The organism is Agromyces arachidis, from assembly GCF_052805135.1.
Genome location: NZ_JBRBDK010000004.1, coordinates 1 through 56,146 on the forward strand (window position 1 = coordinate 1; position 56,146 = coordinate 56,146).

The 56,146-nt window shown below is 73.6% G+C and carries 53 protein-coding genes (1 of these 53 cut by a window edge); 30 read left to right on the plus strand and 23 right to left on the minus strand.

Features of this window, described 5'->3' with window-relative positions:
- Positions 1–94 precede the first annotated feature (94 nt).
- Positions 95–508 carry a DUF6896 domain-containing protein gene (locus ACUY4T_RS06670; RefSeq protein ID WP_446018412.1) on the minus strand — a complete coding sequence of 138 codons (414 nt, stop codon included), beginning with the start codon at positions 506–508 and terminating at the stop codon, positions 95–97.
- Between the two features lie 164 nt (positions 509–672).
- Here ACUY4T_RS06670 and ACUY4T_RS06675 point away from each other — a divergent pair, with 164 nt between their 5' ends.
- Positions 673–1,383, plus strand: a complete 711-nt coding sequence (locus tag ACUY4T_RS06675; protein ID WP_446018140.1) for a hypothetical protein — start codon at positions 673–675, stop codon at positions 1,381–1,383.
- A gap of 800 nt (positions 1,384–2,183) precedes the next feature.
- Here the strand turns inward: ACUY4T_RS06675 and ACUY4T_RS06680 are convergent.
- The 5 genes from ACUY4T_RS06680 to ACUY4T_RS06700 form a co-directional block, all read right to left on the minus strand.
- Positions 2,184–2,792, minus strand: a complete 609-nt coding sequence (locus ACUY4T_RS06680) for a recombinase family protein (RefSeq protein WP_446018141.1) — start codon at positions 2,790–2,792, stop codon at positions 2,184–2,186.
- Between the two features lie 132 nt (positions 2,793–2,924).
- Positions 2,925–3,917: an ABC transporter permease gene (locus tag ACUY4T_RS06685; protein WP_446018142.1), complete on the minus strand. Its 993-nt coding sequence runs from the start codon at positions 3,915–3,917 to the stop codon at positions 2,925–2,927.
- 10 nt (positions 3,918–3,927) lie between these two features.
- On the minus strand, positions 3,928–4,956 hold the full coding sequence (locus ACUY4T_RS06690; protein WP_446018143.1) for an aliphatic sulfonate ABC transporter substrate-binding protein: 1,029 nt from the start codon (positions 4,954–4,956) through the stop codon (positions 3,928–3,930).
- Between the two features lie 63 nt (positions 4,957–5,019).
- The gene (locus ACUY4T_RS06695; RefSeq protein ID WP_446018144.1) at positions 5,020–5,886 is read right to left on the minus strand and encodes an ABC transporter ATP-binding protein; all 867 of its coding nucleotides are present in this window, start codon (positions 5,884–5,886) and stop codon (positions 5,020–5,022) included.
- 132 nt (positions 5,887–6,018) lie between these two features.
- Positions 6,019–6,489 (minus strand): GNAT family N-acetyltransferase, encoded by a 471-nt coding sequence (locus ACUY4T_RS06700; RefSeq protein ID WP_446018145.1) that lies wholly within the window; start codon positions 6,487–6,489, stop codon positions 6,019–6,021.
- Between the two features lie 79 nt (positions 6,490–6,568).
- Between ACUY4T_RS06700 and ACUY4T_RS06705 the strand changes: the two genes are divergently transcribed.
- The gene (locus ACUY4T_RS06705) at positions 6,569–7,402 is read left to right on the plus strand and encodes an SDR family oxidoreductase (RefSeq protein WP_446018146.1); all 834 of its coding nucleotides are present in this window, start codon (positions 6,569–6,571) and stop codon (positions 7,400–7,402) included.
- 10 nt (positions 7,403–7,412) lie between these two features.
- Here ACUY4T_RS06705 and ACUY4T_RS06710 read toward each other — a convergent pair whose 3' ends face one another.
- The 6 genes from ACUY4T_RS06710 to ACUY4T_RS06735 all read right to left on the minus strand — a co-directional run bounded on the left by ACUY4T_RS06710 (position 7,413) and on the right by ACUY4T_RS06735 (position 12,708).
- On the minus strand, positions 7,413–7,853 hold the full coding sequence (locus tag ACUY4T_RS06710) for a hypothetical protein (RefSeq protein ID WP_446018147.1): 441 nt from the start codon (positions 7,851–7,853) through the stop codon (positions 7,413–7,415).
- Positions 7,850–9,196, minus strand: coding sequence for a serine/threonine-protein kinase (locus ACUY4T_RS06715; RefSeq protein WP_446018148.1), 1,347 nt, complete (start codon positions 9,194–9,196; stop codon positions 7,850–7,852). Before ACUY4T_RS06715 ends, ACUY4T_RS06710 begins: the two co-directional genes overlap by 4 nt.
- 47 nt (positions 9,197–9,243) lie before the next feature.
- Complete coding sequence (locus ACUY4T_RS06720) at positions 9,244–10,083, minus strand: exodeoxyribonuclease III (protein WP_446018149.1); 840 nt, start codon at positions 10,081–10,083, stop codon at positions 9,244–9,246.
- 79 nt (positions 10,084–10,162) lie between these two features.
- On the minus strand, positions 10,163–11,677 hold the full coding sequence (locus ACUY4T_RS06725; RefSeq protein ID WP_446018150.1) for a cell wall-binding repeat-containing protein: 1,515 nt from the start codon (positions 11,675–11,677) through the stop codon (positions 10,163–10,165).
- An 88-nt stretch (positions 11,678–11,765) separates the two neighbouring features.
- Positions 11,766–12,281 (minus strand): DUF6328 family protein, encoded by a 516-nt coding sequence (locus ACUY4T_RS06730; RefSeq protein ID WP_446018151.1) that lies wholly within the window; start codon positions 12,279–12,281, stop codon positions 11,766–11,768.
- 55 nt (positions 12,282–12,336) lie between these two features.
- Positions 12,337–12,708 carry a hypothetical protein gene (locus ACUY4T_RS06735; RefSeq protein WP_446018152.1) on the minus strand — a complete coding sequence of 124 codons (372 nt, stop codon included), beginning with the start codon at positions 12,706–12,708 and terminating at the stop codon, positions 12,337–12,339.
- A gap of 104 nt (positions 12,709–12,812) precedes the next feature.
- Between ACUY4T_RS06735 and cofE the strand changes: the two genes are divergently transcribed.
- The 7 genes from cofE (at position 12,813) to ACUY4T_RS06770 (ending at position 20,033) form a co-directional block, all read left to right on the plus strand.
- Positions 12,813–13,595 carry a coenzyme F420-0:L-glutamate ligase gene (gene cofE, locus ACUY4T_RS06740; protein ID WP_446018153.1) on the plus strand — a complete coding sequence of 261 codons (783 nt, stop codon included), beginning with the start codon at positions 12,813–12,815 and terminating at the stop codon, positions 13,593–13,595.
- Between the two features lie 53 nt (positions 13,596–13,648).
- Positions 13,649–14,647 carry a TIGR03557 family F420-dependent LLM class oxidoreductase gene (locus ACUY4T_RS06745; RefSeq protein ID WP_446018154.1) on the plus strand — a complete coding sequence of 333 codons (999 nt, stop codon included), beginning with the start codon at positions 13,649–13,651 and terminating at the stop codon, positions 14,645–14,647.
- On the plus strand, positions 14,644–15,687 hold the full coding sequence (locus ACUY4T_RS06750; RefSeq protein WP_446018155.1) for a hypothetical protein: 1,044 nt from the start codon (positions 14,644–14,646) through the stop codon (positions 15,685–15,687). Before ACUY4T_RS06745 ends, ACUY4T_RS06750 begins: the two co-directional genes overlap by 4 nt.
- A complete protein-coding gene (gene fgd / locus ACUY4T_RS06755) occupies positions 15,684–16,706 on the plus strand; it encodes a glucose-6-phosphate dehydrogenase (coenzyme-F420) (protein ID WP_446018156.1) in 1,023 nt (340 codons plus the stop codon). Before ACUY4T_RS06750 ends, fgd begins: the two co-directional genes overlap by 4 nt.
- 118 nt (positions 16,707–16,824) lie before the next feature.
- Complete coding sequence (locus ACUY4T_RS06760) at positions 16,825–18,129, plus strand: LolA family protein (RefSeq protein WP_446018157.1); 1,305 nt, start codon at positions 16,825–16,827, stop codon at positions 18,127–18,129.
- A 10-nt stretch (positions 18,130–18,139) separates the two neighbouring features.
- Positions 18,140–19,144, plus strand: a complete 1,005-nt coding sequence (locus tag ACUY4T_RS06765) for an ABC transporter ATP-binding protein (RefSeq protein WP_446018158.1) — start codon at positions 18,140–18,142, stop codon at positions 19,142–19,144.
- Positions 19,131–20,033, plus strand: a complete 903-nt coding sequence (locus tag ACUY4T_RS06770; RefSeq protein ID WP_446018159.1) for an ABC transporter permease — start codon at positions 19,131–19,133, stop codon at positions 20,031–20,033. The genes ACUY4T_RS06765 and ACUY4T_RS06770 overlap by 14 nt, the downstream gene beginning before the upstream one ends.
- A gap of 105 nt (positions 20,034–20,138) precedes the next feature.
- On the opposite strand, the gene ACUY4T_RS06775 is transcribed toward ACUY4T_RS06770, so the two are convergent.
- The 6 genes from ACUY4T_RS06775 to ACUY4T_RS06800 form a co-directional block, all read right to left on the minus strand.
- A complete protein-coding gene (locus ACUY4T_RS06775; protein WP_446018160.1) occupies positions 20,139–20,624 on the minus strand; it encodes a hypothetical protein in 486 nt (161 codons plus the stop codon).
- Positions 20,625–20,628: 4 nt separating this feature from the next.
- Positions 20,629–21,492, minus strand: a complete 864-nt coding sequence (locus ACUY4T_RS06780) for an ATP-binding cassette domain-containing protein (protein ID WP_446018161.1) — start codon at positions 21,490–21,492, stop codon at positions 20,629–20,631.
- A complete protein-coding gene (locus ACUY4T_RS06785; protein WP_446018162.1) occupies positions 21,489–22,601 on the minus strand; it encodes a putative F420-0 ABC transporter permease subunit in 1,113 nt (370 codons plus the stop codon). Before ACUY4T_RS06785 ends, ACUY4T_RS06780 begins: the two co-directional genes overlap by 4 nt.
- On the minus strand, positions 22,601–23,623 hold the full coding sequence (locus tag ACUY4T_RS06790; protein ID WP_446018163.1) for a putative F420-0 ABC transporter substrate-binding protein: 1,023 nt from the start codon (positions 23,621–23,623) through the stop codon (positions 22,601–22,603). The genes ACUY4T_RS06785 and ACUY4T_RS06790 overlap by 1 nt, the downstream gene beginning before the upstream one ends.
- Before the next feature lie 161 nt (positions 23,624–23,784).
- On the minus strand, positions 23,785–24,849 hold the full coding sequence (cofD, locus tag ACUY4T_RS06795; RefSeq protein WP_446018164.1) for a 2-phospho-L-lactate transferase: 1,065 nt from the start codon (positions 24,847–24,849) through the stop codon (positions 23,785–23,787).
- Positions 24,850–24,918: 69 nt separating this feature from the next.
- Positions 24,919–25,908 (minus strand): zinc-dependent alcohol dehydrogenase family protein, encoded by a 990-nt coding sequence (locus tag ACUY4T_RS06800; protein WP_446018165.1) that lies wholly within the window; start codon positions 25,906–25,908, stop codon positions 24,919–24,921.
- 111 nt (positions 25,909–26,019) lie between these two features.
- On the opposite strand from ACUY4T_RS06800, the gene ACUY4T_RS06805 reads away from it, so the two are divergent.
- A complete protein-coding gene (locus ACUY4T_RS06805; RefSeq protein ID WP_446018166.1) occupies positions 26,020–27,360 on the plus strand; it encodes a phosphoribosyltransferase family protein in 1,341 nt (446 codons plus the stop codon).
- Between the two features lie 12 nt (positions 27,361–27,372).
- Here ACUY4T_RS06805 and ACUY4T_RS06810 read toward each other — a convergent pair whose 3' ends face one another.
- Positions 27,373–29,427, minus strand: coding sequence for an MprF family protein (locus ACUY4T_RS06810; protein ID WP_446018167.1), 2,055 nt, complete (start codon positions 29,425–29,427; stop codon positions 27,373–27,375).
- A gap of 112 nt (positions 29,428–29,539) precedes the next feature.
- Between ACUY4T_RS06810 and ACUY4T_RS06815 the strand changes: the two genes are divergently transcribed.
- Complete coding sequence (locus ACUY4T_RS06815) at positions 29,540–30,409, plus strand: LLM class flavin-dependent oxidoreductase (RefSeq protein ID WP_446018168.1); 870 nt, start codon at positions 29,540–29,542, stop codon at positions 30,407–30,409.
- Between the two features lie 89 nt (positions 30,410–30,498).
- A complete protein-coding gene (locus tag ACUY4T_RS06820; protein WP_446018169.1) occupies positions 30,499–32,559 on the plus strand; it encodes an elongation factor G in 2,061 nt (686 codons plus the stop codon).
- 188 nt (positions 32,560–32,747) lie between these two features.
- On the opposite strand, the gene ACUY4T_RS06825 is transcribed toward ACUY4T_RS06820, so the two are convergent.
- A complete protein-coding gene (locus tag ACUY4T_RS06825; protein WP_446018170.1) occupies positions 32,748–34,145 on the minus strand; it encodes an aminotransferase class I/II-fold pyridoxal phosphate-dependent enzyme in 1,398 nt (465 codons plus the stop codon).
- A gap of 259 nt (positions 34,146–34,404) precedes the next feature.
- On the opposite strand from ACUY4T_RS06825, the gene ACUY4T_RS06830 reads away from it, so the two are divergent.
- The 9 genes from ACUY4T_RS06830 (at position 34,405) to ACUY4T_RS06870 (ending at position 44,680) form a co-directional block, all read left to right on the plus strand.
- Positions 34,405–35,253 carry a nitrilase-related carbon-nitrogen hydrolase gene (locus ACUY4T_RS06830; RefSeq protein ID WP_446018171.1) on the plus strand — a complete coding sequence of 283 codons (849 nt, stop codon included), beginning with the start codon at positions 34,405–34,407 and terminating at the stop codon, positions 35,251–35,253.
- 24 nt (positions 35,254–35,277) lie between these two features.
- Positions 35,278–36,714, plus strand: a complete 1,437-nt coding sequence (gene hydA, locus ACUY4T_RS06835; protein ID WP_446018173.1) for a dihydropyrimidinase — start codon at positions 35,278–35,280, stop codon at positions 36,712–36,714.
- Positions 36,715–36,728: 14 nt separating this feature from the next.
- Entirely contained in the window at positions 36,729–37,745 is a 1,017-nt protein-coding gene (locus ACUY4T_RS06840) for a TIGR03842 family LLM class F420-dependent oxidoreductase (protein ID WP_446018174.1), read from the plus strand.
- Between the two features lie 119 nt (positions 37,746–37,864).
- Positions 37,865–38,728, plus strand: a complete 864-nt coding sequence (locus tag ACUY4T_RS06845; RefSeq protein ID WP_446018413.1) for an ABC transporter permease — start codon at positions 37,865–37,867, stop codon at positions 38,726–38,728.
- Positions 38,725–39,564 (plus strand): ABC transporter ATP-binding protein, encoded by an 840-nt coding sequence (locus ACUY4T_RS06850; RefSeq protein WP_446018175.1) that lies wholly within the window; start codon positions 38,725–38,727, stop codon positions 39,562–39,564. The genes ACUY4T_RS06845 and ACUY4T_RS06850 overlap by 4 nt, the downstream gene beginning before the upstream one ends.
- On the plus strand, positions 39,564–40,376 hold the full coding sequence (locus ACUY4T_RS06855) for an ABC transporter permease (protein WP_446018176.1): 813 nt from the start codon (positions 39,564–39,566) through the stop codon (positions 40,374–40,376). Before ACUY4T_RS06850 ends, ACUY4T_RS06855 begins: the two co-directional genes overlap by 1 nt.
- A 133-nt stretch (positions 40,377–40,509) precedes the next feature.
- Positions 40,510–41,670 (plus strand): ABC transporter substrate-binding protein, encoded by a 1,161-nt coding sequence (locus ACUY4T_RS06860; RefSeq protein WP_446018177.1) that lies wholly within the window; start codon positions 40,510–40,512, stop codon positions 41,668–41,670.
- 87 nt (positions 41,671–41,757) lie between these two features.
- The gene (locus ACUY4T_RS06865) at positions 41,758–43,077 is read left to right on the plus strand and encodes an aspartate aminotransferase family protein (RefSeq protein WP_446018178.1); all 1,320 of its coding nucleotides are present in this window, start codon (positions 41,758–41,760) and stop codon (positions 43,075–43,077) included.
- Between the two features lie 67 nt (positions 43,078–43,144).
- Positions 43,145–44,680: a CoA-acylating methylmalonate-semialdehyde dehydrogenase gene (locus ACUY4T_RS06870; RefSeq protein ID WP_446018179.1), complete on the plus strand. Its 1,536-nt coding sequence runs from the start codon at positions 43,145–43,147 to the stop codon at positions 44,678–44,680.
- Positions 44,681–44,705: 25 nt separating this feature from the next.
- On the opposite strand, the gene ACUY4T_RS06875 is transcribed toward ACUY4T_RS06870, so the two are convergent.
- Positions 44,706–45,482 carry an enoyl-CoA hydratase/isomerase family protein gene (locus ACUY4T_RS06875; RefSeq protein WP_446018180.1) on the minus strand — a complete coding sequence of 259 codons (777 nt, stop codon included), beginning with the start codon at positions 45,480–45,482 and terminating at the stop codon, positions 44,706–44,708.
- Positions 45,483–45,530: 48 nt separating this feature from the next.
- Between ACUY4T_RS06875 and ACUY4T_RS06880 the strand changes: the two genes are divergently transcribed.
- Positions 45,531–46,397, plus strand: a complete 867-nt coding sequence (locus ACUY4T_RS06880; protein ID WP_446018181.1) for a restriction endonuclease — start codon at positions 45,531–45,533, stop codon at positions 46,395–46,397.
- Between the two features lie 9 nt (positions 46,398–46,406).
- Here ACUY4T_RS06880 and ACUY4T_RS06885 read toward each other — a convergent pair whose 3' ends face one another.
- Positions 46,407–47,324, minus strand: coding sequence for a LysR family transcriptional regulator (locus ACUY4T_RS06885; RefSeq protein WP_446018182.1), 918 nt, complete (start codon positions 47,322–47,324; stop codon positions 46,407–46,409).
- 137 nt (positions 47,325–47,461) lie between these two features.
- Between ACUY4T_RS06885 and ACUY4T_RS06890 the strand changes: the two genes are divergently transcribed.
- The 8 genes from ACUY4T_RS06890 (at position 47,462) to ACUY4T_RS06925 (ending at position 55,436) form a co-directional block, all read left to right on the plus strand.
- Positions 47,462–47,584 (plus strand): hypothetical protein, encoded by a 123-nt coding sequence (locus ACUY4T_RS06890; protein WP_446018183.1) that lies wholly within the window; start codon positions 47,462–47,464, stop codon positions 47,582–47,584.
- Positions 47,585–47,768: 184 nt separating this feature from the next.
- Entirely contained in the window at positions 47,769–49,175 is a 1,407-nt protein-coding gene (locus ACUY4T_RS06895; RefSeq protein ID WP_446018184.1) for a threonine/serine exporter family protein, read from the plus strand.
- Between the two features lie 73 nt (positions 49,176–49,248).
- The gene (pyrE, locus tag ACUY4T_RS06900; RefSeq protein ID WP_446018185.1) at positions 49,249–49,818 is read left to right on the plus strand and encodes an orotate phosphoribosyltransferase; all 570 of its coding nucleotides are present in this window, start codon (positions 49,249–49,251) and stop codon (positions 49,816–49,818) included.
- On the plus strand, positions 49,815–52,565 hold the full coding sequence (locus tag ACUY4T_RS06905; RefSeq protein ID WP_446018186.1) for a septum formation family protein: 2,751 nt from the start codon (positions 49,815–49,817) through the stop codon (positions 52,563–52,565). Before pyrE ends, ACUY4T_RS06905 begins: the two co-directional genes overlap by 4 nt.
- 1 nt (position 52,566) lies before the next feature.
- The gene (locus ACUY4T_RS06910) at positions 52,567–53,541 is read left to right on the plus strand and encodes a ribokinase (protein WP_446018187.1); all 975 of its coding nucleotides are present in this window, start codon (positions 52,567–52,569) and stop codon (positions 53,539–53,541) included.
- Positions 53,538–54,485 carry a nucleoside hydrolase gene (locus tag ACUY4T_RS06915; protein WP_446018188.1) on the plus strand — a complete coding sequence of 316 codons (948 nt, stop codon included), beginning with the start codon at positions 53,538–53,540 and terminating at the stop codon, positions 54,483–54,485. The genes ACUY4T_RS06910 and ACUY4T_RS06915 overlap by 4 nt, the downstream gene beginning before the upstream one ends.
- Before the next feature lie 9 nt (positions 54,486–54,494).
- Positions 54,495–54,689: a hypothetical protein gene (locus ACUY4T_RS06920; RefSeq protein WP_446018189.1), complete on the plus strand. Its 195-nt coding sequence runs from the start codon at positions 54,495–54,497 to the stop codon at positions 54,687–54,689.
- A gap of 21 nt (positions 54,690–54,710) precedes the next feature.
- On the plus strand, positions 54,711–55,436 hold the full coding sequence (locus ACUY4T_RS06925; protein ID WP_446018190.1) for an NUDIX hydrolase: 726 nt from the start codon (positions 54,711–54,713) through the stop codon (positions 55,434–55,436).
- 39 nt (positions 55,437–55,475) lie between these two features.
- On the opposite strand, the gene ACUY4T_RS06930 is transcribed toward ACUY4T_RS06925, so the two are convergent.
- On the minus strand, positions 55,476–56,146 hold the 3' portion of the coding sequence (locus tag ACUY4T_RS06930) for an HAD-IIA family hydrolase (RefSeq protein ID WP_446018191.1). The gene runs 127 nt beyond the window's last position; only the last 671 of its 798 coding nucleotides appear in the window; the start codon falls outside the window, past its right edge; it ends in the stop codon at positions 55,476–55,478.

Genomic DNA, 56,146 nt, shown 5'->3' on the forward strand with positions numbered 1-56,146 from the left:
AAGGATGCCTCTACCGGGTGAACAGGGAGCGAACACCGGCGCGCGGACGATCCCTATGCGAGAGCCGATGAAGGCGTGCATCGAATCAACGTGTTTAGTCCCGATCCCGGGAGAGCGAGAAGGTATCGCTTGCGAGAGTGAATAGATCGGGGTTGATCTGCTTGAGTGCGGGAGCCGCCTGTGCCGCTGCACGCACCGCCTCTCGATCGATTGACGACCTACCGACCGATCTCGCGAACATCCAGATCTTCCACGAGTCGAACTCAAGTGTGCCATCGAAGGCCCAGTCGACATCGACCTCGCTCCCATCGGTCAGCTCGAACCGGCAACCTCGTCCATGAAGCTGGAAACGGCCGAGTGCGTCCAGCACACCACTACGCACGGTGCCTGCCGCATCTCGCGGCAGTAGCACCATGGGCTGGTCGACAGCCGGCCTCTCGAATGCGCCGTATTCGCGCCGCAGGGCGGTAAGGCATACGACGACCGCGGCAATGAACTGAGCGACGATTTCGTCAGGCGTAGGTGCCGTCGTCGCAACCGGGCGATCCTAGGGTGCTCAACGGCAGTGCACTCCTCCGCGAGAAGTGCGCTCTATCGCACATGTGCGATAGCCGGTCGGCCGGAGGAGCAGCCCGTTGGCGGCCTGCGTCTGTCGTGAGGCAGGCTGTCCAGGTGCCCACTATCAACCAGAGAGCCGCGCTGGCCGCCGGCCCGGACACCGCTGCGTCGATCCTGCGGGAGCTCGCATCCGACGCCTCTCCAAAGGTGCGCGAGGCCGTCGCGAGCAATCCGGCGACCCCTGCCGATGCGCTGGAGACGCTGGTCGCTGATCCAAAACCCATGGTGCGCTGGGCGGTCGCGACGAACCCCAGCCCGCTCGCGCGGCCCATCGCGATAGCCGCGTCAGATGCGCACACGCGCGAACTGGCGGCCACACGCGGTGACCTCGATCCCGAAGACCTCCGCAGGCTGGTCAACGATCCGGTCCGAAGTGTCCGGCTGCAAGTGGCGAATGTGACGACCGACGCCGAGCTCGCACGCCGTCTTGCCCGGGACCCGGATCCACGGATGCGCGCGATGATCATCCATAACCACGCCCTGCCGGACGCCGAGGTAGAACGCCTCGCGCACGATCCGGTGGCCTCGGTGCGATCGTCGGCTGCAGCCTCACGGCGGCTCCGGCCCGAGACGCTGACTACGTTGGCGACCGACAAGTCCGCGGTCGTCCGGTGGCACCTGCTAGTGAATAATCCCGAGCGGATCGATCTCGCACGTGTGATCGCCGAAGACCCCGACGAGATGAATTCCGACCAGGCGAAGGCGCAACTCGAGAGCCCGCGACAGTTCACAGCCTTCCTGGGGCCAATCGACCTCGTCGAGTAGCCGACGGCTCGCAAACGGTCCTCCGGCGACGCACGGACGATCCGTCAATGCGACGCTGCGGCAGGGCTGCGCCGTCCGCGGATAGGGTCTGATCGTGGCTCGAAGGCGGGAACTCGCGGACGTCGCTGACGGGATTACCGGGCACGTCATCTTCGATTCGCCGGCCAACCCGGACTGGCCGCTCGCGGACATCGCCCAGGCGGTTCGCTCAGGCGAGGGGACGGCGTACTCGTTCGACATGATCGCTGGAACGGCGGCACCGGTGTCCGGTGACGTTCGCGCGGTGGCGGAGATGCTTCAGCGGGATCTCGTGCGACACCTTGACGCCCGACGCATTCCTGTCGGTTGGGTGCGAGAAGCTTCACTCACGGTGGATTTCGGCAGCTCGACGCCACGCACAGTTGCTCCCGTTCGGTGCCGGGTCCGCGTCGTCGATGATCGGGGGATCGTTCATACCTCCACACGTAGCGGTCAGACGAGAATCCCGGCGCGTTCGATCCCGACTGCTCTGCGCCGACGGCTCCGCCGATGGTTCGGCGCCTAAAAGCGATCGGCTACCGGACGCCATGCCGTCGAACGAGGGGGAAAGGTATCCGGTGGATACCTTTCCCCCTCGAGCGAGCCCGGGACGTCGTCACCCTGCCGGCCCATCGATGGCGAGAATCCATCGCGGGGCCGGCGTGCCGCGGGTTTCAAGCGCGCGCCGACGCACTCGACCACCGTCGTCGAAGTGATTCAGGCGGTCGGAGGCAGGCTGCGTCGAGGTCGCGCGCCCGCGCGCAACGCTCAGCGCGGACCGATCACGGCCCCGCCGGCTCGTCGTGCCCCTCGGCGTCACCGGCGTGCCGCTGGATCGTGCGATACACCGTCGCTCGCGACACGTTGAAGATGTCGCTGAGCTCGGAACTCGTGTGCGTGCCCTCCCGATGGACCTGCATGAGCAGTTGCTGCTGTGCCGCGGAGAGCTTCGGCGCCCGCCCGCGCAATCGGCCCTTGGCACGAGCGACCTGCATGCCCTCCCTCGTGCGAGCTCGGATGAGATCGGACTCGAACTCGGCGACCATCGCCAGCACGTTGAACAGCAACCGACCGACCGGATCGTTCGGATCGTGGACGGACCCGCCGAGGTTGAGCCGGACGTTCTTCGCCGTCAGCTCATCGACGATGTCACGGGCATCGCGAAGCGACCGTGCCAGCCGGTCGAGCTTGGTCACGACGAAGGTGTCCGCGTCGCGACAGGCCGCCATGGCCTGCCGTAGACCCGGGCGTTCGCGGTTCGTCCCCGTCAAACCCTGATCCGTGTAGATGCGCTCGGCCGTCACCCCGAGTCGTCGAAGTGCCTCGCGCTGCACCGTGAGGTCCTGGTCTTGCGTCGATACGCGGGCGTATCCGATGAGCAACTCGTTCATCCTCGCAGCGTGCGCGCGCCTGCGGGAAGCCGGCAACACCCCGCGTATGCGGCGGTGTTTCGCAATAGACCCGCCCGCGAACGTGCCCGGCCACGGGCCCCTATCCGAGACGGTGCCCGCCCCCGTGTCGCGTCACGCCCAGCGGCGGACCGCCCACCGCTCGAACCGCCCCACGATCGAGTCGGTGGCCTTGCCGAGCACCGCCAGCAGGATGATCGCGAGGAAGATGCGGTCGATGCGGCCCGTGTTGCCGGAGTCGCTGAGCAGGAACCCGAGGCCCATCGACGATGCGATGAGCTCGGCCGCGACGAGGAACAGCCACGCCTGCGCGAGCGCGAGGCGCAGACCCGAGATCACCGACGGCACCACCGCGGGCAGCTGCACGGTCGCGAACAGCGGCACGCCTCGCAGGCCGAACGCGCGGCCTGCCTCGAGCAGGCGCCGGTCGACGTGCCGCAGCGCGGCCGACACGATCGTGTAGACGGGGAAGAACGCGCCGATGGCGATGAGGATGACCTTCGACTCCTCGCCGATCTTGAACCACAGGATCAGCAGCGGCACCCACGCCAGCGACGGCACCGCGCGCAGCGCCCCGAGCGTCGGCGCGAGCAGGATGTCGCCCAGCCGGGAGAGTCCGACGATCGCGCCGACGAACAGGCCCAGGGCCGCGCCGAACGCGAAGCCGAGGAACACGCGCTGCGTCGAGATCGCCACGTACTGGCCGAGCAGCCCGCGCTCGGCGAGGTCGACCGCCGCGAGCCACACCATCTCGGGCGACGGCAGCATCGACACGGGCACGAGCCCGGTCGTCGACACGACCTGCCACGTCAGGAGCAGCGCGATCGGCAGCACTGCGCCGCCGACGACCACGAACCAGCGCCGACCGGTCAGCGGGCGCCGCGCGCCTCGCGGCCGCGACGGCCGGGTGACGGATGCCGCCGTGCCGGCGTCATCGCGCCCGACCTCGGTTCGCCGGTCGACACCGGACGGCCCGTGATGCCCGGCCGCGGCGGCAGGGCGCCCGCCGACGGCGACGGGCGCCGCGAAGCGCGGATCGACCGAGCCGTCGGGCAGTCCCGCGGCATCCGTGGTCGTCGTCTTCGCGGCATCCGTCGCCATCGTCATCTCCCCGGTCCTACTTCGCGAATCGCGCAGGGTCGGCGTCGGTCACGAACTCGTCGTGGATCAGCGTCTCGAGGGCCTCGTCGACCTGCTCCTGCGACGCGACGTCGCCGAGCTCGACGAACACCGGGCCGATCTTCTCGAGCAGCGCCACCTGCGCGTCGCCGGGGACCGGGTCGACATCGAGGTTCGAGCGCTCCAGGATCACCTTCGAGGCGATGGCCTCGTCGAGCCCCGCGACCTCGGCGAGGATCGCCGCCGTCTCCTCGGGGTTCTCCTCGGCCCACTCGCGGGCCCGCTCGTACGCGTCGACGACGAGCTGCGCGAGCTCCGGCTCCTCCTCGATGAACGACTCGGTCGCGTTGAGGAAGCCGTAGCTGTTGAAGTCGACGTTGCGGTAGATCAGGCTCGCGCCCGCCTCCTCGGCACCGGCCATGATCGGGTCCAGGCCCGCCCACGCGTCGACCGAGCCGTTCTGCAGCGCCGCCCATCCGTCGGCGTGCTGGAGGTTCTCGACCGTGATGTCGTCGGGCGAGAGCCCCTCGGCCTCCAGCGTCTGCAGGAGGAAGAAGTACGGGTCGGTGCCCTTGGTCGCGGCGACCGTCTTGCCCTCGAGGTCGGCGACCTCGTCGATGTCGCTGCCGGGGCCGGCGACGATCGCCGACCACTCGGGCTGAGAGTAGATGTCGATGGTCTTGATCGGCGAGCCGTTGGCGCGTGCGAGGAGCGCCGCGGAGCCGGCCGTCGACCCGACGTCGATCGCCCCCGCGCGGAGCGCCTCGTTGGCCTTGTTCGAGCCGGCCGACTGGACCCAGGTGACCTCGACGCCCTCGTCCTCGAGCCAGCCCTGATCCTTGATGATCAGGCTCAGCGGGTTGTAGGTGGCGAAGTCGATGTTCAGCGTGCGGCCCTCGAGGGACTCGCCCTCGGCAGCGGCCGGCTCGGCGGCCTGGCCCTCGCCGGCGACGCAGCCCGAGAGCAGCAGCGCCGAGGCGGCCGCACTCGCGACGAGCGCGGTGCGGAGGAGGTGGGTGCGGGACATGGGTGCTCCTTCGGTGGGGGACGGATCCGCGGCGCCGTGTGCTGTGGTCGGCGCCAGCGGGGTTCAGTACGGGTAGTGGGGGATGGTCGTGGTCGTCGGGATGCCGCGGGCGCTGCCGTGGCGGTCGATGCCCAGGCCGTCGAGCAGGCGGCCGCGCAGCTCGGCGAGTTCGGCCGACCCGCGGTCGCGGGGGCGATGCCCGGGCACGACCACGGTCTGGCGGATGCCGGCGCCCGGTGTCGCGCCGTCGGTGCCGAGCAGCACGATGCGATCGGCGAGCTGCAGGGCCTCGTCGACGTCGTGCGTCACGAGCAGCACGGTGGTCGGCTCGGCGCGGTGCACGTCGAGGAGGAGGTCCTGCATCTTCAGGCGGGTCAGCGCGTCGAGCGCGCCGAACGGCTCGTCGAGCAGCAGCACCTCCGGGTTCCGGGCGAGGGCCCGGGCGAGCGACGCGCGCTGCGCCATCCCGCCGGAGACCTCGTGCGGACGGTGGGCCGCGAACTCGGCGAGGCCGACCAGTTCGAGCAGGCGCGCGACGTGCTCGCGGCCGGCGCGGCGGTCGCCGCCGCGAGGCAGCCCGAGCGCCACGTTCCGCTCGATGCTCCGCCACGGGAGGAGGCGCGGCTCCTGGAAGCCGACGGCGCAGCGCACGTCGAACGGCCCGACCGGCGCGCCGCCGATCGAGACCTCGCCCGCGCTGGGCCGGTCGAGCCCGCCCGCGATGCGCAGCAGCGTCGACTTGCCGCACCCGCTCGGCCCGAGGATCGCGACGATCTCGCCCGCGGCGACCTCGAGGTCGATGCCGCGGAGCACGTCGCGCTCGCCGCCGTCGGGCGAGGCGAACGCGCGGCCCAGCCCCCGGAAGCCCACCGCAGCGGCCGACCCGCGTGCGGGCGCCGGCGGCGCGGCGGGGGCGGCGGTGGTCGACATGGCGGGCTCCGATGCGTGGGACTGGGGTCGGTCGGCACGACGCTACCCAGCCGCCCGGAACGTGTCAGGCGACCTCGAAGCACGACGTAACGTCAGCCGAAACACGGCGTCACACGTCGCGCGCCCGCCGGGTCAGAGGCGCTTCGACATGTGGATCGACGCCGGCAGGAACCCGAGCGCGCGGTACAGCGCGAGCGCGCCCTCGTTGTAGGCGAACACGTTCAGCATGAGCGAGCCCGCCCCGTGGGACCGGGCCACGTCCTCGGCCGCGAGCATCGCGCGCCGCGCCACCCCCTGACGGCGGAACGGCTCATGCACCATGAGGTCCCACACCCACCACGTGTCGCCGTCGTCGTCCCACGGGCCGATCCATAGCCAACCCGCCTCCTCGTCGCCGAGCCGGACCGTGTACAGCAGCTGGCCCTCCTTCAGCCGGCCCCCCGCGAAGAACCGCTCCTCCGAGGCGCGCCGGCCCGCGGCGGCCCCCTCCGCCGTGTCGCCGGCCTCGCGCCGCGCCTGCTCGTAGTGCGCCATCGCGACCGGCAGCCACGCCGCCACCTGCGCGTCGGACATCGGAACGAGGTGCACCCGCGGTTCGCCCATGGCCCCATCGTGCACCCGCCCGCCCTCAGCGCGGAAGCGGTGACGCGCGAGGAGCCCGACGCTTGCGAGAATGATCCGCATGGCGAGAACGGCGCGAGGCGCGAACATCCTGATCACCGGAGCGGCCGCGGGCATGGGGCGCCTCTACGCGCAGCGCGCGGTGGCCGAGGGCGCGGCATCCGTCGTGCTGTGGGACCGAGACGCGGCCGCGCTCGCGCGCACCGCCGACGAGCTCGGCGCCGCCGCGGAGGGGCGGACGCAGGTGCGCTCCTACGCCGTGGACGTGTCGGAGCACGGAGCCATCGCGAAGGCCGCGCACAAGGTCCGGCGCGAGGTGGGCGATCCCGACGTGCTCATCAACAACGCGGGCATCGTGCGCGGCAACCGGTACTTCTGGGAGAGCCACGCCGGCGACGACGTGCGGCCGACGATGCTCGTGAACGCGCTCGCGCCCATGTACGTCGCGCACGAGTTCCTGCCCGGCATGATCCGCTCGGCCCGCCCGGCGCGCATCGTCAACATCGGCAGCGCGGCCGGCACCCTCTCGAACCCGCGCATGGCGGTCTACGCGGCCTCGAAGGCGGCGCTGAACGGCTGGAGCGACTCGCTGCGCCTCGAGCTCCGGCAGGCTGGCCACCGGCACGTCACCGTGACGACCGTCACGCCGTCGTACATCTCGACCGGGATGTTCCACGGCGCCCGCGGGCCCGTGCTCGCCCCGATCCTCGAGCCCGAGTACGTCGTCGACCGGGTGTGGCGGGCCATGCTCGAGGGGCGCGCGCTCGTCGAGCTGCCGCGGAGCGTGCGATTGTCGCGAGCCCTTCGCGGCATGCTGCCGACGGAGGTGTTCGACCGGGTCGTGGGCGAGGGGTTCGGCGTCTACCGCTCCATGGAGGCGTTCCGAGGGCGCTGACCGGACCCGGTCAGTCCTTGCCCTTGCCCTTGTCCTTGCCCTTCCCCTTGCCCTCGTCGCTGTTGCCGGGACCCGAGTCGTCGTCGTCATCGTCCGACTCCGGCGCCGCGGTGGCGGTCGGAGTCGGCTCGGGCTCGGGGATCGCGGCGATGGCGGCCTCGAGGTCGCCGCGCACGAGGGCGATCGCGTCGCGGATGCGCTGCTCGCGCTCGCCGGTGAGCTCGTCCTCCGCGACGGCCTGGTCGACCTGGGCCTCGAGCGCGTCGAGCGACGCGAGGGCGTTGGCGTACTCGCCCCGCGACGAGGTCTCGGCGATCGCGACCACCTGGGCACGGTACGACTCGGCCTGAGCCGGGCTGAGGTCCGGCTCGGGTTCGCCGGCGCAGCCGGCGAGGCCCACGACGAGGGCGACGGATGCCGCGGCCAGCGCCGCGCGGACGTTGCGGGTCATGGCGTGACCGCCTCCTCGAGTTCGCCGAGGTGCACGCCGAGGTCGCCCGGCACGCTCGGCAGCGGGGTGGGCGAGGGGACCGGGTCCGCATCGGACGCGAGTGCGCCGATCATCGTCGGGATGAGGATGACGAGGAGGATGAGCGCGGTCGCGACCACGGCGGCGGGCAGCAGCCAGGCCGGGCGGCGGCGCCACAGCTCGGCGGCGGCTGATCCGCCGGACCGCTCGGGCTCCGACGCGGTGATCGGGGCGGGCGCGGTGAGCACCCGGGTCGCGGCGGTCGCATCGTCGTCGTCCTCGACGGGCGGCTCGGCAGGAGCCGCCCCGCGGGTCCGGCCCGCCGGCAGCACGGTGGTGTCGCCGAACGCGGCGCCGGGCGCATGGGTCAGTGCCGTCGCCGCCGTCGCCGCGGTCGCATCGCGGTGGTGCGCGTCGTCGCCGCCCGGCAGCACGGCGGTCGTCGCCCCGGCCTGGAGCGCCTGCGCGGCGAGCGCCACGTCGAGCGCGGTCGGTCGGCCCGCGGCGTCCCGCGCGGTCATCGCGGTGAGCAGGTCGGTCCATTCCGGGCCGAGGTTCGCCGGCACCTCCGGGTCGCGGACGAGCCGGGCGCTCGCGGACTCCAGCGCCGGTCCGGGGAACGACTGCGCGCCGGTGAGGGCCTCGAGCACCACGAGACCGAGCGAGTACACGTCGGCGGAGCTCCCGAGGGGCTCGCCGCGCACCTGCTCGGGGCTGAGGTACCCGGGCGTGCCGATGATGCGTCCCGTCGCCGTGAGGCGCGACTCGTCGAGCAGGCGGGCGATGCCGAAGTCTGCGAGCTTCGCGTTCCAGCGGCGCGTCGGGAGATGCGCCGGCGCGAGCAGGACGTTCGCCGGCTTCACGTCGCGGTGGACGATGCCGCGCGAGTGGATGACGTGGAGGCCCTCGGCGAGGTCGGCGAGCATGCGCGCCGTGTCGTCGCGGGGGATCGGCCCGGAGCGGAGCATCTCGCGCAGGTCCCTCCCCTCGACGAGCTCCATGACGAGGAACTCGCGGTGGGTGCCCGGATCCTTGGCCGCGTCGTACAGGGTGACGAGCGACGGGTGCGTGAGGCTCGCGAGCAGCGCCGTCTCGGACTTCCGGCGATCGGCGTCGTCGATGCCCTCGGTGGCGGGCGAGAAGACCTTGACCGCGACGCGGCGGCCGAGGGCCAGGTCGTCGGCGCGGTACACGGCCGCCATCCCGCCGCGGCCGATCAGCCCGTCGATCCGGTAGCGGTCGTCGAGGGTCGCTCCGAGCAGCGGGTCTGCCGTGCCCTGCGACGACGGCACCGGCTCGGGGCGGTGTTCGGTGGGGGACTCCATCACACGAAGCGTAACCCCGATGCCTGAACGGTCCGGCGGGGTTGCACTCAGCCGAAGATCATCGGCAGGTCCTCGTCCTCGTGGGCGAGGTCGAGTTCGACGAGCACCGGCACGTGGTCGCTGGGCCCGTCGCCCTTGCGCTCGGCGCGGTGGATCGAGGCGTGCGAGACCGCGTCGGCGAGGGGGCCGGACCCGAGGATGAAGTCGATGCGGAGCCCCTCGTTCCGGGGGAACTTGAGCTGCTTGTAGTCCCAGTAGGTGTACCCGGACGGGACCAGAGGGCGCACGACGTCGGCGACGCCGGCCTCCTCCAGCGCGAAGAACGCCGCTCGCTCCTCGGGCGACACGTGCGTCGTCACCCCCTCGACGACGGCCGGATCGCCGTTGTCCTCGTCGAACGGCGCGATGTTGAAGTCGCCCATCAGCGCGAACGGCCGCTCCGGGTGGGCGGTCGTCTCGGCGCGAGCGTGCTCGGCGAGCGCCGCGAGCCAGTCGAGCTTGTAGCGGTAGTGCGGGTCGCCGAGCGAGCGGCCGTTCGGCACGTACAGGCTCCACACCCGCACCCCGTCGACGGTCGCGCCGATCGCGCGGGCCTCGCGGGGAAGGTCTGGCCCCTCCTGCCCCTTCAGGAAGCCCGGCATCCCGGGGAACTCCGTCGCCACGTCGGCGATCGGCAGGCGGCTCGCGATGGCGACCCCGTTCCACTGGTTCAGCCCGTGGATCGCCAGTTCGTACCCCGCCTCCTCGAACGCCTCGTGGGGGAACTGCGCGGCCGTGCACTTGATCTCCTGCATTGCGAGGACGTCGACGTCCTCGCGCACCATCCAGTCGACGACGCGACCGTATCGGGTGCGGATCGAGTTGACGTTCCAGGTGGCGATGCGCATGGGGTCAAGCCTAGGGTCCGCCCGAGACGCGGACGGGCGCGCCCCCGGGTGGAGGCGCGCCCGTCAGGAGGGGTCGGTCTCAGCAGGTCTTGAAGGGCTGCCAGCCGTTGTAGTAGAGCGGCTGGTACTTGCCCAGCACGAAGAACTCGGCGATGCCGAGGTCGACGACCTCGGCCTGGACCCCGGCGCTCGTGCAGTACTCCGAGGTGATGTACAGCGGCGAGTACAGCCATCCGGCGACCGGCGCGCCCGCGAGCGCGTCGGGGAAGTTCGCGCCGCTGGCGGAGAACCCGTAGACGGCCCACTGGCCGTCCCACACGAAGTCCACGATCGCGAGTGCGGTCGCGTAGCGGTCGGGGCCGGCGAGGCGGATCACCTGCGGGACGGACGGGAGCGCGCCGATGGACGCCTCGATGCCGGAGGAGACCACGGCGGAGCTGCCCGCGATGCCGACGGTCCCCACGCCCAGCGCGTCGAGCGCCTGGGCCGAGGGCTGGTCGAGCGCCGACGCGGTGCCGGGCACGATGAGCACCGGGATGTCGGCGACCGCCGCCGCGCCGCTGGCCGACAGGGCGTCGGGGAAGTTCGCCCCCGTCGCCACCCACGCCGACGGGGCCGTGCCGAACTCGCCCGCCACGATCTTCCGCGACGTGTCGTAGCGGTCGGTCCCGGCGTACCGGGTGACGGGCGCGATGCCCTTCAGCGTCGACTCCACGCCCGACGACACCACGGCGGAGCTGCCCGCGATGACGATGCGCTCGGGCGAGAGACGCTGGAGCTCCGCGTACACGACCGGCGGGATCACGGTGCCGGGGACGAGCAGCAGGGGGCCGCCGCAGTGCGCCGCGGCCGGACCGGCGCTCAGCGCATCCGGGAAGTTCAGGCCGGTGGCGATGAAGACGCACGGCACGCCCTCGCCGAACGCCGTCTGCGAGGCGAGGACCGCGGTCTCGTAGCGGTCGGCGCCGGCGATGCGGTCCTTGATCAGTGGCTCCAGCTGCTCATCGGCACCTGCGAAGGACTCGCCGTCGCCGAGCGTGATGACGGTCGCCCACGAGAGGTACGGGGCGTCCTCCCAGAACTCGGAGATCAGCGGCGTGCCGGGCAGGTCGTCGTAGGCGAGGACCACGTAGTCGCCCGCCGCCAGGCCCGTGAGCGAGTACGCGCCCGCCGCATCCGCCTGGGCGCTCGCGACCGCGGACCATTCGCCGGTGCCGCCGTCCTGCATGATCGCGACCGCGACGCCGCTCGGCAGGGCGCCGCGCGACGCGCCGTCCGCCCAGTAGGTGATCCGACCGCTGATCGAGGCGGTGCCGGTCGACGACTCGGCACCGGCCTCCGCCGAGAACGAGCGCAGGCCGCCCGTCGCCCCGACGGCGCCGTCGCCGCCCGGAAGGTAGAAGGCGGAGGAACCCTCGCGCGGGGCGGCCTTCAGGCCGTCCGCCGCGTCGACGACCGCCTCGGCGGGCGGCGGGAGGAGTTCGGGTGCCGCGTCGTCGGCGGCGTGCGCCGGCGCGATGCCGGAGCCGAGGAGGGCCAGGGAGGCGGCGAGCACGACGGCGCGACGCATCCGGGCCATGGGCGCAGGGGCCATGGGAGTCCGTTCGGGTCATTCGGAACGCGACCCGGGCGGACCGCAGGCTCATGCTAGGGCGCTGCGCGCCCCCGGCGCCACACCGGCGTCAGCGCTGCTTCGGCTCCTTCTTGCCGATCCTCGGCACCACGATCCAGAACACCAGCAAAAGCACGAGTGCGATCGCCCCGGCGAGCCATCCGACCGGGCGGCTCACCGTCACGTCGAAGATGAGCATGGCCACGCCCGCGGCCACGAGCGAGACCACCACCAGCAGGCTGAGCAGCAGCGCGTTCGCGATCCGGACGACGCGTTCCTTCTGCTTCTGCCCGCTGAGCTGGCGATGGAGGATCACCGGGGCGAGCCCGAGCATCGTCGCCGTGGTCGCGAGCACCACGAGCACGAGGTACAGCGTCACCTCGCCGCGCTCGAGCTCGGCGAACTTGGGCTGGAACGCCACCGCGAGCAGGAAGCCCGTGATGAGCTGGGTGCCGGTCATCACCGCCCGCAGCTCCTGCAGGATGTCGTTCCACTTGCGGTCCAGGCGCTCGCCGGAGGTCTCGTGGCGGACCTCCCGCGGGTCGCCCTCCTCGGTGAGCTTCGCGGCTGAGGGGTCGTTCGTCATGCAACGGATGCTAGGGCCGCGCCATCCGCTCGCGACAGGCCTTGCACCGGCCCACTCAGCCCGACATGGGCCGGACGCCCGAGCCGCTGATCGTCGCCCCGATCCAGAACGCCGCGATCATGAGGACGATGCCCGCCAGCGGCACCCAGAACGCGAGCCGCCGCAGCACGAGCAGCACGATCGCGCCGACCAGCGCTGCGACGCCGGCCAGCACGACGCCGCCGATCGCGGCGAACGCGCCGTTGGTCATCACGTCGTAGTCGCACGTCGAGGAGGCCCCGCACGAGTCGCCGCCGAACGCGAGCAGCAGGAAGGCGAAGAGCGCGAGCGCCAGGCCCCCGGCGACCATGACGACGAGCAGCGCGATGGTGAGCACGAGATCCCAGACGATCACCGGCCGCCGTGCCGGCGCTGCGGTCCCGTCCATTCCGGCTCCCTCCGCCGCGGGCTCGTCGAACCCCCGTGCGCAGTCTGACAGCGCTGGTCCCCTCCTGCCAAGATGTCAGGAGGGGACCAGCGGGAGGGGTGCGCGTGCGCTACAGCATCGAGGGTGTCGAGGGCCTGCCCGAGATCGGCGAGCGGGCCGACCTCGCCGCGCTGATCGTCGGCGCCCTGTCGGAGCCGCTCGGCGACGGCGACATCCTCGTCGTCACGTCGAAGATCATCTCCAAGGCCGAGGGCCGGGTCGTCCGGGCCGACGATCGCGAGCAGGCGATCACCGACGAGACCGTGCGCGTCGTCGCGACGCGACGCACCGGCGACTCGGTCACGCGCATCGTCGAGAACCGGCTCGGCGTGATCGGCGCGGCGGCCGGCGTCGACGCCTCGAACGCGCCCGAGGGCACCGTGCTGCTGCTGCCCGTCGACCCCGACGCGTCCGCGCGGGCGCTGGCCACCGGCATCCGCTCGCTCACGGGTGCGCAGGTCGGCGTGCTCGTCTCCGACACCCTCGGCCGGCCGTGGCGCGAGGGCCAGACCGACGTGGCGATCGGCGCGGCCGGCGTGCACGTCTTCGACGACCTGCGGGGGCAGGCGGATGCCGCGGGCAAGCCGCTCGCGGTGACGATGCCGTGCGTGGCCGACGAGCTCGCCGGCGCCGCGGAGCTCGTGAAGGGCAAGTCGGCCGGCGTGCCCGTCGCGGTCGTCCGCGGGCTCGGCCACCTCGTCGGCGACCTCGACCTGCCGGGCGCCCGCACCATCGTGCGCCCCGCGGACCGCGACATGTTCCGGCAGGGCGCCGAGGAGGCGTACGACGAGGGCTATCGCGCCGGATTCGACGAGGCGCAGGCCGAGGGTCCGCTGCGCGGCGCCTGACCGGACGGCCGCCGGCGGGTGACCCGCATCCGTCCTCGGGGCAGGATGGAGGGGTGCCAGTCCGAATCGGCTATGCCGCGATGCTCGAGCAGTTCGCTCCGCGGGACGCGATCGCGTACGCCGAACTGGCCGAACGGCACGGGTTCAGCGGGGTGATGGCCACCGACCACTTCCAGCCGTGGCTGCCGCAGCAGGGCCAGTCCGGCCACGTGTGGAGCGTGCTCGGCGCGATCGGCGCGCGCACGACGGGCGACTTCGGCCCGGGCGTCACGACGCCGACGTTCCGCACGCACCCGGCCGTCGTCGCCCAGGCGAGCGCCACCCTCGCCTCGATGTACCCGGGGCGGCACTGGCTCGGCATCGGCTCAGGCGAGGCGCTCAACGAGCACGTGGTCGGCGAGTACTGGCCGGAGGCGCACGAGCGCATCGCGCGCATGTTCGAGGCGGTCGAGGTGATCCGCAAGCTCTTCACGGCCTCCCTCGCCGGGCGCGAGGTGCGCCACCAGGGCCAGTTCTTCAAGCTCGAGACCACGCGACTGTGGACCATGCCCGAGGTCGCCCCGAAGATCCTCGTCGCGACCGCGGGGCCGGTGACGGCCCGCCGCGCCGGCCGAGTCGCCGACGGCCTGATCACGACGGGCGGGCCCTACGACCGGCTGGCGGCGCTCGTCGCGCGGTTCGCGGAGGGCGCGCGCGAGTCCGGCCGCGACGCCACCGCGATGCCGCGCATGCTGCAGCTGCACCTGTCCTGGGCGCCCACCGACGAGGAGGCCATGCGCAACGCCCTCACCGAGTGGCCCATCGGCGGGATGCGGTTCTCGCGCAGCGACATCCGCTCGCCGTTCGAGTTCGAGCAGCTGGCCCGCACCGTCCGGCCCGAGGACTTCGAGGGCCGCATGCTCGTGTCCGCCGACCCCGACGTGCACCGCGCGCACATCCAGCGTCACCTCGACCTCGGGTTCGACCGCATCCACCTGCACAACGTCGGGCGCAACCAGGCCGAGTTCCTCGAGGTGTTCGGCCGCGACGTGCTCCCGGGGCTGCGCACGTGACCGGCCCGGCGGATGCCGCGGGCTGGACCGTCGTCGTGCCGGTGAAGTCGCTCGCCGGGGCGAAGACGCGGCTCGCGCCCGACCTCTCGCCGGCCGAACGCGCCGCCCTCGCCCGCGCGTTCGCGCTCGACACGATCGACGCGGCCCGAGCCGCTCGCACGGTGCGACGCGTCGTGGTCGTGTCGGACGAGCCCGCGATCGAGCAGGCGCTGCGCGCGACGCCCGGCGTCGAGGTGGTGCCCGAGTTCGGTCCGCGCGGCCTCGCCGCCGCGATCGCGCACGGCATCGCCGTCGCCCGCGCCGCCGCCCCGTCCTCCCTCCCCGTCCCGTCTTCCCCCTCCGCCTCCTCCGCCTCCTCCGCCCGAACTCGTGCAGAAAACGGGCGAATGGATGGCGCGGATCGCCCCGTTGCTGCACGAGATGCCACGGTGGTGGCGGCTGCACGAGATGCGGAGGGGGTGGCGGCTGCACGAGATGCCGCGGGGGCGGCGGATGGCGCCGTGGCGGTGCTGCTCGGCGACCTGCCGGCGCTCCGCAGCGAGCAACTCGACGCGGCGCTCGACGCGGCGGCGCGGCATCCGCTCGCCTTCGTGCCGGATGCCGAGGGCACCGGGACGACCCTCGCCGCGGCGCGTGACGGCATCGCCCTGGCGCCGCACTTCGGCGCCGACTCCGCCGCGCGCCACCGCGACGCGGGCTTCGTCGACCTGGTCGAGGTCGCGCCCTGGGCCGTCGGGCCGGGGCTGCGCCGCGACGTCGACACCGCCGGCGAACTCGGCGAGGCAGCGGCGCTGGGCGTCGGGCCGCGCACCGCGACGGTGGTCGCGGGCCTTGGGGGCCCCGCAGGACCCGCAGGCCCCGCAGGCCCCGCAGGCCCCGCAGGCCTCGCAGTCCCCACGAGCCCCACGAGCCCCACGGGCCCCGCCGGCCCCGCCGGCCGTGCCGCCGAACCGGCTCCCCAGCATCCGCTCGACCCATCGGCCGCGCCCGCGGGCGCAGTGACCGCGCCGCCCGGCGCAGACAGGAAGGCAGCATCGTGACCCTGACCCTCGGATACAAGGCCAGCGCCGAGCAGTTCGACCCGCGCGAGCTCGTCGAGATCGCCGTCGCCGCGGAGGCGCGCGGCATGGAGTCGGTGTGGACGAGCGACCACTTCCAGCCGTGGCGGCACACCGGCGGGCACGCGCCGTTCTCGCTGACCTGGATGGCCGCCGTCGGCGAGCGCACCTCCACCGTGAAGATCGGCACCAGCGTGATGACGCCGACGTTCCGCTACAACCCGGCGGTGCTCGCGCAGGCGTTCGCGTCGCTCGGAGTGCTCTACCCCGATCGCGTCATCGCGGGCTTCGGCACCGGTGAGGCGCTCAACGAGGTCGCCACCGGGTTCCGCGGCGCCGGCGAGCAGGACTGGCCCGAGTTCCGCGAGCGGTTCGCGCGGCTGCGCGAGTCGGTGCGCCTGATGCGCGCGCTGTGGAGCGGGGAGGACCAGGTGAGCTTCGAGGGCGAGTACTACTCGACCCACGACGCGTCGATCTACGACAAGCCCGACGGCGGCGTGCCGGTCTACATCGCCGCGGGCGGGCCGACGGTGGCGAAGTACGCCGGACGCGCCGGCGACGGCTTCATCTGCACGTCGGGCAAGGGGCCGGAGCTCTACGTCGACCAGCTGCTGCCCGCGGTGAAGGAGGGCGCGGCGGCCGGCAACCGCGACGCGTCGGCCATCGACCACATGATCGAGATCAAGCTGTCGTACGAGGAGACCGAGGAGGCCGCGCTCGAGAACACCCGGTTCTGGTCGCCGCTGTCGCTGTCGAAGGAGCAGAAGCACGACATCACCGACCCGGTCGAGATGGAGCGCGCGGCCGACGCGCTGCCCATCGAGCAGATCGCCAAGCGCTGGATCGTCGGGACCGACCCGGACGCGGTCGTGGAGCAGATCGGCCAGTACGTCGACTGGGGCTTCAACCACCTCGTGTTCCACGCTCCAGGGCACGATCAGCGCCGGTTCCTCGAGCTGTTCGAGCGCGACCTCGCGCCCCGCCTGCGCGCTCGCGGCTGACGCGCCGCGGCCGTGCGCGCGCGGACCGGCGGCGCGCGGGCCGGCGCCCGCGACCGGGGCACCTGTCAGTTCGCCCGGATCAGGGCATCCGTCGCGTGGACAGGCGTAGCCTGAAGCCATGAGCCCACGCACCGGCGGGCCGACCCGACTCCGCGCCCGCGTCCTCGTTCCGGCCCTCGGCGTGCCCGTCGCAATCGCGGCCGCCGTCCTGGTGCCGATGCAGGCCGTCGCCGCGGTCGACCTGCCCGACAAGACGGCCGAGGAACTGCTGGCCTTCGCGAAGGCGAGCGAGGTCGACGCGCTGTCGGGCGCGATCCAGCAGCGCTCCGAGCTCGGACTGCCCGACCTGGGCGCGATCACCGGCGGCGGCATGGGTGCAGGGTCCGGTGAGGGCGACGACGCGGATGCCGCGGCATCCGCCACCCTCGAGGACCTGCTCGCGATCGCCACCGGGAGCTTCGACGCGAACGTGTACCTCGACGGCGACCGGGCCCGCCTGCAGGTGCTCGACCGGATGGCCGAGCGCAACCTCTACCTCGCCCCCGACGAGACGTGGTTCGTCGACTCGGAGACGCAGACCGCCACGCGGTTCACCGTGCCGGCTGACGCCGACCTCGACGCGATCGAGGCCGACCTCGAGGCCGAGGCCGAGCGGCTCGCCGACGAGGCTGAGGCGGAGGCCGGCGAGTCGTTGCCGACCCCGCAGCAGGTGCTCGACCGCGCGCTCGACCGGCTCGACGAGACGACCGAGGTGTCGGTCGGCACCGACGGGCGGGTGGCCGGTCGCGACGCCTACGAGCTCGTCCTCGAGCCGCGCACCGACGAGACCCTCGTCGGCGAGGTCCGCATCGCGATCGACGGCGAGAACGGGGCCGCGCTCGCGGCATCCGTCACCGCGCGCGGCGCGAGCGACCCGGCGTTCTCGACGGGATTCACCGAGGTGTCGTTCGCCGCGCCCGACGCCTCGGTGCTCGTGTTCGAGCCCGCGGACGGGTTCGCCGTGACCGAGCAGGAGTGGCCGATCCCGTCCACCGAGGAGTGGGCGCAGTGGAAGGCCGACGCCGAGGCGCGCGCCGAGGGCGACGACGGGGTCGCCCCCGACGCGCACGGCGACGTGCCGCGGCCGATCGTGCACGGCGAGGGCTGGGCGACGGTCGTCGAGGTCGACGCCGAGGCGGCATCCGCCGCCATGGCCGAGCACCGGGCCGAGGCCGGGGACGACGCCGGCGCGGGCGGGACGGGCCCCACCGAGGAGCAGCTCGCCGAGGCGTCCGCCGCGCTCGAGGCCCTGACCACCCCGGTCGAGGGCGGCCGGGCGCTGCAGACCTCGCTGCTGTCGGTGCTCCTCACCGACGACGGCCGCGTGCTCGCCGGGTCGGTGCCCGTCGACGCGCTCGTCGAGTACGCCGCCGCGGACCGCTGACGGACCGCCGGTGAGCGACCTGGGCGGCACGGGCGACCTGGCCATCGAGACGCGCGGGCTCACCAAGCGCTTCCGCGCGCAGACCGCCGTCGACGGCATCGACCTGGCCGTGCCGCGCGGGTCGGTGTTCGGCTTTCTCGGACCCAACGGATCGGGCAAGACCACCACGATCCGGATGCTGCTCGGCCTCGTCGGCGCGACCGCGGGCGAGGCGCAGGTGCTCGGCGAGGACATGCCGAAGCGGCTCGACACGGTGCTGCCGCGCGTCGGCGCCCTCGTCGAGGGGCCTGCGTTCGCGCCGTTCCTGTCGGGCGCGGCGAACCTGCGACGCTTCGACGCCGCCGACCGGCACGCGCCGCCCGCCACGCGTGCCGCCAGGGTCGCCGCCGCGCTCGACCGCGTCGGGCTCACCCACGCGGCCCGCAAGAAGGCCGGCGCGTACTCGCTCGGCATGAAGCAGCGGCTCGGGCTCGCGAACGCGCTGCTGATGCCGCGCGACCTCCTCGTGCTCGACGAGCCGACGAACGGCCTCGACCCGCAGGGCACCCGCGAGGTGCGGTCGCTGATCCGCTCGTTCGCGGCCGACGGCACCACCGTGTTCGTGTCGAGCCACCTGCTCGCCGAGGTCGAGCAGCTGTGCACGCACGTCGGCGTGATGAGCGCCGGCCGGCTCGTCGCGCAGGGCACGCTCGAGGAGTTCCGCCGCGCCGGGCAGGTGCGGGTCGAGGTCGAGACGCCCGACCCGGCGGCCGCCCGCGCGACGCTCGAGCGGTTGCGGCTTCCCGCGGATGACACGGGGGAGGCGCCCGACGGCGCGACGTCCGGCGGCGCCGTCGTCACCGCGCGGCTCGAGGCGGCGCCCGGCGGCTCGTCGGCGCCCCCGCCGGAACCCGAGGCGATCGTGGCCGCGCTCGTCGCCGACGGGGTGCGGGTCCGCGGCTTCCGGGTGCGCCGCACGAGCCTCGAGCAGCGATTCGTCGAGCTCACGGGGGAGGGCTTCGATGTCGTCGCCTGAATCGCGGGTGGAGGCCCGGGGGGACTCGTCCGCCGACGGCCGGGTCGCGTCATCCGCTCGTCGCGGTCGTGCGGGCGGCACGGTGTCGCTGTTCGCCTCCGAGCTGGTCACGCTGTTCCGGCGCTGGCGCACGTGGGCGATGCTCGGGGCGCTCGCGCTCATCCCGATCCTGATCGCCGTCGCGATCCGCATCGCCGGCCCGGCCGGCACGGGACGCGGTCCGGCCTTCCTCGACCAGGTCGCCGGCAACGGCCTGTTCGTCGGCGTCACGGCGCTGGTCGTCGCGACGCCCCTGTTCCTGCCGCTCACGATCGCGGTCGTCTCGGGCGACGCGATCGCGGGCGACGCGAGCCACGGCACGCTCCGGTACCTCGTGATCGCCCCGGCCGGCCGCATCCGCCTGCTCGCCGTGAAGTACCTCGTCGCCGCGGCGTTCTGCCTCGCGGCGGCGCTCACCGTCGTGGTCGTGGGCACCCTCGTCGGATGGGCGCTGTTCCCGATCGGGCCGGTGACGCTCCTGTCGGGCGGGCAGGTGTCGGTCGGCGAGGGGCTGCTGCGGTTCCTCGCGATCGGCGCCTACGTGGCGGTGTCGATGCTGGGGCTGTCGGCGGTCGGGGTGTTCGCGTCGACGCTCACCGTCGTACCGGTGGGGGCGATGGCCGCGACGGCGATCCTGGCGGTGTCGGCGCAGATCGTCGGCGCCATCCCGCAGCTCGAGTGGATCCACCCGATCCTGTTCACCGACCGGTGGTTCGACTTCGCCGACCTGCTGCGCTCCCCGCCGTCGTGGGACTCGTTCGCCGACAACGCCCTGCTGCAGGGCGCCTACGTGGTCGTGTTCGGCGGCCTCGCCGCATGGCGGTTCGCCACGCGCGACATCCTCTCGTAGCGGATGCCACGGGAGGTGCGTTCTTCGGGAATCGACCCGGGATCGGATCGATTCCGGGGATCCGTCCGATGATCCGTCGGTTCTCCGAAGAACGGTACGGGGAGGCTAGCCCGACGCGGCGCGGCGCTCGCCGATGCTCGGCGGCAGCTTGCAGAGGTCGTAGTAGTACCGCCTCGGCGCGGACTCGTCGGTCACGTCCACGTCGACGTTCACGCCCGCGTGCGGGAGTTCGCCGTCGGCGAGGGTCCAGATCGTGAAGTGCCAGATGCCGCGGACCGCGTCGTTCAGCAGGCGTCGGCCGTCGACGACGAGCACCGCGTCGTCGTCCTCGGCGCCCGCCAGCGCACCCGCGCGGAACGGCTCGACCGTGTCGCGGCGGAGCAGGGCCTCGTCGACGTCGCCGACGGAGCGGCGGACGGCCCGCTGCCCGCGCTCGGCGAGGGTCGCTGCGAGGTCGTCGGCGAACCGCGCGGCGGCCGCATCCGAGGCGCCCTCGACCGCGACGAGGCGGCGCCCCCGCCACGAGTGCTGCAGGAACTCGGTGGCCACCGACTCGAGCAGCGCCCGCCGGTTCTCGCTCGGTCCGTCCATCGCCTCAGCGTACGACGCCCGGGCTCCGTTCGGCGGCGTCGCGCGCCGACGCCTCCCCGGCCGGCGCCGCCTCGGCCCGGTCGGCGAACGCGATGAGCGGGCGACCGGTCACCGGGTGCGCGAGCACGTGCGCCTCGACGCCCCAGACGGCGCGGATGAGCTCGGGCGTCAGCACGGCCGACGGCTCGCCCGCCGCCACGACGACCCCGCTCGCGAGCACGACCACGTGGTCGGCGTACGAGGCCGCGAGCGAGAGGTCGTGCAGCGCCGCGAGCACGCTCAGCCCGTCGTCGGCGAGCCGGCGCAGCAGCGCGAGCGTCGCCAGCTGCGCCCGGATGTCGAGGTGGTTCGTGGGCTCGTCGAGGAGGAGCAGCTCGGGCTCCTGCGCGAGCGCCCGCGCGAGGTTCACGCGCTGGCGCTCCCCGCCCGACAGCTCGTCGTAGCGCCGGCCCGCGAACTCGGCGGCGCCGGCCGCGAGCAGGGACCGTGCGACGACCTCGCGGTCGCGCGACGTGTCGCCGCCCCACGCCGACTGGTGGGGGATGCGCCCGAGGCCGACGACGTGGTCGACGCGCAGGCCGTCGGGCGCCTGGGCGTCCTGCTCGACGAGCGCGATCCGGCGCGCGCGCTCGCGACGGCGCAGCGACACGAGGTCGTCGCCGTCGAGGGTGAGCGCCGCGACATCCGGCGCCTCGACCCCGGCGATCAGGTGCAGCAGGGTCGACTTGCCGGCCCCGTTCGGCGCGAGCACCGCACCGACCGCCCCGCGCGGCACCGTGAGGTCGACCCCGTCGACGACGAGCCGTGATCCGCGGGCGAACGAGACGCGCGACGCCTCGAGCCCGGCTCCGGGCCGCAGGGCGTTCACGACGCCCTCCGTGCGCGCAGCAGGAGCGCGGCGAACACCGGACCGCCGACCAGGGCCGTGAGGATGCCGACGGGGAGCTCGCGCGGATCGAAGAGCGTGCGCGCGCCCGTGTCGACCCACACCAGGAACACCGCGCCCGCCAGCGCGGACAGCGGCAGCAGGGCCCGGTGCCGCGACCCGACGACGAGGCGGACGGCGTGCGGCAGGATCAGCCCGACGAAGCCGATCGCGCCGCTGACGGCGACGAGCGCCCCCGTGAGCAGGGCGGTGGCGACGAGCAGCAGCCCCCTCGTGCGCGGCACGTGCACGCCCAGGGCGGATGCCGCGGTGTCGCCGAACGCGAACGCGTCGAGCGTGCGCCCCGAGGCGAGCAGCGGCACGCCGACGACGAGCAGCGCCCCTCCCGCGAGCGCGACCGAGGGCCAGTCGGCGCCCGAGAGCGAGCCGAGCAGCCAGTTGAGGATCTCGCGGTAGCTGTCGTTCGTGGCGCTCCAGAAGATGACGAGGCTCGTGACCGCGCCGAACACCGCCGAGACCGCGAGTCCGGCGAGGACCGTCGTGGTCGGGCTCAGCCCGCCCGCCGCTCGGGCCAGTCCGAGGGTGGCCGCGAGGGCGGCGAGCGCGCCCGCGAACGCCGCCGCCGGCAGCGCGATCGCCATGCCGAGCACGAGCACGACCACCGCGCCGACCGACGCGCCCGACGACAGCCCGAGCAGGTACGGGTCGGCGAGAGGGTTGCGGGTGAGCGCCTGCATGACGACGCCGCACAGCGCGAGCCCTGCGCCGACCGCGGCGGCGGTGAGCACGCGCGGCATGCGCAGCTCCCACACGATGCCGTCGCGCAGCGGCGTCAGCGTCGGCTCGCCGAGCCCGAGGTGCGCGGCGATCGAGGCGAGCACGTCGGCCGGCGCGAGCCCGGCCGGCCCGATGGTGACGGCGAGCACGACGGATGCCGCGAGCAGCACGACGAGCGCGACGCCCGCGCCGACCGCCGTCGCGGCCCTCCGCCCGCCGCCCGGCGGCCGCGCCGGGCCCGGCGGGCGCGCGGGCGCCGACGCGGCGGGGCCCCGCCCCGCGGCATCCGTCGCCCTGCTCGCCTGCGCCGTCATCAGAGCCCCTCGAGCTGCTCCACGATGGAGGCGACCGCGTCGACGTTGCGCACGCCGGCCTCGGTCGCGGGGAAGTCGACGATCACGTAGCGGCCCTGTTGCACGGCGGGCATCGCCGCGGTGGCCGGGTTCGACTCGAGCTTCTCGATCTTCGACTCGGCGGTGTTCCACGCGGCATCCACCAGGACGATCACGTCGGGGTCGGCGTCGACGACGGCCTCCCACGAGAGCGAGGTCCACGAGTCGCGCACGTCGGCGACGACGTTCTCGAGCCCTGCGGCCTCCATGATCATCTGCGGCGCGCCCGTGCCGGCGCCGACGAACGGCTGGTCGTCGCCCGACGAGTACCAGAGCGCGGTGAGGCCGGCGTCGCTCGGGTCGATCGCGTCGAGGGCGTCGCGCTGCTCGGCGACCAGCGCGGCGGCGGCGTCGGGGACGCCGAAGATCGCCCCGGCCTCCTCGAAGCCGGCGAACACGCCGTCGAAGGTCAGCGGGTCGGGCCGGTACCCGTCGCCCTGGCACGCCGCGGGCGCGACGTAGGTGTGCACGCCCAGCTGCTCGAGCGTGCCGCGGTCGCCCGCGCCCTCGGCGGTGAGGTTCGACTCCCAGCCGGCGAACACGAGGTCGGGTTCCGCGGCGAGCGTCGCCTCCTGCGACGGGACCCGGTCGGAGAGGATCTCGATCCCGTCCGCCGCGCCGGCGACCTCGTCGGGCACGGGGCCGTCGGTGAACGCGGCGCCGACGATGCGGTCCTCGAGGCCGAGCGCGAGCAGCAGTTCGAGCGTCGACGACTTGATCGTGACGACGCGCTCGGGCGCCTGCTCGAACGTCACCTCGGTGCCGCAGTTGTCGACGGTCAGGGGGAAGCCGGATGACGCGGCATCCGCGTCGGGGGTGCCGGCGTCGCCGGCCTGGGCGCCGGGGGCGCAGGCGGCGAGCAGGGCGACGGATGCCGCAGCGGCGACGAGTGCGGCGCCGCGCCGCGCGTTCGGGCGGGCGATGGGACGGGGGAGCGAGGGCATGGAACCTCCGGGACGGCGTGCGGGTAGGGGCTCGACAGACGTCGAGCGGCACACGGCCCAATCCCGGGCCGACTCCACCGGTCAAGCCCGACCGGCGATCCCGCCAGTGTACGACCAGTCGGCGGCTCGCGGGAGCCGGCCCGGTACGGTCCGGCGTCCCGTCATCCCGCTGCCGTCGAACGGAGCGCCAGGTCGAGGGCGTCCCCGGCGAGCGCGGCCGACGTGTCGAGGTCGCGCATCCAGAGGGGCACGGATGCCGCCGCGATCCCGTCCGCCTCGAGCGCGGGCACCGCGGCGGCGTCCGCCTCGTCGACGAGCCACCCGTCGAGCAGGCCCGTCGCGGCCGGGTCGACGTCGGCGGCGCGTCGCGCGCCGTAGTGGCGGGCGACGGCCGCGGCATCCGTCTCGACCCCGATCGCCGCGAGGCACGCGTCGGCCATGCCGCGCACCACCCGGCCGCCGATGATCGGGGAGATCCCGACGACGGGGGCGCCGGTCGCGGCGAGCGCTTCGCGGATGCCGGGGATCGAGAGGATCGTGCCGATCGAGACGACCGGGTTCGACGGGGCGAGCAGCACGATGTCGGCGCCGGCGATCGCCGCCTCGACGCCCGGGGCGGGGCGGGCCGCATCGATGCCGTCCTGCACGAAGCCGAGGGAGGGGATCGCGGCGCGGTGCCGGGTCCACCACTCCTGGAAGTGCAGGCGGTCGCGGCCGTCGACCTGGGGGAGCGACGGGTCGACGAGCACGTGCGTGTCGACCTCCGCGTCGGTGGCCGGGAGCAGCCGCACGCCGAGCGGCCAGCGCGCCTGGAGCCGCTCGCCGACCTGCGAGGGCGTGAGGCCCTCGCGCAGCCACGCGGTGCGCGCGAGGTGGGTGCCGAGGTCGAGGTCGCCGAGCGTGAACCACGGCCAGCCGACGCCCCACTCGCGCAGCTCGCCCGCGACGCGCTCGCTCTCGCCCGCCCGGCCCCAGCCGCGCTCGGCGTCGTTCACGCCCGCCAGCGCGTACAGCAGCGAGTCGAAGTCGGGCATGAGGCGCACGCCCGCCAGCCAGAGGTCGTCGCCCGTGTTCACGACGACGGTGATGCGTGCGGATGTCGCCGGCGTGCCGTCCGCGGCCGGTGCCGTGCCGGGCTCGGCGGGCCACCTGCGGGCGCACTCCTCCCGCAGCCCGCGCACGAACCGCGCGCCTCCGACCCCGCCGGCGAGCACCGTGATGTCCACCGGACCACGGTAGCGCCGCCGGGTTCCGCGCGCCGCCCGGCCCCCGGCGTCGACTCGGGCCCGCAGGACCTAGGCGTCGCGCACGAGAACGAGGGATCCGGAGGCGCGCCCCGATCGCAGGTCGCCGGTCGCCTCGTCCGCCCGGGTGAACGGGTACGCGGTCGCGGTCGGCGCGATGCCCAGCTGCAGCGCGAGCCGCAGGAACTCGTCGCCGTCGGCGCGGGTGTTCGCGGTCACGGTGCGCAGGTCGCGCTCGAGGAACAGGTGGTCGGCGTAGGTCATCGCCGGGATGTCGGACATGTGGATGCCGGCCGAGACGACGGTGCCGCCGCGCGCGGTCGCCTCGAGCGCGACCGGGAGCAGGTCGCCGGCGGGCGCGAACACGATCGCCGCGTCGAGCGGGCGGGGCGGGCGATCGCGTTCCCCGCCGACGAAGTCCGCACCCAGTTCGCGGGCGAGCGCCCGGTTCGCCTCGCCCCTCGTCATCGCCGAGATCGTCGCGCCTGCGGCCGATGCCAGCCGGGCGGTCAGGTGCGCACTCGAGCCGAAGCCGTAGATGCCGAGGTGCCCGCCCGGGGGGAGGTTCGCCCGGCGCAGCGCGCGGTAGCCGATGATCCCGGCGCACAGCAGCGGTGCGATCGCGAGCGGGTCGGCGTCGTCGGGGAGGGCGTACGCGAACGCCTCGGGCACGGTGGCGAGGTCGGCGTAGCCGCCGTCGGCGTCCCACCCGGTGAAGGTCGCATCGGGGCAGAGGTTCTCGCGGCCGCTGCGGCACCACCGGCACGTGCCGCACGTGGAGCGGAGCCAGGCGATGCCGACGAGGTCGCCGACCGCGGTGCGGCGAACGTCGGGACCGGTCGCGACGACCCGCCCGACGACCTGGTGGCCGGGCACGACCGGGGAGCGGTGCGGGGACAGTTCGCCGTCGATCACGTGCAGGTCGGTGCGGCACACGCCGCAGGCGTCGACTTCGACCACGAGGTCGTCACCGACCGCCCGAGGGTCGGGCAGCGCGGCGGGCCGCAGCCGACCGTCGCCCGCGGTGATCCACCCGTCCATCGCCCGCCCCCGCCCCGTGCCGTGCCTCGCTTCCAGCCTTCGCCGGGTCCGGCGCCGATCCCGGGACCTCCGACCCTCGCCGCGCGGCATCCGTCGTCGCACGCTGGAGGCGTGTTCCGCGATCGAGTCGATGGAGCGGCGCACCTGCTGGGCCGCCTGGATCGGTATCGCGGCGAGGACGCCGTGGTGCTCGGACTGCCGCGCGGCGGGGTGCCGGTCGCGGCCGTGGTCGCCGAGGGGCTCGGGCTGCCGCTCGACGTGATCGTGGTCCGCAAGCTCGGCCTGCCGTCCCAGCCGGAGGTCGCGATGGGGGCGATCGGCGAGGGCGGCGCCCGCCTCGTCGACGCCGACCTGCTCGAGCGCGCACGCGTCTCGATCCGGCAGCTGTCCGAGGTCGAGCGTCGTGAGCGCGCGACGCTCGAGCGTCGCGTGCGGCTGCTCCGCCGCGGTGCGCCGCCGCAGTCGCTCCAGGGCCTCACCGCGATCGTCGTCGACGACGGCATCGCGACCGGTTCGACGGCCGAGGTCGCCTGCGAGGTCGCCCGCACGCTCGGCGCCCGTCGCGTCGTGCTCGCGGTGCCGGTCGGGCCGACGGATGCCGCGCGGCGGGTGCCGTCGGCCGACGAGGTCGTGTGCGCCACCGTGCCCGAGTGGTTCCACGCGGTCGGCCAGGCGTACGAGGACTTCTCGCCGACCGGCGACGAGGAGGTCGTGCTGCTGCTCGACGCCGCGCGACGTCGGATGCGGGGCGCGACGTGGCGCGCGGCGGCATCCGTCCGCGCCTCGGAGGTCGCCGTGCCGCACGACCGGATCGAGCTCGCGGCCGACCTGCGGGTGCCCGACCGGCCGGTCGGCTTCGTCGTGTTCGCGCACGGCAGCGGCAGCAGCCGGCACAGCCCGCGGAACCGCCTCGTCGCCGGGGCGCTGCAGCATGCCGGCCTCGGCACCCTGCTGCTCGACCTGCTGACGCCGCACGAGGAGCGCGACCGGGCGAACGTCTTCGACATCCCGATGCTCGCGTCGCGCCTGGGATCGGCGGCGGCATGGCTGCGCGCCCGCCCGGAGGCGGCCCACCTCCCGATCGGGTACTTCGGCGCGAGTACGGGCGGCGGCGCGGCGCTCTGGGCGGCCGCCGAGCCGGGCTCGGGCATCGCCGCCGTCGTCTCGCGCGGCGGGCGCCCCGACCTCGCCGGCGAGCGGCTCGCCGCCGTGCGGGCCCCGACGCTGCTCATCGTCGGGGGAGACGACCGCCAGGTGCTGGAGCTGAACCGGTGGGCGCAGCAGCGGCTCACCGCTCCGTCCGAGCTCGCGATCGTCCCCGGCGCGACGCACCTGTTCGAGGAGGAGGGCGCGCTCGCCGAGGTCGCCATCCTCGCTCGCGACTGGTTCGACCGGCACTTCGCGGCGGCGGGCCGGGCGGACCCGCGCGAGGGCGGCGGATCGGGGCGGTGACGGGTCGGCGGCTCAGCGGGTCAGCTGCACGCCGGCGCGCACGAGGGCGGCGACGGAGGCGTCGGGCAGGTAGGCGCGCGTCAGCCCCAGGCCGATCCGCGCCAGGTCGCCGCCGTCGCGGTAGAGCAGGTGCAGCGGTTCGGGGCGCGGGTTGAACTTCTGCTTGAACCGGTGCAGCGACCGGAACCCGTAGGCGGGCTCGAGCATGCCGCCGAGCCGATCGAGGAGCGCGTCGACCGGGCTCAGCTCGTCGGGCGCCGCCGGCGTGGAGCGCGCGAGCGGCGCGCCGGACAGCGAGAGGAAGCGGGCGCCCTCGTCGCGGAACGCGGCGGCCGATGCGGCGATGAGGAACTCCATGACGGGCCCGAACCCGCCGTCGCGCCGGCGCATGAGGTCCAGCGTCCAGCCGTCGACCTCGCCGCCCTCCCGGTACACCGGCAGCCAGCTGAGGAAGCCCTCGACGGTGCCGTCGTGCTCGGCGAACGCCATCCGCACCGCCGGGTCGAGCGCCTCGTCGACGGTGCCGAGCGTGAACCGCATCTCGGGCAGGTCCTTGCCGCCCACCCACCGCGCCGAGATGGCGTCGACCTGCGCCCGGATGCGGAACGGCTCGTCGGCGAGCGTGCCGAACCGGAACGTCACCCCCTCGCGGTCCGCACGGTTCAGCGCCTGCCGGGCGGCGGACCACGGCTTGCCCGTGAACGCGAGCCCTGGCAGGTCGACGATGGTGTCCTCGGCGATCTGCACCGCGCGCCATCCGTCGGGCATGGCCTCCTTCGCCCGGTCGGTGGCCCCGAAGACGCAGGCGACGAAGCCCGCGCGCTCGACCTCGTCGACGAAGTCGGCCAGCGCCCGTCGCATGCCGCCGGGCGGCGCGATCGGGTCGGACAGCGCGATCGCAACGCCCTGGTGGGTCTGGTACGCCACCAGCGCGCCGGGCTCCGACCCGATCAGGATGCGGTTGTCGGGCCAGGTCGCCATCCACGACAGCGGACCGCCGCCGACCTCGCGGATCGTCTGCCGCGCCGAGTCGGCGAGGGCGCCGGGGCGCTGCGCGTCGCGCGCGCCGGGGAGCCGCCGTCTCAGTCGCGCGCGGTACGCGTGCCGCGTCGCGACGAGCCAGGCGACCAGGAGCAGCCACAGCACGGCCGTCGCGGTGGCGAGCGTGAGCGCGTCGGCGATCGCCTCGATCTCGTCCGGGGCGTCGGCCCGGCCGAGCGTGAGCAGCGCGAGGGCCAGGGCGCCGATCGCGAGGTTGAACCCCGCGAGCACCAGCGTGGCGATCCACGCCACGCGGAAGCCACGGCGCAGGCCGTTGGCGAGCAGCAGCACCACGGCCGCGTCGATCGCGACGTCGACGACCTGCACCCCGCCGGGGTCGCTCGCGCCGAACGGCCCCGACGTCGGCACGAGCGCGAGCACCAGCTGGGCCGCGCCGATCGCCAGCAGCGCCGTCCAGGCGATGAACCGCTGCTCGCGGAGCGTGGGACGCGTGAACGATCGCACGTGCAGCGCGAGCACGCCGACGACCGCCACGGCGTGCTCGACGTCGGCCAGCGTCCCGAGGAACAGCACGCTCACCGCGCTGAACGCGACGAGTGCGACGACGACCCGGCCGCGCCAGGGCGCGGCGAGCGAGAACGCCGCGAGCGTCGCGCAGGCCAGCACGCCCCCGGAGGGTCCGGCGTCGAGCTGCTCGGCGAGGCCCCGCGCCCACGGCGAGCCGAGCGCGGCGAGCACCACGACCACGAGCGCCGTGCCCAGCACCGCGCCCGCCTGGCCGACCGCGAACCCGGCCGCCGCGACCCGCGTGCCGCGGCGCGCCTCGAGCCAGCCGACGCCGGCCGGCACGATCGCCGCGAGCAGCAGGTACCCCCACGGCTCGTTCACGACGAAGGTGCCCGTCGCGACGGTCCACCAGCGACCGGCCTCGAACGACGGCACCCCGTAGGCGACGGCGTCGTACCACGCGGCATCCGTGGCCGGCGCGGCGAAGCCGCCCGAGACGACGCCGACCACGACGAGCGCCGCAGCGAGGGCGATCGTGAACGGCACCCGGGCGGCCATGCGCCCGAGTCTTCGCAGGCGCCCCCGGGCCGAGGCGTCGTCGCGATCGGTGGACGGTGTCGTTGCGGCCGTCATGGGGCGAGTCTGCCACCGACGGGCGTAGGTTGGCGGCATGCCCGACTACCGACGCCCCATCGAGTTCGGCACCTTCATCACCCCGTCCGCCCTCGACCACCGCCGCACCGTCGCGCTCGCGGTCGCGAGCGAGGAGGCGGGATTCGAGTACGCGACCTTCCAGGACCACCCGTACCAGCCGCGATTCCTCGACACGTGGACGCTCATGAGCTGGGTCGGCGCCCGCACCAGCCGCATCCGCATCTCCGCGAACGTGCACAACATGCTGCTGCGCCCGCCCGCCGTCCTCGCGCGCGCCGCGGCATCCCTCGACCTGCTCACGGACGGCCGCGTCGTGCTCGCGCTCGGCGCCGGCGGGTTCTCGCAGGCGGCGGAGGCCATGGGGGCGCCCGCGCGCACGCCCGCCGAGGCCGGCGACGCGCTCGCCGAGGCGATCGCCGTGATCCGCGAGCTCCAGGACGCGGATGCCGCCGGCGGGGTGTTCCTCGACCACCGGTTCCATCCGGTGCGCGGCGCCAAGCGCGGCCCGGCGCCCGCGCAGCGCCTGCTGCCGATCTGGCTCGGCGTGCTGAAGCCCAAGGGCCTCCGGCTCGTGGGGCGATCGGCCGACGGCTGGCTCCCCTCGCTCGGGCGCCTCGAGCGCGGCGCCGACTCGCTCGACGCCGGGCACGCCGTGATCGATGCCGCGGCCACGGCGGCGGGGCGGGACCCCCGCGGCATCCGACGCCTGCTGAACGTCGGCCCGCGCGAGGCGCGGCCCGACCTGCTCGCCGACCTCGCGACCCGGCACGGCGTCGACACCTTCCTCGTCACGGGCGACGACGAGGCGTTCATCGCCGACGTCGCCGCGCGCGTCGCGCCCGAGACGCGCGCGATCGTCGCCGAGCGCCGCGCCGCGGCGGGGTAGCCCGGGCATCCGGGACCTCCGACCCCTTCCGCTTCCCGCCCGTCCGCGACACGATGGACCCACGGAACCGCACCGGCGCGGGAGGCCCCATGAACGACGCATCGACTCCGACCCACCGGACCATCGCCCTCGTGGGCGGGGCCGGATCGGGCAAGACCACCCTGACCGAGGCGCTGCTGCATCGCGCCGGCGCCATCCCGAGGGCGGGCAGCGTCGAGAACGGCAGCACCGTCAGCGACCACGAGCCCGAGGAGATCGCCCGGCACACGAGCCTCGGGCTCTCGCTCGCCCACCTCGACTGGACCGGGCCGGACGGCACGGCCTACGCGCTCACCCTCGCCGACACTCCCGGCCACCCCGACTTCGCCGGCGGGGTCGACGCGGCGCTGGCCGTCGCGGATGCCGCGCTCGTGGTCGTGAGCGCGGTCGACGGCGTCACCGCGGGCACGCGAGCGGTCTGGTCGGCGGCCGAGGCGGCCGGAGTGCCGCGGCTGGTCGTCGTCACCCAGGAGGACAAGGCGCGCGCCGACTTCCGCACGGTGCTCGCGGAACTGCGCGACGCCTTCGGCGAGCACCTGTGGGCGCTCGAGCTGCCGCTCGGCGAGGAGGCCTCGTTCCGGGCGGTGGCCGACGTGCTGAGCGAGCAGGCCCACGTGTACGACGACACCGGCCACCACCACGACGAGGCCCTGCCTCCGGAGGCGCAGGAGGAGGAGCACCGGATGCACGTCGAGGTGACCGAGGACATCGTGTCGCACGACGACGCCCAGCTCGAGGCGTACCTCGAGGGGAACGAGCCGTCCGTCGCCGACCTCGAGCGGACGTTCGCCCGGGAGGTCGCCGCGGGCGAGGCGGTGCCGGTCCTGGTCTGCTCGGGGGTGACCGAGGCCGGGGTCGACCGCGTCGCGGACCTCGTCTGCGAACTCACGCCCGCCGCCACCGATCGCGACGGGCGCATCCGCGTCGGGGAGGGCAGCGGCGGCGCCGAAGTCGCGGTCGCCCCGAACCCGTCGGGTGAGACGGTCGTGCACGTGTTCCGCACCGTCGCCGACCCGTTCGTCGGCCAGGTGTCGATGCTGAAGGTGCTCTCGGGCACGCTCCGCACCGGGGACAAGCTGCGCAACGCGACGACGGGCGCCGAGGAGCGCATCCACGGGCTGTTCCGCCTCCGCGGTTCCGAGCACCTCACCGCCGGGACGCTCTCGGCCGGGGAGGTCGGCGCGGTCGCCAAGCTCACCGGCTCGCCGTCGGGGTCGCTGCTGTGGGCGCGCTCGAGCGGCACGGCCCGCCCGGCCGCGCTGCCGGAACGGCCGCCGGTGTACGCGGTCAGCCTCGAGCCCGCGTCGCAGTCCGACGACGAGAAGATGTCGGGCGCGCTCAGCCGGCTCGTCGCCGAGGATCCGACGCTCGTGATCGACCGCTCGGGCGACCACACGGTGCTGCGCGGGCTCGGCGACACCCACCTGGCGGTGGCGGTCGAACGGCTCGCACGGGTGTTCGGCGTGCACGTGAACACGGGACCCGCGCCCGTCGCCTACCGCGAGACGATCGCCGGGTCGGCGCAGGTCGAGGGCAAGCTCAAGAAGCAGTCGGGCGGGCACGGCCAGTTCGCGGTGGTGCAGCTGCGGGTCTCCCCGCTGCCGCCCGGCGACGGGTTCGAGTTCGTCGACTCGGTCACCGGCGGCGCGGTGCCGCGCCAGTACATCGGCGCGGTCGAGAAGGGCGCGCGCGACGCGCTGTCGGCGGGCGGGCCGCAGGGGCATCCGGTGGTCGACGTGCGGGTCGAGCTGTACGACGGCAAGTCGCACTCGGTCGACTCGTCCGAGATGGCGTTCCGCACCGCGGCATCCATCGGGGTGAAGGCGGCGCTCGCCGAGGCGGGTACGGTGCTGCTCGAACCCGTGTCATCCGTCACCGTGACCGTGCCGCCCGACCTGCAGGGCGCGGTGCTCACCGACCTCTCGGGACGGCGCGGCCGGGTGCACGCGACCGAGTCGGCCGACGACGGACGCGCCCGCGTGGTCGCGCACGTGCCCGAGGCGGAGCTCGCGCGCTACGTGCTCGACCTGCGCTCGATCACGGCCGGACAGGCCGAGCTCACGATGACCCCCGACCACTACGCGAAGGCGCCGAGCGCCGCCCGCGCCTGACCCGTCGCGGCGCGCCCGTCGCCCGCGCCGCCGCGCCCCGGCCGCGCGCTAGTCGACGGGAGGTTTCCGCGCCTGAGGGCGTTTCGGGAGGTGCCTCATACGCGCAAACCTCCCGTCGAGGCACCGACGCGCAGTCGGGTGGCGCGGGTGGGGCGCACGGGGTGGGAAGCCCGGGCGGCCGGGCCGGCTCAGTAGCCGCCGGCGACGAGGTGGCGGGCCGCATTCGCGAGCGCGTCGGCGACGGATGCCGCGTCCTCGCGCACCGCGCCCACGGTGACCCGCACGAACTCGCCCTCCGAGCCCCGCAGCGCGCCCGCGACCGACGACCCGTTCGCCGCGGCGAGGAACGGCGTCCCGCCGGCGACCCGGATGCCGGCGGCGGCGAGCTGCACGAGCGTCGACCGCTCCGAGAGCACCGGCATCCACAGATTGATCCCATCGGCGTGCGCGACGGGCACGCCCCGCGCGCGGAGCGCGTCGCCCAGCGCACGCTGGCGCGTGTAGTACGCGCGCCGGGCCTCGGCGACGGCGTCGATCGCGGTGCCGTCGGTCAGCAGGTCGAGCAGGATCGACTGGAGCAGCCGCGAGGTCCAGCCTGGGCCGAGCATGCGGCGGGCCATGATGCGGTCGACGAGGTCGCGCGGACCGCCGACGGCGGCGATGCGCAGGTCGGGGCCGTGCGACTTGGCGAAGCTGCGCACGTGCACGACGCGATCGGGCAGGTGCGTGCCGAGGGTCATGTCGCCCTCGGTCGAGATGAGGCCGGAGTGGTCGTCCTCGATCACGACGACGTCGGCGCCGTGGTCGTCGGCGGCCGAGCGGATGACGCGCGCGAGCTCCTCGACGCGCGCCGGCGTCATCGACGCCCCGGTGGGGTTCTGCGCGCGCGGCTGGAGCAGCACGGCGGACGGGCGTCGACGCAGCGCCGCGGCGAGCCCCTCGGGCGACATCCCGTGCTGGTCGACGGCGACGGGGATCGCCTCGGCGCCGAGCAGGTCGAGCAGGTCGAGGAAGGGCGGGAAGCCGGGATGCTCGACGACGACCCGGTCGCCGAACCGCACGACCTGGTCGAGTGTGCGCGAGATCGCGTCGAGCGCCCCGTCGACGACCGTGATCGCCTCGGCGTCGCTCGGCCAGGAGTCGCGGAGCACCGCGGCGAGGGCGGGCAGGACGGGCTCGTCCTGGTAGCTGCCGACGTCGGCGCGGGCGGAGATGCGCGAGATCGCGGGCCCGAGCGGCGGCAGCAGGAGGGGATCGGGCGTGCCGCGGGAGAGGTCGAGTCGCACGGGGTCGTTCGGTGCGGCCATCCGGCGCATCCGCGTGGCGGGGCCGTCGACGGCGCCCCGCCGGACGAAGCTGCCGGCGCGGCCGCGCGATTCGATAAGGCCCGCGCGGGCGAGCGCCTGCCATGCCTGGCTGACGGTGGCCGGGCTGACGCCCAGTGCGGAGGCGAGTTCGCGCACCGTGGGCAGGCGGACGCCCGCCTCGAGCTCGCCGCCGTTGACGAGCCTCGCGAGGTCGGCGGCGATGCCGCGAGGGGTGCTGTCGGCGAAGGGCGCGAGCGCGGTCAGCTCGGAGACGTCCATACGAGAACCTGATCGCACCATTGCCTCCTCACGCACTTGGGGACAGGATGTTTAACCACCGCGTCACAAACGGAAACACAAGGGAAATGTTCACGCCGAAGAATAACAGAACGGGTCGCAGGCCCGGTTCGCACGTCGCCGGTCCCCAGCCGGCGTCGGTGTTCGGCATCACACCTCGACGTCGCGGCACGCGCGACAGGCACTGAGCTCCACGCCTGTCCAGCGGGCGGCAACGACGCCGACCGACTCAGGAGGCACCATGACGATCGTTCGAGCAGCCATCACCCAGACGACCTGGACGGGCGACAAGGACTCGATGCTCGACAAGCACGAGCAGTTCGCCCGGCAGGCGAAGGAGCAGGGCGCCCAGGTCATCTGCTTCCAGGAGCTGTTCTACGGTCCGTACTTCGGCATCACCGAGGACGTGAAGTACTACGACTACGCCGAGCCGGCCGACGGGCCCATCGTGCAGCGCTTCGCCGCGCTCGCGAAGGAGCTCGGCATGGTCATGGTCCTGCCGATCTACGAGGAGGAGCAGCCCGGGGTGTACTACAACACCGCGGTCGTCGTCGACGCCGACGGCACCATCCTCGGCTCGTACCGCAAGCACCACATCCCGAACCTCGACAAGTTCTGGGAGAAGTTCTACTTCCGGCCCGGCAACCTCGGCTACCCGGTCTTCCAGACCGCCGTCGGCCCGATCGGCGTGTACATCTGCTACGACCGGCACTTCCCCGAGGGATGGCGCGAGCTCGGCCTCAACGGCGCGCAGATCGTCTTCAACCCCAACGCGACCAAGCCCGGCCTGTCCAACCGCCTGTGGGAGATCGAGCAGCCCGCCGCGGCCGCCGCGAACGGGTACTTCATCGGCGCCGCGAACCGCGTCGGCCTCGAGGACAACGAGTACGGCGACCTCGCCGTGGACTTCTACGGCAAGAGCCAGTTCGTCGACCCGCAGGGCAACATCGTCGGCGACTACGGCTCGGAGACCGACGAGGAGGTCGTGGTCCGCGACCTCGACATGGACATGATCCGCCAGGTCCGCAACGCCTGGCAGTTCTACCGCGACCGCCGGCCCGACTCCTACACGTCCATCCCGAAGCCGTAACGACGAGTCGCGAAGGAGCGAGACATGACGACCACCCTCATCTCCGGCGGCACCGTGGTGAGCGCGACCGGGCGCGTCGAGGCCGACGTGCTCGTCGACGGCGAGAAGATCGTCGCCGTGCTGCACCCCGGCAGCGAGCTCATGGGCACGGATGTCGCGGCATCCGTCGACCGCGTCGTCGACGCCACGGGCAAGTACGTGATCCCCGGCGGCATCGACGCGCACACCCACATGCAGCTGCCCTTCGGCGGCACCGAGGCGTCCGACACGTTCGAGTCGGGCACCATCGCGGCCGCGCACGGCGGCACGACGTCGATCATCGACTTCGCGGTGCAGACCTACGGGCAGCGGCTCGAGGACGGCCTGGCGGCGTGGCACGAGAAGGCCGCCGGCAACTGCGCGATCGACTACGGCTTCCACCAGATCGTCGGCGACGTGACCGAGGCGTCGCTCGAGGCCATGAAGCGGCTGCCCGACGAGGGAGTGACGAGCTTCAAGATGTTCATGGCCTACCCGGGCGTCTTCTACTCGGATGACGCGCAGATCCTGAAGGCCATGCAGGTGTCGCGCGACACGGGCATGCTCACGATGATGCACGCCGAGAACGGCCCGGCGATCGACGTGCTCGCCCAGCAGCTCGTCGACCAGGGCAAGACCGACCCGTACTACCACGGCATCGCCCGCGCCTGGGAGATGGAGGAGGAGGCGACCCACCGCGCGATCATGCTCGCCAAGGTGACCGGCGCACCGCTCTACGTGGTGCACGTGTCGGCCAAGCAGGCCGTCGAGCAGCTCGCGTGGGCCCGCGACCGCGGCCAGAACGTGTACGGCGAGACGTGCCCGCAGTACCTCTACCTGTCGCTGGAGGACCAGCTCGGCGCGAAGTCCGACGAGTGGGGGGCGTTCGAGGGCGCCAAGTGGGTGTGCTCGACCCCGCTCCGCAGCCGCGCCGAGGGCCACCAGGACTCGATGTGGCAGGCGCTGCGCACGAACGACCTGCAGATGGTCTCGACCGACCACTGCCCGTTCTGCATGAAGGACCAGAAGGAGCTGGGCCTCGGCGACTTCCGGAAGATCCCGAACGGCATCGGCTCGATCGAGCACCGGATGGACCTCATGTACCAGGGCGTCGTGACCGGCGAGATCACGCTCGAGCGGTGGGTGGAGCTCACGAGCACGACGCCCGCGCGCATGTTCGGCCTCTACGGCACCAAGGGCGTCATCCAGCCCGGCGCCGACGCCGACATCGTCGTCTACGACCCGAACGGCCACACGTCGATCGGCCTCGACAAGACCCACCACATGAACATGGACTACTCCGCGTGGGAGGGCTACGAGATCGACGGCAAGGTCGACACGGTCATGAGCCGAGGCCGGGTCGTCGTCGAGGACGACGCCTACGTCGGCGCCAAGGGCGACGGGCGCTACCTCAAGCGCGGCCTGAGCCAGTACCTCATCTGAACGGCGGGAGCAGCATGGAATTCGGAGCAGTACTCCAGACCAACCCCCCGGCATCGCGGACCGTCCAGCTCGCGAAGCTCGCCGAGGTGCACGGGTTCAGCCACGTGTGGACGTTCGACTCGCACATCCTGTGGCAGGAGCCCTACGTCATCTACAGCCAGATCCTCGCGCAGACCCAGCGCATCAAGGTCGGCCCCTTCGTGACGAACCCGGCGACCCGCGATTGGACGGTCACGGCGTCGGTGTTCGCGACGCTCAACGAGATGTTCGGCAACCGGACCGTCTGCGGCATCGGCCGCGGCGACTCGGCCGTGCGCGTCACGAACGGCAAGCCGACCACCATGACCGAGCTGCGCGAGTCGATCCACGTCATCCGGGAGCTCGGCAGCTCGCGGTCGGTCGAGTACCACGGTTCGAACATCCGCTTCCCCTGGAGCAAGGGCTCGGAGCTCGAGGTGTGGGTCGCGGCGTACGGGCCGATGGCCCTGCGCGTGGCGGGGGAGGTGGGCGACGGGTTCATCCTGCAGCTCGCCGACCTCGACATCGCCGAGTGGATGATCAAGACGGTCCGGGATGCCGCGGAGAAGGCCGGCCGCGACCCGATGTCGGTGAAGATCTGCGTCGCGGCGCCCATGTACATCGGCGACGACTGGTCGCACATGCGCGACCAGTGCCGCTGGTTCGGGGGGATGGTCGGCAACCACGTCGCCGACATCGTCGCGAAGTACGGCATGCACGGCACCGTGCCCGACGCCCTCACCGACTACATCCGCGGACGCGAGGGGTATGACTACAACACGCACGGCAAGGCGGACAACGACCACGTCGACTTCGTGCCCGACGAGATCGTCGAGCGGTTCTGCGTGCTCGGCTCCGCCGACCAGCACATCCAGAAGCTGAAGGCGCTCGCCGAGCTGGGCGTCGACCAGTTCGCCGGGTACCTCCAGCACGACAACAAGGAGGAGACGCTGCGGGTCTACGGCGAGACCGTGATCCCGGCGCTCTCCGAGCACGTCGTGGCGAAGTCATGACCGACCTGCGCGAGCGCGAGACCGACCCGGCGGCCGAGGCCGTCCCGGGCGGTGCGCCCGGCGGCATCCGCCGACCGGGACGGGCGGGTCGACCCGGCCCCTCGCGCCGCGCAGGACGCATGGCGGCGACCTGGGCGTGGGGGCTCGCGGGCATCGTCGTCATCGCGCTCGCCTGGGAGGGCTACAAGGCGCTCGCGCCCGACGACGGGGTCGTGATCGGCGACACCCGCGTCCTCCCGCGCACGACGGACCTCGCGATGCCCCACGTCTGGGACATGCTCGCACGGCTGGCCGAGCCGGTCACCGGGGCGCCCACCGCGCAGCCGCTCTGGCTCGTCGTGCTGCTCGCGGCGCTGACCACGCTCGGCATCGCCGCGGCCGGCTGGCTGGTGGGCGTCGTCGTCGGCATCGGGCTGGCGCTCGTCATGCAGCGGTGGCGGATCGCCGAGTGGGGCCTCCTCCCGTGGATCGTGCTCAGCCAGACCGTGCCGCTCATCGCGTTCGCCCCGGTCGTCAAGAGCTGGGGGTCGCGGGTCGAGATCGGCTCGTTCGAGTGGCAGGACTGGATGTCGGTCGCCCTCATCGCGAGCTACCTCGCGTTCTTCCCCATCGCGATCGGCGCGCTCAAGGGGCTGCAGTCGCCCGACCGGATCCACACCGAGCTGATGCAGGCCTACGCCGCAGGGTACTGGCAGACGCTCGCCAAGCTGCGCTTCCCCGCCGCGGTGCCCTACCTGCTGCCGGCCCTGCGACTCGGCGCGGCGAACGCCGTCATCGGCGCGGTGGTCGCCGAGGTCTCGACCGGGCTGCAGGGCGGCATCGGCCGGATCCTCATCCAGTTCGCCGGGCAGGCGTCCGGCGACCCCGCCAAGGCGTGGGGGCCGATCTTCGGCGCCATCGTGCTCGGCCTCGTCGCCGCCGGCTCGGTCGCGCTGCTCGGCGTCATCCTCAGGAACTACCGACGATCGGAGGAATCCGCATGACGGATGCCACGCCCGCCAGCACCGCGGCCGTCGAGGTGCGCGGCGTCGACAAGGTCTTCGAGACGCGCACCGGCCAGGTGCAGGCGCTGCAGGACATCGACCTCGCGATCGCGCCCGGCGAGTTCGTCTCGCTCATCGGCCCGAGCGGATGCGGCAAGTCGACCCTCATGCGCCTGATCGCCGACCTCGACGAGCCCACCGACGGCGCGCTCTCGGTGTTCGGCAAGTCCGCCCGCCAGGCCCGGCTCGACCAGGACTACGGGATCGCCTTCCAGCAGGCGGGGCTCCTGCCGTGGCGGACCGTCGCCGCGAACGTGGCGCTGCCGCTCGAGCTGCACGGATCGGCCGCGGCCGACCGTCGCGACCGCGTCGCGCACCTGCTCGAGATGGTGGGGCTGTCGGACTTCGCCGACCGGTACCCCGACCAGCTCTCGGGCGGCATGCAGCAGCGCGTCGCGATCGCCCGCGCCCTCGCCGAGCAGCCGCGCCTGCTGCTGATGGACGAGCCGTTCGGCGCCCTGGACGAGATGACGCGCGAGAAGATGCAGACCGAGCTCGTGCGCATCTCGGCCGAGACCGGCGCCGCCGTCGTCTTCGTCACGCACTCGATCCCCGAGGCGGTGTTCCTCTCGGACCGGGTCGTCGTCATGTCGCCGCGGCCCGGGCGCATCCAGGAGATCGTGCCCATGCGGCTCGGCGCCGAGGCGGCGCGCGCCGCGCGGACCGAGGACCTCCGCGAGGAACGCGCCTTCTTCGAGATGGTGACCGCGGTGCGCGAGGCGCTGCACGGCGGATCGCCCGTGGCATCCGGTCCGCGCGGAGTGGAGACCCGCTGATGAGCGCGACGACCGCCGGACGACCCGCCCGCATGGCGCCGCGGACCGAGGCGGTCGTGCGCGTGGCCGCGCCGATCGTCGTCGGGCTCGTCGTCCTCGGCCTCTGGCACTTCCTGGTCAGCGTCGTCGGGGTCTCCGACTACCTGCTGCCGAGCCCCACCTCGATCGTCGAGGAGTTCGTCGCGTTCTGGCCGTCGATCGTCTCGGCGACCCTCGTCACCGGCACCAACGCGCTCATCGGCCTCGTCGTCGGCTCGCTGCTCGGCATCGCGCTCGCCGCGGTCGCCGCGCGCTGGAGGGTCGTCGACCGCATGAGCGCGCCGATCGTGGCGGCGCTGGCGGTGGTGCCGATCGTGGCGCTCGCCCCCGTGCTCAACTCGATGTTCGGCGCCGACAGCCAGTTCGGCCGCCAGGCGATCGCGGCCCTCGCCTCGTTCGTGCCCGTGTTCATCAACACCCTGCGCGGGTTCCGGCAGACCGCGCCCGTGCACCGCGACCTGATGAAGGCCTATGCGGCCAGCCCGCAGCAGGTGCTGCGGACCCTGACGCTGCCCACCGCGGTTCCGTTCGTGCTCACCGGCATCCGCATCGCGTCGTCGCTCGCCGTGATCTCGGCGCTCGTCGCGGAGTACTTCGGCGGCCCGCGCGGCGGTCTCGGCTCGCTCATCTCGACGTCGGCAGCGTCGAGCGCCTACGCCCGGGCCTGGGCGTACGTGCTCGCCTCCATCGCGCTCGGCCTGGCGTTCTACCTCGTCACCCTCGGACTCGAACGGCTCGTGCTGCGCCGCGGCCCCGGCGGAGGTGCGCGATGACGCGCGTCGCGCCGGGCCGGCGGCATCCGCTCGCCCGCACCGCCCACCACGCGGTCCGGCACCGACGTCCCCGCCCTGCCGGGGATGGCACCACCAGCACCACCGCACGCACCGGGAACCAGGAAGGACTGACATGAAGCACAGCACACGCCGCGGACTCGCGGCCGGAGCCTTCGCCGCCACGGCGGCCCTGCTCCTCGCGGCCTGCTCGGCAGGCGGCGACGACTCCGGCGGAGACGCCGGCGGAGGCGACGCCGGGGGCGACGAGCTCACGCCCGTGCGCCTCCAGCTCCAGTGGCTCCCGCAGGGCCAGTTCGCGGGCTACTTCGCCGCGGTCGAGAACGGCTACTTCGAGGAGGAGGGCCTGGAGGTCGAGATCATCCCCTCCGGCGGCGACATCGTGCCGCAGGACGCGCTCGCCAACGGCGACGTCGACTACGCGATCGCCTGGGTCCCGAAGGTGCTCGGCTCGATCGAGCAGGGGGCGAACCTCACCAACATCGCGCAGATCTTCCAGCGCTCGGGCACCCTCCAGGTGTCGTGGGCCGACTCCGACATCTCGTCGGTGGCCGACTTCGAGGGCAAGAAGATCGGCTCGTGGGGCTTCGGCAACGAGTGGGAGATCTTCGCGGCGATGGCCGAGGAGGGACTCGACTCGTCGACCGTCGAGATCATCACGCAGGACTTCAACATGAACGCGTTCCTGCAGGGCGACATCGATGCGGCCCAGGCGATGACGTACAACGAGTACGCCCAGCTGCTCGAGACCGTCGACCCCGACACCGGCGAGCTCTACACCGAGGACGACTTCAACGTCATCAGCTACGAGGACACCGTCGGCGCCATGCTGCAGGATGCGATCTGGGCCGACACGGAGCGGCTCGAGAGCGACGAGGCGTACCAGGAGACGACGGTCGCGTTCCTCAAGGCCGTCATCAAGGGCTGGGCGTTCGTCCGCGACAACCCCGAGGACGCGTCCGAGATCACCATCGCGGCCGGCTCCGGCTGGGGCCCGAGCCACGAGCTGTGGATGGTCAACGAGACCAACAAGCTCATCTGGCCGGCCGAGAACGGCATCGGCGTGATCGACGAGGCGGCCTGGGACCGGACCGTCGAGGGCGCCCTGTCGGCCGTGAACGAGTCGGGTGCGAGCCCGATCACGGAGGAACCGCCGGCCTCGGCGTGGACCAACGAGTACATCGAGCAGGCCATCGAGGAGCTCGGCGACGAGGTCGACACGACCGGCGAGTCCTTCGAGCCCATCGAGGTCACCCTCACCGAGGGCGGCCAGTAGGAGAACGGATGCCGCGGGGCCGGCGCATCCGGCCGGCCGCGCGGCATCCGACCCATCGACCCGAACCGCAGGAAAGGCGACGACGCCATGACCGACAACCTCACCGAAGGCCTCGACGAGCTCGCCCGCGAGCTGGACGCGGAGCACGTGTTCCACTCATGGTCGGCACAGGGCTCGCCGCCGCAGCTCGTCATCGCGAGCGGACGCGGCACCACCGTCTGGGACCACGCGGGCCGCGAGTACCTCGACTTCTCGAGCCAGCTCGTCAACGTCAACATCGGCCACCAGCATCCGGCCGTCGTGTCCGCGATCCGCGAGCAGGCGGAACTGCTGGCCACCATCGGCCCGCCGATCGTGAACCTCGCGCGCGGCGAGGCCGCGAAGCGCATCACCGATCGTGCGCCCGACGGCATGTCGAAGGTGTTCTTCACCAACGGCGGTGCCGACGCGAACGAGAACGCGATACGGATGGCGCGGCTGCACACCGGCCGCGACAAGGTGCTGTCGACCTACCGGTCGTACCACGGCAACACCGGGGCGGCGATCGTCTCGACCGGCGACTGGCGGCGCATCCCGAATGAGTACGCGCGCGGGCACGTGCACTTCTTCGGCCCGTTCCTCTACCGCTCCGAGTTCTGGGCGACGACGCCCGAGGAGGAGTCGGAGCGGGCGCTGCGGCACCTGCGCCGCGTGATCGAGGCGGAGGGGCCGGCATCCATCGCGGCCGTGCTGCTCGAAACCGTGCCCGGCACGGCGGGCGTGCTCGTGCCGCCGCCCGGCTACCTCGCCGGGGTGCGCGAGCTCTGCGACCGCCACGGCATCATGCTGATCCTCGACGAGGTGATGTGCGGCTTCGGGCGCACCGGGCGCTGGTTCGCCTTCGACGGGTACGACGTGCGGCCCGACCTGATCAGCTTCGCCAAGGGCGTGAACTCGGGCTACGTGCCCGTGGGCGGCGTCGTGATCTCCGACGAGATCGCCGCCGACTTCGACGAGCGCGTGTTCCCGGGCGGCCTGACCTACTCGGGGCATCCCCTCGCGATGGCGTCGATCGTCGGCGCGCTCGACGCGATGGAGTCCGAGGGCATCGTCGACCACGCGCGCCGCGTCGGCGCGGAGGCCATCGCGCCCGCGCTGACGGAGCTCGCGGACAAGCACGCCGTGATCGGCGAGGTGCGCGGCGAGGGCGTCTTCTGGGCGCTCGACCTCGTGGCCGACCGCGAGACGCGGGAACCGCTGCCCGCCGCCGAGGTCGGCCGCGTCAAGGGTGCGCTGATCGAGCGCGGGCTGCTGCCGTTCGTCGCCGAGAACCGCATCCACGTGGTGCCGCCGTGCGTGGTCACCGCCGACGAGGTCGCCCAGGCGGCCGCGATCTACGACGAGGTGCTCGGCACCGTCGCCGTGTGAGGCCGCGCTGCGGCATCCGTCCACCGACTTCGACCGACCCGAGCACTCGACCGGAAGGAAGAGCATCATGACCGACACCCAGACCGCCCCCAGCGCCGGGGGCACCAGCACCGCCGAGATCGTCGAGCACTGGATCGACGGCGCGCCCGCGTCCGGCGGATCCGATCGCACCGGGCCCGTCTACGACCCCGCGCGCGGCGTCGAGCAGCGCCGCGTGCGCTTCGCGTCGACCGAGGACGTGGACGCCGCGGTCGAGGCCGCGGCGCGCGCGTACCCGAAGTGGCGGGACACGTCGATCGCGAAGCGCCAGCAGGTGATGTTCGCGTTCCGCGAGCTGCTGAACGCGCGCAGCGACGAGCTCGCGGCGATCCTCACGAGCGAGCACGGCAAGGTGCTCGGCGACGCCGCCGGCGAGATCGCCCGCGGCCTCGAGGTCGTCGAACTCGCGTGCGCGATGCCCGCGTACACGAAGGGCGAGTACTCCGAGAACGTCTCGACCGGCATCGACGTGTACTCGCTGCGCCAGCCGCTCGGCGTCGTCGGCATCATCAGCCCGTTCAACTTCCCGGCGATGGTGCCGATGTGGTTCTTCCCGCTGGCCATCGCGACGGGCAACACGGTGGTGCTGAAGCCGTCCGAGAAGGACCCGTCCGCGTCGATCTGGCTCGCCCGCCTGATGCAGGAGGCCGGGCTGCCCGACGGCGTGCTGAACGTCGTGCACGGCGACAAGGTCGCGGTCGACGCGCTGCTCGAGCACCCCACCGTGCGGTCGATCTCGTTCGTCGGCTCGACGCCGATCGCGCAGTACATCTACGCGACCGCGACGGCGAACGGCAAGCGGGTCCAGGCCCTCGGCGGCGCGAAGAACCACATGCTGGTGCTGCCCGACGCCGACCTCGACCTCGCGGCCGACGCCGCCGTGAACGCGGGCTTCGGATCGGCGGGCGAGCGCTGCATGGCCATCTCGGCCGTCGTCGCGGTCGACTCGATCGCTGACGAGCTCGTCGCGAAGATCGGCGAGCGGATGGCGCGCCTGAAGACGGGCGACGGCACCCGCGGCTGCGACATGGGCCCGCTCATCACGCGCGAGCACCGCGACAAGGTCGCCGGGTACCTCGACGTGGCCGGTGAGGACGGTGCGTCGGTCGTCGTGGACGGCCGCGACCCCGACGTGGACGGCGAGCCCGACGGCTTCTGGATGGGGCCGACGCTGATCGACAGGGTGCCGACGTCGTCGGCCGTGTACCGCGACGAGATCTTCGGCCCGGTGCTCTCGGTCGTGCGGGTCGACGGCTACGAGGAGGGACTCGAGCTGATCAACTCGTCGCGCTACGGCAACGGCACCGCGATCTTCACGAACGACGGCGGCGCCGCCCGGCGCTTCCAGCGCGAGGTGACGGTCGGCATGGTCGGCATCAACGTGCCGATCCCCGTGCCGGTGGCCTACCACTCGTTCGGCGGGTGGAAGGACTCGCTGTTCGGCGATGCGAAGGCCTACGGCCCGCGCGGGTTCGACTTCTTCACCCAGGAGAAGGCGATCACCTCGCGGTGGCTCGACCCGAGCCACGGCGGGCTGAACCTGGGCTTCCCGCAGCACGACTGAGGGCTCGCGCCCCGCCGGGGCGAGGTCAGCGGGCGGCGAACGCGGCGACCGCCCGCTGCGCGTACGGGGTCTCGATGGCCGCGCCGATGGTGACGGCCTCGTCGTCGAGCGACTCGCCGAACGATCGCGAGCGCCCGGCGTGCACCAGTCGCTTCGCCTGGCCGAACGCGTGCGTCGCCCCGGCGAGCCATCCCTCGGCGATGTCGCGTGCGCGGGCGGCGAGCGCGTCGGCGGCGACGACCTCGGCGACCAGGCCCCAGTCGAGCGCCTCGGCCGCGCTCAGCGTGCGCGAGGTGAGCGTGAGCTCGAGCGCGCGCCGCACGCCCACCGCCTCCGGCAGCAGCGTGCTCACCCCGCAGTCCGGCGTGAGCCCGATGTCGGCGTAGCGGCTGGCGAACGTCGCTCGCTTGGACGCGACGATCACGTCGGCGACGAGCATGAAGCCGAGCCCGCCACCCGCCACCGGGCCCTGCACCGCCGCCACGATCGGCTTCGTGCTCTCGCGGAGCGCCCGGTGGCCGTCGTGGATGCGGTCGGCGAGCCGTCGCACGACGTCGCCGCCCGGGGCGTCTCCGGTGCCGGCCAGCGCCGACATGGCCACGACGTCGCCCCCGGCGCAGAACGCCCGCCCGTTGGCGTCGAAGAGCACCGCGCCGATGTCGTCGCGCTCCGCGATCTCGTGCGCGAGCTCCTGCCAGCGGCCGATCGCCTCGGGATCGACGGCGTTGAGGCGTGCGGGGCGGTTGAGGGTGAGGTGCGCGAGGCCGTCGCGCACGTCGAAGAGGATCACGTCGTCGGGCATCCTCGGATGGTACGCCACCATGTCGTATGCCGCTCCTAGTATGCGAACGTGCTGACCGAGCCCCTCCATCGCGCCGCCGTCGAGCTCGGCCGCCGGCTCGGTGCCCGCGTTCCGCTCGGGCTCCCGGTCGAGGCCGCCCGGGCCACCCTCTCCCGCGCCGCCGTCGCCGCGGCCTCGCGGATCGTGTCGGAGTCCGGCCCCACGGCGACGGCCACCTGGTGGTGGTGGATCGGGTACGCCGCGGCCTGGGCGATCGCCGGGGCCGCCACCTCCTCGGTCGCCGCGCGCCCCGGGTTCCCGGTGCCATTGGGACTGGGGCCGGCCGCCTACGCCGGGCTACTCGTCGCCGCTGCCGCCGTGCTCGCCGTCGTGCAGCGGTGGGTGCGCGAGCGGCACGACGACCTCGTCGCGCGGTGCGAGGGCGCCGTCGTTTCGGTCGCGACCCAGGCCGGGCTGGCCGAGGCGCTCCGGGCCGGCCGGCGCGAGCCCGCGTTCCCGTTGCCGACGGCGTGGCCCAGGCCCGGTCCGCAGCCGTACGGCGTATCGCATCGCGGCGCCGAGCAGCTCGTCGCCGATTGGATGCGCCATCTCGGCGCATCCGATGCGGAGGTGACGCGCTTCACGGGCGACGGCGGCGTCGACGTGGTGAGCGCCCACTGGATCGCCCAGGTGAAGAACCTGGGCGAGCGCACCACGGTGCCCGTCGCGCAGATCCGGGAGCTGGCCGGGGTCGCAGCCGATGACGGTCGCAGGCCGCTCTTCTTCACGTCGGGCACCTACTCGCCGGGCGGGGTGGCGTTCGCCGACCGGTCGGGCATGGGTCTGTTCGAGTACCACGCCGAGGGCGGGGCCCTCCGTGCGGCCAACGGCACCGCGCGTGCCGTCGTCGAGCAGGGCTTGCGCCCGCCCTCGTGACGCGGCGGCTCAGTGCGCCTCGTGCTGCTGCTCGAGGCGCCCCGCCCGGTCGGCGAGCACCTCGAGCACGGTCCGGACGGCGAGCCGCTCGGCGACGTCCGGCCGGACCAGCGCGAAGATCTGCCGGACGGAGGCGACGCCCCGCAGCGGCTTCAGCACGATGCCCTCGGGCAGCACGCCGGACGTGTACCGCGGCACGAAGGCCACGCCGAGGCCCGCGCCGATGAAGGCCTCGACGATCCGCATGTCGCTGAAGCGCTGGCTGACCTCGACCTGCCGGCCGCCGGCCTGCTCGATCGCGTGGAGGATCCGCTCGAACGGGAAGCCCGGCGGGACGCCGAGCCAGGTCTCGTCGACGAGGTCGGCCGGCGTCACGTGCGCGCGCGCGGCGAGCCGGTGGTCTGCCGGGATGCCGATGTCGAGCGGCTCGGTCAGCAGCGGGATCGCCCGGAGTCCCCGCCCGCCCCACGGCAGCTCGCCCGGCATGGTGTGCGCGAGCACGATGTCGTAGTCGTTCGTGAGGTCGGGGAACTCCGCGAGCCCGGGGTCGAGGTCGGTGGCGCGGACCACGAGGCCCGCGACCGCGGCGAGGTCGCGCAGGACCACGGGCAGGAGCGTCGCGCCGACGGTGGGGAAGGTGAGCAGCGACACCTCGCCGCTGGGGTGGTTCCGGAACTCGTCCCAGAGCGCCGACGCGCGCTCGAGGGCGACCGCGACCTCGGTGGCCGAGCGGGCCAGCGCGTGTCCCGCGCTGGTGAGCACGACGCCTCGTCCGACCCGCTCGGTGAGCGGCATCCCCGCCTCGCGCTCGAGGACCTTGAGTTGCTGCGAGACGGCCGAGGGCGTACGCCCGGCGGCCTCGGCGACGGCGGTGACGCTCCCGCGTTCGGCGAGTTCGCGGAGCAGGTCGAGACGTCGAACATCCATGTAGCCAGACTACATCGTCACTGTAGTTCCATCAGATTGTGCTGAACGGTTTTTCACGTCACAATTGACGGGTCGGACACGTGCAAGGGCGCACCAGGTCGCCCGACATTCCAACGAACTCCTCGAAAGGAACCGCCGTGTTCACCATCACCGCTCTGCTCCTCACCGTCTCGATCGCCGGCATCGTCGGCTCGATCGTCACCACGGCTCGCGACGGATACCGTCGCCAGCCCCGCGAGACCTTCGCGCGCACCGCCTGAGTCCGCGAGATCTCGGAGCCGCTCGGCTCCGGTGCAGGGCCGTTGCGCGGGGGAGGGACACCCCGCGGGGCGGCCCTTCGTCATACCCGTCGCCTCGACATCGACCGCCGCCGCGGATAGCGTGACCACACCCCGGGGTCCGGCTTCCGCTCGCCGCGCCCCAGCGACACGATGGAGCGCGCGGATGCCGATCACCCCGACCCCACCCGACCTTCCCCGTGACGAGGACCACCGCGTCGAGGACCCCGCGCTGCTGCGCAGCTTCCTCCTCGGACTCGCCGAGGGCATGACCGCCTCGTCGGAGTCCGTCGACCGGATCCGGGCCGACGTGATGCAGATCGCCCGTGCGTACGGCCTCGACGACGTGGACCTCGTCGTCCTGCCGACCATCGCGTTCGTGCAGACCGGCCGCGGGGACACCGCCCGAGTGGCGCTGAACTCGGTGCAGGCGACCTTCCGCTTCGACCAGATCGCCGAGATGGCGCGACTGCTCCGCAAGGCGCGCGCCGCCGAGATCTCGCCCGCCGACGGCATCCGCCGCCTGAACGAGATCGGCGCGATGCCGCCGAGCCGGCACTGGTTCATGCGCACGCTGGGCCACGCCATCCTCACCGCCGGCCTCGCCCTGCTGCTGGCACCGAGCTGGCAGGCGGCGCTCGTGGGCTTCGGCCTCGGCGCGCTCATCGGCCTGGTCAAGCTCGTGCGCTCGCAGACGCTCGGCCTGGTGCTGCCCATCGTGGCCTCGTTCGTCTGCGCGCTCATCGTCTTCCTGCTCGCGCCCTACATCGAGCTCGGCGACCCGCTCCGCGTCCTGATCGCGCCGCTGGCCACCTTCCTGCCGGGCGCGCAGCTCACGACGGGCGTCCGCGAACTGGCCGCCGGGCAGATGGTGGCGGGCACGTCGCGGCTCGGCGCCGGCCTCGTGCAGCTCGCCCTGCTCGCCTTCGGGATCCTCTCCGCGGGCACCATCGTCGGCGTCGGCAGCGACGACTACCTCCCGCTCGAGGTGACGACCACCCTGCCCTGGTGGGTCGCGGGCATCGGGCTCGCGCTGTACGGCCTCGGCAACTACCTGCACTTCACCGCCCCCGGGCGCAGCTACGGGTGGGTGCTCCTGGCCCTCGCCGTGGCCTATGGCGCGCAGCAGATCGGCGCCCTGGCCTTCGGGCCGTACGTCAGCGGGCTGATCGGGGCGCTCGCGGTGACCCCGTTCGTGCTGTGGATCGAGGATCTCCGCGGCGTCCCGTCGCAGATGATCTTCCTCCCCGCGTTCTGGGTCCTGGTGCCGGGCGCATCGGGCCTGATCGGCGTGACCGAGGGCGCGGTCGCCGCCACCGCGGGCATCGCCGACTTCACCGCCGCGTTCGCCACGGTCATGTCGATCTCGCTCGGCGTGCTCATCGGCTCGGCGCTGTACCGATTCGTCCGGCGCGGCGCCCGAGAGCTCTCCGAGTTCCACATCGACCTGCCGACGGTGCTCGCCCCGTCGGACGAGCCCGTGCTCTCGCGGATCGCCGACGCCACCACGACCCGCGCATCGCGACGCCGGGCGGAGGAGGAGGCCCACGGCGACGGCCGGACCGAGGGCTGAGCGGCCCGCGCGCGGCTCCGCGATCTGGGGATCGGCCCCGCGGCACCGGGGCCGCACGACGTAGAGTGTTCGGGTGACTTCCCGGAACCCCCAGTCCGCCGAGGCCCGCCGACAGCTCATCGAGTACATCTCCAGCGATGCGGTGTTCCACGGCGACTTCACGCTCACGAGCGGCAAGAAGGCGACGTACTACGTCGACCTCCGCAAGGTGAGCCTCGATCACCGCGTCGCGCCGCTCATCGGCCAGGTCATGCTCGACCTCATCGCCGAGGTCCCGGACGTCGCCGCCGTCGGCGGGATGACGATGGGCGCCGACCCGATCGCCACGGCCGTGCTGCACCAGGGCGCGGCACGCGGCCTCGAGTACGACGCGTTCGTCGTCCGCAAGGAGCCGAAGGACCACGGCCGGGGCAAGCAGGTCGAGGGTCCGGATGTCGCAGGCCGACGCGTCGTCGTCCTGGAGGACACGTCGACCACGGGCGGCTCGCCGCTGAAGGCCATCGACGCCCTGCGCGCGGCCGGTGCAGAGGTCGCCGCGGTCGCGGTCGTCGTCGACCGCGACACGGGCGCACGCGAGGTCATCGAAGCCGCCGGGGTCCCCTACCTCGCGGCCATCGGATTGAAGGATCTGGGACTGTCATGAACGCACGCGACGGACGCTACGACTCGGGCGACCCGGACGACGCCGACTGGCTGCTGAGCCAGCTCGGCAGCGGCCGGCGCCCGGACCTGGAGGGCCGGCCGGCCCCGCAGCCGCCCGTCGCGCAGCCGCCGGCCTCGCCGCCGCCCATGGAGCGCCCCCGCCGCCGGAGCGAGGAGTCGCTCGACTGGTTCTCGCTCGCCGAGCCGCCCGCCGATGAGGCCGCCACGCGCGCGCTCCCGGTCGTGGGTGAGCCCGGTGGTCCTCGCGACGAGCCGCGGCAGCGTCCCGCCGAGACGTGGGAGTCGCAGGCCCCGGCGTGGAACCAGCCCCCGAGCTGGGACGACCGGCGCCCGCCCGTTCCCCCGCCCGGCTCGCACGACCGCCTGACCTCGGTCGAGCCCCCCGTGGGCGCCCCGGTGCCTCCCGCCTTCGGCGGGATCCAGCCTCCGCAGGTGCCCCCGCCCGGCCCCGTGACCCCGCCGACGAACTTCGCGCTCACGTGGGGCGATCAGCAGCAGCCCATCGAGACCGAGGACGGACTCCGCGCGGCCTTCCGCCAGCTCTCGGAACCCGGTGCGGGCCAGGCCCCGCCGTCGGCGCCGCCGTCCGGGAGCCAGGTGTTCCCGCCCGCCCGCACCGACTTCGACGACGAGCTCTGGTCGGCCCTGCACGACGAGACCCCGGCCGCGCAGCCGTGGGAGCCGTACGACGACGGGCGCGGGTACTCCGAGGAGCAGGCGTACGCCGACGCCTCCGGCCAGGGGCTCGACTACGGCGACGGCGCGCAGGGCTACGCCGGCGGCGGGGCGGACCCGCGTGGTGGCGGCTACGACGACCGCGGCGGGTACGACGACCGCGGTCAGGACCGGGGCGGCTACGACCGCGGGTACGAACAGGGTGGGTACGACCAGGATGGTCGGGACCAGCGCGGGTACGACCCGGGTGCGTACGACCAGGATGGTCGGGACCAGGGCGGGTACGACCAGGGCGGCTACGACGACCGGGGACCTGACCGGGGCGGCTACGACGACCGCGGTTACGACCGGGGCGGGTACGACGACCGCGGACAGGACCGGCGCGGGTACGACGATCGCGGGTACGACCAGAGCGGGTACGACGACGACGGCGGCGACGACCACGGCGGCTACGACGACGGCGGGTACGACCGGTCGGGGTACGACCATGACGACGCCGCACGGGACGACCGCGACGACGTGCGCTGGTACGCCGATCGCGACGGCGCCACGGACGGTCGCGACCGCTCCGGCGAACGCGGCGGCGCTCGCGACGACGAGCGGTTCGACGGCGGTGACGATGACGACCCGGTCGCAGCGGGCGCTGCCCAGGCGGGCTTCCTCTGGAACCTCACGCCCGACCCGAATGCACCGGATCCGAAGGCCGATCCGCAGTCGGGCCCGCGTCGCCGAGGAATGCCCGAGCCCTCGCCGCAGGCGTCGGGGTACGAGGATCCGAACGCCCGGTACGACCGGGAGTCGGCTGACGCGCACGCGACGGGCGGCGGCCGGAGCGAGGCCGGCGTGACGGCGTGGGACGGGGCGGACGACACCGCCGATGGCTGGGACGAGTCGTACGACCACGAGCACGATCAGCCGCAGGCCGGCGATTCCGAGGCCGACGCCTACGACGGGTACCGGCGCGACGACGCCTACGCGTCGGACCGCGACGCCTATGCGTCGGACCGCGACGCCTATGCGTCGGACCGCGACGACCGCGAGCCGTACGGTGGCCGCGAGGATCGGGCCGCCTTCGACCGCGACGACCGCGGCCGTGACGGCTGGGACGACCGCGGCGGCGACGGCTGGGACGACCGTCGCGGTGGCCGTGTCGACGACCGCCGCGAAGAGACGGGCGATGACGACGGGCTGGCGTCGCTCTTCGGCGGCGCCGGGTTCGGGGCGACCGCTCCGACCCCGCTCGTGGGCGGCGGCGCCGGGCGTTCGCGCGGGGTGGATCCGTTCGCACGAGCCGACGACCGCCGTGACGACGGCTCCGACCGATACGACGCGTACGGCCGCGACGACCGGTACAGCCGTGACGACCGGTACGAGCGTGACGAGCGGTACGGCCGTGACGACCGTGACGACCGGTACGGTCGCGACGACCGGTACGGCCGCGACGACGACGGCTACGGTCGCGGCGGGTCGCGACCTGCCGCCGCGGACGACGATCGCGGCGGCCGCTCGCCGGTCAAGCTGCTCGCGTGGATCGCGGGCGGGCTGGCGGCGGTGCTGCTCGTCGTGGCCGGCGTGGCCTTCGGCTCGCAGCTGCTCGGAGGCGGGGAGGAATCCGCCGGTGCGCCCGCCGAGGTGGCGGAGCCGACCGGGCCGCAGCCACCGGGCACCTACGCGTGGAACGACCTCGCCGGCGGGGAGTGCCTCGAGCCGTTCGAGGGGCCGTGGGCAGAGGAGTTCACCGTCATCGACTGCGCGACCCCGCACGCGGCCCAGCTGGTGCTGCGCGACGCGGTGTCGACCGACGAGGCGGCCCCCTTCCCGGGCGAAACCGAGTTGGCCGCGCAGGTCGCCGCGCTCTGCGGCGCCGAGAATGTGATCGACCCCGACATGGCGGCGCTCGCTGGCGACCTGCAGGTCGAGGGCACGTACCCGGTGACAGAGGAGCAGTGGACTGCGGGGGAGCGCGACTACTACTGCTTCGTCACGCGCCGGGGCGGATCGCCGATCACGGCCGACGTGCAGGGCAGCGTCGGCGCGCAGAGCCAGGGCTGAGATGACGGCCGCGCGCTCCGCCGAACCCGTCGGCGGGCCGGCCGCGATCGTCGTGTTCGGCTCGGTGAACGTCGACGCGACGAGCTACGTGCGCGACTTCCCCCGCCCGGGCGAGACCGTCCATTCCGGCGACTTCCGCGTGGCGCTCGGCGGGAAGGGCGCGAACCAGGCGGTGGCCGCGCACCTGGCGGGAGCGCGGGTCCGTCTCGTGGCGCGTGTCGGCGACGACGCGAACGCCGACGTCGCGCGCGCCGCATTCGACCGGTTCGGACTGGCGACCGACGGGGTCGTGGCGGTGCCCCACGCACCGACGGGTGTCGCGCAGATCACCGTCGCGGCATCCGGCGAGAACACCATCGTCGTCACCGCCGGGGCGAACGCCGACTTCGACGCCGTCGCGGTGCGCTCGGAGGCGCCTCGCCTGGACGGCGCGTCGGTCGTGCTCACGCAGGGCGAGCTCCCGATCGCCGCGATCGAGGCGATCGCCGACGCGAGCGAGGGGGCCGGGCTCCGATTCGTGCTCAACCTCGCCCCGCCGGTCCCCGTGGGTCGCGCGGCCCTCGCCGTCGCCGACCCGCTCGTCGTCAACGTCCACGAGGCCCGCACCCTCGGGCTGGGTTCGGGCCTCGACGACGACGCCCCCGTCGAGGCATGGCGGGACGCCGCGGAATCCGCCGTCACCGGCATCGCCCGGTCGCTCGTGGTCACGCTCGGCCACCGCGGCGCGGTCGCCGCTGACGCGACGGGCGCATGGGCCGTGGCGGCGCCGAGCGTCGACGCCGTCGACAGCACGGGCGCCGGGGATGCCGCGACCGGGGCGCTCACCGCGATGCTCGCCGAGGGCCGAACGCTGCCCGAGGCGGTGCGCGCGGCGGTGGCGGCCGGCGCGCTGGCCGTGCAGCGCCGCGGCACGGTCGACTCGTACGCCGGTCGAGCCGACGTGCTCGGCCTCGCCGAGCGGTTGGAGGCCAGGTGACGATTCCGGTGATCGTCGACTGCGACCCGGGCCACGACGACGTCGTGGCGCTCTGGCTCGCGGCCGGCCATCCGGCGCTGGAGCTGCTCGCGGTGACGACCGTGGGCGGCAACGTGCCGCTGGAGCACACCAGCCGGAACGCCCGCATCGCGCTCGCCGTCGCCGGCGTCGCCGGGGTGCCCGTCGCCGCGGGCGCGGCGGGCCCGCTGGTCCGCGAGCTCTCGACGGCGGAGTGGATCCACGGCGAGAACGGCCTGGGCGGCCCGGAACTGCCGGATCCCGACACCGCGGACACGCCGGTCCCGCTCGACCCGCGCAGCGCCGGTCAGCTCATCGCCGACACCCTCGCCGCGTCGTCCGAGCCGGTGGCGATCATCGCGACCGGCCCGACCACGAACCTCGCCGTGCTGCTCGCCGACCGGCCCGACCTCGCCGACCGGATCCGAGAGATCGTCTGGATGGGCGGGTCGACCGAGCGCGGCAACGTGACGCCGTACGCCGAATTCAACGCCTGGGTCGATCCGGAGGCCCTCGACCGGGTGCTCCGCAGCGGCATCCGATTCACAATGGTGGGACTGAACGTCACCCATCGGGCAATGGTCACCGCGGGCGTGCGCGAGCGCCTGGCCGCCGTCGGCAACCGCACCGCGGCCTTCGGCGACGAGCTCCTCGAGTTCTTCTGCCGCACCAACGACGAGGTCTTCGGCCTGCCCGACGGGCCCCTGCACGACCCGGTCGCCGTCGCCGTGCTGGCCGATCCGGGGGCGGTCGAGGTCGTGCGCACCAGGCTCGATGTCGAGCTGGCCGGCGCGGAGACGGTCGGGGCCACGAGCGTGGACCTCGACGGGATGCTCGCGCGCGAACCCAATGCGCACGTCGCCGTCGGACTCGACGTCGAGGCCTTCTGGACGGCCGTCGAGACCGCGTACGGGAACCTGGCGTAGGAGGGCGCGATGGACTGGACGTTCTGGGTCGGGGCGGTCGTGATCGTCGCGCTCGTCGTCGTGACGCAGGTCTTCCTGCACGAGAGCCGGTGGTCGCGCCGGCCGCGGGAGGACGAGCCGGAGCACGACGACCCGGGGGCGGGCGACCCCGACGGCGCGGAGGACGCGGACCCGGCGGGCGACGACCGGCGGCCCGGGGAGTAGTCTCGGCACGAGGAGGCAGCCATGGGTGACCCGCGCCGGGCGAGCCGCAGCGTCGACGCGGACGGCCCCGCCCGCACCCAGCTCGCCGCGCTCGTCGGCGATCCGTGGTTGGGGCGCCGATGGGAGGCCGTGCGCGAGCCCGTCGGCGACGACGCCCGCGCCGCCGCCGTGCTCATCCTGTTCGGGGTGCTCGACCACCTGCCGAGCGACCACGAGGCCCAGTCGCGCGCGGTCTCGCGCGACCTCGACGTGCTCCTTCTCGCGCGCGCGACCACGCTCCGCTCGCACGCCGGGCAGATCGCGTTCCCCGGCGGCCGGGTCGACGACGACGACCCGGACCCGGTCGCCGCCGCGCTGCGCGAGGCGCGCGAGGAGACGGGCCTCGACCCCGGCGGCGTCGAGGTGCTCGGCACGCTCGAGCAGATCCCGCTCGCCTACTCCCGGCACCTCGTGACCCCGGTGCTCGGATGGTGGGCGGCGCCCACGCCCGTCGCGCCGGTGGACGAGGCCGAGTCCTCCGCCGTGTTCCGCACCCCCGTCGCCGACCTGCTCGACCCCGAGCATCGGCGCACGACCGTGCTGCGCCGCGACGGCGAGGAATGGCGCGGTCCCGCGTTCACCGTCACCGGCGGCGGCGCCCGTCGGCTCGTCTGGGGCTTCACCGCGCTCGTGCTGGACGCACTGTTCGACCGCCTGGGGTGGACCGAGCCGTGGGACCCGGACCGCGAGATCGACCTGCCCGCCTGAGCCGGGGCCGCCCGGACATCGCGGGGCGGCATCCGCTCGCTAGAGCTCGACCTCGACCGGCTCGGACGGGAGGAGCTCCGCGACGCCGGAGAGGATCTCGTCGGGCCGGAACGGGTACTTCTCGATCTCGGCCTGGTCGCTGATGCCGGTCATCACGAGGACGGTGTGCAGTCCGGCCTCGATCCCCGCGACGATGTCGGTGTCCATGCGGTCGCCGATCATCGCCGTGTTCTCGGAGTGCGCGCCGATCTTGTTCAGCGCCGAGCGGAACATCATCGGGTTGGGCTTGCCCACGACGTACGGCTCCCGGCCGGTCGCCTTCGTGATGAGCGCCGCGATCGCACCGGTCGCGGGCAGCGGGCCCTCGGCGCTGGGGCCCGTGGCATCCGGGTTCGTGACGATGAACCGGGCGCCGTTCCCGATCAGCCGGATCGCCTTGGTGATGGCCTCGAACGAGTAGTTGCGAGTCTCGCCGACGACCACGAAGTCGGGGTTCGTCTCGGTCATCACGAAGCCCGCGTCGTGCAGCGCCGTGAGGATGCCGGCCTCGCCGATGACGAACGCCGACCCCCCGGGCAGCTGCTGCTTGAGGAAGTCGGCCGTGGCCAGCGCCGACGTCCAGATCCGCTCCTGCGGCACATTGAGGCCCGATGCGCGCAGTCGTGCCGACAGGTCGCGCGCGGTGAAGATCGAGTTGTTCGTCAGCACGA

Bases quoted from the DNA above. Each gene is read 5' to 3' on its own strand.
- ACUY4T_RS06680 (WP_446018141.1), bottom strand. From the start codon at position 2,792: ATGAACGAGTTGCTCATCGGATACGCCCGCGTATCGACGCAAGACCAG.
- ACUY4T_RS06685 (WP_446018142.1), bottom strand. From the start codon at position 3,917: ATGACGATGGCGACGGATGCCGCGAAGACGACGACCACGGATGCCGCG.
- ACUY4T_RS06690 (WP_446018143.1), bottom strand. From the start codon at position 4,956: ATGTCCCGCACCCACCTCCTCCGCACCGCGCTCGTCGCGAGTGCGGCC.
- ACUY4T_RS06695 (WP_446018144.1), bottom strand. From the start codon at position 5,886: ATGTCGACCACCGCCGCCCCCGCCGCGCCGCCGGCGCCCGCACGCGGG.
- ACUY4T_RS06700 (WP_446018145.1), bottom strand. From the start codon at position 6,489: ATGGGCGAACCGCGGGTGCACCTCGTTCCGATGTCCGACGCGCAGGTG.
- ACUY4T_RS06705 (WP_446018146.1), top strand. From the start codon at position 6,569: ATGGCGAGAACGGCGCGAGGCGCGAACATCCTGATCACCGGAGCGGCC.
- ACUY4T_RS06710 (WP_446018147.1), bottom strand. From the start codon at position 7,853: ATGACCCGCAACGTCCGCGCGGCGCTGGCCGCGGCATCCGTCGCCCTC.
- ACUY4T_RS06715 (WP_446018148.1), bottom strand. From the start codon at position 9,196: ATGGAGTCCCCCACCGAACACCGCCCCGAGCCGGTGCCGTCGTCGCAG.
- ACUY4T_RS06720 (WP_446018149.1), bottom strand. From the start codon at position 10,083: ATGCGCATCGCCACCTGGAACGTCAACTCGATCCGCACCCGATACGGT.
- ACUY4T_RS06725 (WP_446018150.1), bottom strand. From the start codon at position 11,677: ATGGCCCCTGCGCCCATGGCCCGGATGCGTCGCGCCGTCGTGCTCGCC.
- ACUY4T_RS06730 (WP_446018151.1), bottom strand. From the start codon at position 12,281: ATGACGAACGACCCCTCAGCCGCGAAGCTCACCGAGGAGGGCGACCCG.
- ACUY4T_RS06735 (WP_446018152.1), bottom strand. From the start codon at position 12,708: ATGGACGGGACCGCAGCGCCGGCACGGCGGCCGGTGATCGTCTGGGAT.
- ACUY4T_RS06760 (WP_446018157.1), top strand. From the start codon at position 16,825: ATGAGCCCACGCACCGGCGGGCCGACCCGACTCCGCGCCCGCGTCCTC.
- ACUY4T_RS06770 (WP_446018159.1), top strand. From the start codon at position 19,131: ATGTCGTCGCCTGAATCGCGGGTGGAGGCCCGGGGGGACTCGTCCGCC.
- ACUY4T_RS06775 (WP_446018160.1), bottom strand. From the start codon at position 20,624: ATGGACGGACCGAGCGAGAACCGGCGGGCGCTGCTCGAGTCGGTGGCC.
- ACUY4T_RS06785 (WP_446018162.1), bottom strand. From the start codon at position 22,601: ATGACGGCGCAGGCGAGCAGGGCGACGGATGCCGCGGGGCGGGGCCCC.
- ACUY4T_RS06790 (WP_446018163.1), bottom strand. From the start codon at position 23,623: ATGCCCTCGCTCCCCCGTCCCATCGCCCGCCCGAACGCGCGGCGCGGC.
- ACUY4T_RS06800 (WP_446018165.1), bottom strand. From the start codon at position 25,908: ATGGACGGGTGGATCACCGCGGGCGACGGTCGGCTGCGGCCCGCCGCG.
- ACUY4T_RS06810 (WP_446018167.1), bottom strand. From the start codon at position 29,427: ATGGCCGCCCGGGTGCCGTTCACGATCGCCCTCGCTGCGGCGCTCGTC.
- ACUY4T_RS06815 (WP_446018168.1), top strand. From the start codon at position 29,540: ATGCCCGACTACCGACGCCCCATCGAGTTCGGCACCTTCATCACCCCG.
- ACUY4T_RS06820 (WP_446018169.1), top strand. From the start codon at position 30,499: ATGAACGACGCATCGACTCCGACCCACCGGACCATCGCCCTCGTGGGC.
- ACUY4T_RS06825 (WP_446018170.1), bottom strand. From the start codon at position 34,145: ATGGACGTCTCCGAGCTGACCGCGCTCGCGCCCTTCGCCGACAGCACC.
- ACUY4T_RS06830 (WP_446018171.1), top strand. From the start codon at position 34,405: ATGACGATCGTTCGAGCAGCCATCACCCAGACGACCTGGACGGGCGAC.
- hydA (WP_446018173.1), top strand. From the start codon at position 35,278: ATGACGACCACCCTCATCTCCGGCGGCACCGTGGTGAGCGCGACCGGG.
- ACUY4T_RS06840 (WP_446018174.1), top strand. From the start codon at position 36,729: ATGGAATTCGGAGCAGTACTCCAGACCAACCCCCCGGCATCGCGGACC.
- ACUY4T_RS06845 (WP_446018413.1), top strand. From the start codon at position 37,865: ATGGCGGCGACCTGGGCGTGGGGGCTCGCGGGCATCGTCGTCATCGCG.
- ACUY4T_RS06850 (WP_446018175.1), top strand. From the start codon at position 38,725: ATGACGGATGCCACGCCCGCCAGCACCGCGGCCGTCGAGGTGCGCGGC.
- ACUY4T_RS06855 (WP_446018176.1), top strand. From the start codon at position 39,564: ATGAGCGCGACGACCGCCGGACGACCCGCCCGCATGGCGCCGCGGACC.
- ACUY4T_RS06860 (WP_446018177.1), top strand. From the start codon at position 40,510: ATGAAGCACAGCACACGCCGCGGACTCGCGGCCGGAGCCTTCGCCGCC.
- ACUY4T_RS06865 (WP_446018178.1), top strand. From the start codon at position 41,758: ATGACCGACAACCTCACCGAAGGCCTCGACGAGCTCGCCCGCGAGCTG.
- ACUY4T_RS06870 (WP_446018179.1), top strand. From the start codon at position 43,145: ATGACCGACACCCAGACCGCCCCCAGCGCCGGGGGCACCAGCACCGCC.
- ACUY4T_RS06875 (WP_446018180.1), bottom strand. From the start codon at position 45,482: ATGCCCGACGACGTGATCCTCTTCGACGTGCGCGACGGCCTCGCGCAC.
- ACUY4T_RS06885 (WP_446018182.1), bottom strand. From the start codon at position 47,324: ATGGATGTTCGACGTCTCGACCTGCTCCGCGAACTCGCCGAACGCGGG.
- ACUY4T_RS06895 (WP_446018184.1), top strand. From the start codon at position 47,769: ATGCCGATCACCCCGACCCCACCCGACCTTCCCCGTGACGAGGACCAC.
- ACUY4T_RS06905 (WP_446018186.1), top strand. From the start codon at position 49,815: ATGAACGCACGCGACGGACGCTACGACTCGGGCGACCCGGACGACGCC.
- ACUY4T_RS06910 (WP_446018187.1), top strand. From the start codon at position 52,567: ATGACGGCCGCGCGCTCCGCCGAACCCGTCGGCGGGCCGGCCGCGATC.
- ACUY4T_RS06920 (WP_446018189.1), top strand. From the start codon at position 54,495: ATGGACTGGACGTTCTGGGTCGGGGCGGTCGTGATCGTCGCGCTCGTC.
- ACUY4T_RS06925 (WP_446018190.1), top strand. From the start codon at position 54,711: ATGGGTGACCCGCGCCGGGCGAGCCGCAGCGTCGACGCGGACGGCCCC.